General features: G+C 36.6%; 54 protein-coding genes and 2 other annotated features (2 of these 56 running past the window's edge). Of the genes, 10 read left to right on the forward strand and 44 right to left on the reverse strand.

Features of this window, described 5'->3' with window-relative positions:
• The 5 genes from pssA to MHI57_RS04715 all read right to left on the reverse strand — a co-directional run.
• Window positions 1–385, reverse strand: partial view of a CDP-diacylglycerol--serine O-phosphatidyltransferase gene (gene pssA / locus MHI57_RS04695; protein ID WP_095373020.1) — the 5' portion only. The gene continues 311 nt to the left of window position 1, outside the view; 385 of the gene's 696 nt are visible here — the first part of the coding sequence; the start codon lies at window positions 383–385; its stop codon lies beyond the left edge, outside the window.
• A 147-nt stretch (window positions 386–532) separates the two neighbouring features.
• Complete coding sequence (locus MHI57_RS04700) at window positions 533–1,567, reverse strand: CaiB/BaiF CoA transferase family protein (RefSeq protein ID WP_340975252.1); 1,035 nt, start codon at window positions 1,565–1,567, stop codon at window positions 533–535.
• Between the two features lie 26 nt (window positions 1,568–1,593).
• Window positions 1,594–3,147: a fatty acid--CoA ligase gene (locus MHI57_RS04705; protein ID WP_340975253.1), complete on the reverse strand. Its 1,554-nt coding sequence runs from the start codon at window positions 3,145–3,147 to the stop codon at window positions 1,594–1,596.
• 21 nt (window positions 3,148–3,168) lie between these two features.
• Window positions 3,169–4,320 carry a thiolase family protein gene (locus tag MHI57_RS04710; RefSeq protein ID WP_095373017.1) on the reverse strand — a complete coding sequence of 384 codons (1,152 nt, stop codon included), beginning with the start codon at window positions 4,318–4,320 and terminating at the stop codon, window positions 3,169–3,171.
• Window positions 4,321–4,333: 13 nt separating this feature from the next.
• The gene (locus MHI57_RS04715) at window positions 4,334–5,479 is read right to left on the reverse strand and encodes an acyl-CoA dehydrogenase family protein (RefSeq protein ID WP_307313453.1); all 1,146 of its coding nucleotides are present in this window, start codon (window positions 5,477–5,479) and stop codon (window positions 4,334–4,336) included.
• Window positions 5,480–5,714: 235 nt separating this feature from the next.
• On the opposite strand from MHI57_RS04715, the gene MHI57_RS04720 reads away from it, so the two are divergent.
• Window positions 5,715–6,143 carry a MarR family winged helix-turn-helix transcriptional regulator gene (locus MHI57_RS04720; protein WP_095373015.1) on the forward strand — a complete coding sequence of 143 codons (429 nt, stop codon included), beginning with the start codon at window positions 5,715–5,717 and terminating at the stop codon, window positions 6,141–6,143.
• A 1-nt stretch (window position 6,144) separates the two neighbouring features.
• Here MHI57_RS04720 and MHI57_RS04725 read toward each other — a convergent pair whose 3' ends face one another.
• Window positions 6,145–6,873: a class I SAM-dependent methyltransferase gene (locus MHI57_RS04725; RefSeq protein ID WP_095373014.1), complete on the reverse strand. Its 729-nt coding sequence runs from the start codon at window positions 6,871–6,873 to the stop codon at window positions 6,145–6,147.
• Window positions 6,874–7,034: 161 nt separating this feature from the next.
• On the opposite strand from MHI57_RS04725, the gene MHI57_RS04730 reads away from it, so the two are divergent.
• The gene (locus MHI57_RS04730) at window positions 7,035–7,322 is read left to right on the forward strand and encodes a hypothetical protein (RefSeq protein ID WP_095373013.1); all 288 of its coding nucleotides are present in this window, start codon (window positions 7,035–7,037) and stop codon (window positions 7,320–7,322) included.
• A gap of 50 nt (window positions 7,323–7,372) precedes the next feature.
• On the opposite strand, the gene MHI57_RS04735 is transcribed toward MHI57_RS04730, so the two are convergent.
• The 10 genes from MHI57_RS04735 to MHI57_RS04780 form a co-directional block, all read right to left on the reverse strand.
• Entirely contained in the window at window positions 7,373–9,148 is a 1,776-nt protein-coding gene (locus MHI57_RS04735; protein WP_095373012.1) for an L-lactate permease, read from the reverse strand.
• A gap of 265 nt (window positions 9,149–9,413) precedes the next feature.
• On the reverse strand, window positions 9,414–10,184 hold the full coding sequence (locus MHI57_RS04740) for an IclR family transcriptional regulator (protein ID WP_095373011.1): 771 nt from the start codon (window positions 10,182–10,184) through the stop codon (window positions 9,414–9,416).
• A 33-nt stretch (window positions 10,185–10,217) separates the two neighbouring features.
• Window positions 10,218–10,994 (reverse strand): fumarylacetoacetate hydrolase family protein, encoded by a 777-nt coding sequence (locus MHI57_RS04745; RefSeq protein ID WP_095373010.1) that lies wholly within the window; start codon window positions 10,992–10,994, stop codon window positions 10,218–10,220.
• A gap of 116 nt (window positions 10,995–11,110) precedes the next feature.
• The gene (locus tag MHI57_RS04750) at window positions 11,111–13,288 is read right to left on the reverse strand and encodes a malate synthase G (protein WP_095373009.1); all 2,178 of its coding nucleotides are present in this window, start codon (window positions 13,286–13,288) and stop codon (window positions 11,111–11,113) included.
• 109 nt (window positions 13,289–13,397) lie between these two features.
• The gene (locus tag MHI57_RS04755) at window positions 13,398–14,855 is read right to left on the reverse strand and encodes an FAD-linked oxidase C-terminal domain-containing protein (protein WP_340975258.1); all 1,458 of its coding nucleotides are present in this window, start codon (window positions 14,853–14,855) and stop codon (window positions 13,398–13,400) included.
• Window positions 14,852–16,192: a (Fe-S)-binding protein gene (locus MHI57_RS04760; protein ID WP_307313441.1), complete on the reverse strand. Its 1,341-nt coding sequence runs from the start codon at window positions 16,190–16,192 to the stop codon at window positions 14,852–14,854. Before MHI57_RS04760 ends, MHI57_RS04755 begins: the two co-directional genes overlap by 4 nt.
• The gene (locus MHI57_RS04765; protein WP_340978548.1) at window positions 16,193–17,512 is read right to left on the reverse strand and encodes an FAD-binding oxidoreductase; all 1,320 of its coding nucleotides are present in this window, start codon (window positions 17,510–17,512) and stop codon (window positions 16,193–16,195) included. It abuts the gene before it with no gap.
• 64 nt (window positions 17,513–17,576) lie between these two features.
• On the reverse strand, window positions 17,577–18,260 hold the full coding sequence (locus MHI57_RS04770) for a FadR/GntR family transcriptional regulator (protein WP_307313439.1): 684 nt from the start codon (window positions 18,258–18,260) through the stop codon (window positions 17,577–17,579).
• A gap of 395 nt (window positions 18,261–18,655) precedes the next feature.
• Window positions 18,656–19,918 (reverse strand): C40 family peptidase, encoded by a 1,263-nt coding sequence (locus tag MHI57_RS04775; protein ID WP_095373004.1) that lies wholly within the window; start codon window positions 19,916–19,918, stop codon window positions 18,656–18,658.
• 603 nt (window positions 19,919–20,521) lie between these two features.
• Entirely contained in the window at window positions 20,522–23,617 is a 3,096-nt protein-coding gene (locus MHI57_RS04780; protein WP_095373003.1) for a DEAD/DEAH box helicase, read from the reverse strand.
• A 159-nt stretch (window positions 23,618–23,776) separates the two neighbouring features.
• Between MHI57_RS04780 and MHI57_RS04785 the strand changes: the two genes are divergently transcribed.
• Window positions 23,777–24,253 carry a hypothetical protein gene (locus MHI57_RS04785; protein ID WP_095373002.1) on the forward strand — a complete coding sequence of 159 codons (477 nt, stop codon included), beginning with the start codon at window positions 23,777–23,779 and terminating at the stop codon, window positions 24,251–24,253.
• A 180-nt stretch (window positions 24,254–24,433) separates the two neighbouring features.
• Here the strand turns inward: MHI57_RS04785 and MHI57_RS04790 are convergent, their stop codons facing one another.
• From MHI57_RS04790 to MHI57_RS04820, 7 genes are all read right to left on the reverse strand, one after another.
• Window positions 24,434–24,634: a hypothetical protein gene (locus MHI57_RS04790; RefSeq protein ID WP_191817260.1), complete on the reverse strand. Its 201-nt coding sequence runs from the start codon at window positions 24,632–24,634 to the stop codon at window positions 24,434–24,436.
• Between the two features lie 150 nt (window positions 24,635–24,784).
• Complete coding sequence (locus MHI57_RS04795; RefSeq protein ID WP_322909482.1) at window positions 24,785–25,651, reverse strand: carbon-nitrogen hydrolase family protein; 867 nt, start codon at window positions 25,649–25,651, stop codon at window positions 24,785–24,787.
• 144 nt (window positions 25,652–25,795) lie between these two features.
• Window positions 25,796–27,508 (reverse strand): ABC transporter ATP-binding protein, encoded by a 1,713-nt coding sequence (locus MHI57_RS04800; RefSeq protein ID WP_322909483.1) that lies wholly within the window; start codon window positions 27,506–27,508, stop codon window positions 25,796–25,798.
• 73 nt (window positions 27,509–27,581) lie between these two features.
• Window positions 27,582–29,192, reverse strand: a complete 1,611-nt coding sequence (locus MHI57_RS04805; RefSeq protein WP_180316960.1) for a glycoside hydrolase family 3 protein — start codon at window positions 29,190–29,192, stop codon at window positions 27,582–27,584.
• A 61-nt stretch (window positions 29,193–29,253) separates the two neighbouring features.
• Window positions 29,254–29,703, reverse strand: a complete 450-nt coding sequence (locus MHI57_RS04810) for a threonine/serine exporter family protein (protein ID WP_095373663.1) — start codon at window positions 29,701–29,703, stop codon at window positions 29,254–29,256.
• A gap of 28 nt (window positions 29,704–29,731) precedes the next feature.
• A complete protein-coding gene (locus MHI57_RS04815) occupies window positions 29,732–30,490 on the reverse strand; it encodes a threonine/serine exporter family protein (RefSeq protein WP_322909485.1) in 759 nt (252 codons plus the stop codon).
• Window positions 30,491–30,802: 312 nt separating this feature from the next.
• Window positions 30,803–31,141 (reverse strand): MerR family transcriptional regulator, encoded by a 339-nt coding sequence (locus MHI57_RS04820; RefSeq protein ID WP_095372996.1) that lies wholly within the window; start codon window positions 31,139–31,141, stop codon window positions 30,803–30,805.
• A gap of 182 nt (window positions 31,142–31,323) precedes the next feature.
• Here MHI57_RS04820 and MHI57_RS04825 point away from each other — a divergent pair, with 182 nt between their 5' ends.
• The 4 genes from MHI57_RS04825 (at window position 31,324) to MHI57_RS04840 (ending at window position 32,395) form a co-directional block, all read left to right on the forward strand.
• Window positions 31,324–31,470 (forward strand): Fur-regulated basic protein FbpA, encoded by a 147-nt coding sequence (locus MHI57_RS04825; RefSeq protein ID WP_224938446.1) that lies wholly within the window; start codon window positions 31,324–31,326, stop codon window positions 31,468–31,470.
• 26 nt (window positions 31,471–31,496) lie between these two features.
• Window positions 31,497–31,634 (forward strand): hypothetical protein, encoded by a 138-nt coding sequence (locus MHI57_RS04830; protein ID WP_180316959.1) that lies wholly within the window; start codon window positions 31,497–31,499, stop codon window positions 31,632–31,634.
• 279 nt (window positions 31,635–31,913) lie between these two features.
• The gene (locus MHI57_RS04835; RefSeq protein WP_157733958.1) at window positions 31,914–32,108 is read left to right on the forward strand and encodes a hypothetical protein; all 195 of its coding nucleotides are present in this window, start codon (window positions 31,914–31,916) and stop codon (window positions 32,106–32,108) included.
• A 5-nt stretch (window positions 32,109–32,113) separates the two neighbouring features.
• Window positions 32,114–32,395, forward strand: a complete 282-nt coding sequence (locus MHI57_RS04840) for an iron-sulfur cluster biosynthesis family protein (protein WP_157733957.1) — start codon at window positions 32,114–32,116, stop codon at window positions 32,393–32,395.
• 38 nt (window positions 32,396–32,433) lie between these two features.
• Here MHI57_RS04840 and MHI57_RS04845 read toward each other — a convergent pair whose 3' ends face one another.
• From MHI57_RS04845 to MHI57_RS04895, 11 genes are all read right to left on the reverse strand, one after another.
• Window positions 32,434–33,093, reverse strand: a complete 660-nt coding sequence (locus MHI57_RS04845; RefSeq protein ID WP_307313419.1) for an SOS response-associated peptidase — start codon at window positions 33,091–33,093, stop codon at window positions 32,434–32,436.
• 199 nt (window positions 33,094–33,292) lie between these two features.
• Window positions 33,293–34,894 carry a catalase gene (locus MHI57_RS04850; protein WP_307313416.1) on the reverse strand — a complete coding sequence of 534 codons (1,602 nt, stop codon included), beginning with the start codon at window positions 34,892–34,894 and terminating at the stop codon, window positions 33,293–33,295.
• 71 nt (window positions 34,895–34,965) lie between these two features.
• Window positions 34,966–35,565, reverse strand: a complete 600-nt coding sequence (gene cdaS / locus MHI57_RS04855) for a sporulation-specific diadenylate cyclase CdaS (protein WP_340975265.1) — start codon at window positions 35,563–35,565, stop codon at window positions 34,966–34,968.
• 133 nt (window positions 35,566–35,698) lie between these two features.
• On the reverse strand, window positions 35,699–36,478 hold the full coding sequence (trpA, locus tag MHI57_RS04860) for a tryptophan synthase subunit alpha (RefSeq protein ID WP_340975266.1): 780 nt from the start codon (window positions 36,476–36,478) through the stop codon (window positions 35,699–35,701).
• Window positions 36,475–37,677 carry a tryptophan synthase subunit beta gene (trpB, locus tag MHI57_RS04865; RefSeq protein ID WP_340975267.1) on the reverse strand — a complete coding sequence of 401 codons (1,203 nt, stop codon included), beginning with the start codon at window positions 37,675–37,677 and terminating at the stop codon, window positions 36,475–36,477. Before trpB ends, trpA begins: the two co-directional genes overlap by 4 nt.
• A 14-nt stretch (window positions 37,678–37,691) precedes the next feature.
• Window positions 37,692–38,300: a phosphoribosylanthranilate isomerase gene (locus MHI57_RS04870; protein ID WP_224938454.1), complete on the reverse strand. Its 609-nt coding sequence runs from the start codon at window positions 38,298–38,300 to the stop codon at window positions 37,692–37,694.
• Window positions 38,297–39,079, reverse strand: coding sequence for an indole-3-glycerol phosphate synthase TrpC (trpC, locus tag MHI57_RS04875; protein ID WP_095372987.1), 783 nt, complete (start codon window positions 39,077–39,079; stop codon window positions 38,297–38,299). Before trpC ends, MHI57_RS04870 begins: the two co-directional genes overlap by 4 nt.
• Window positions 39,080–39,083: 4 nt before the next feature.
• Complete coding sequence (trpD, locus tag MHI57_RS04880; protein WP_095372986.1) at window positions 39,084–40,109, reverse strand: anthranilate phosphoribosyltransferase; 1,026 nt, start codon at window positions 40,107–40,109, stop codon at window positions 39,084–39,086.
• Window positions 40,078–40,692: an anthranilate synthase component II gene (locus tag MHI57_RS04885; protein WP_095372985.1), complete on the reverse strand. Its 615-nt coding sequence runs from the start codon at window positions 40,690–40,692 to the stop codon at window positions 40,078–40,080. Before MHI57_RS04885 ends, trpD begins: the two co-directional genes overlap by 32 nt.
• Window positions 40,689–42,074, reverse strand: coding sequence for an anthranilate synthase component I (trpE, locus tag MHI57_RS04890; RefSeq protein WP_307313405.1), 1,386 nt, complete (start codon window positions 42,072–42,074; stop codon window positions 40,689–40,691). The genes MHI57_RS04885 and trpE overlap by 4 nt, the downstream gene beginning before the upstream one ends.
• Before the next feature lie 82 nt (window positions 42,075–42,156).
• Window positions 42,157–42,411 (reverse strand) — a binding site (T-box leader).
• A 37-nt stretch (window positions 42,412–42,448) separates the two neighbouring features.
• Window positions 42,449–42,695, reverse strand: a binding site (T-box leader).
• 32 nt (window positions 42,696–42,727) lie between these two features.
• Window positions 42,728–43,381, reverse strand: coding sequence for an MOSC domain-containing protein (locus MHI57_RS04895; RefSeq protein ID WP_340975268.1), 654 nt, complete (start codon window positions 43,379–43,381; stop codon window positions 42,728–42,730).
• Between the two features lie 154 nt (window positions 43,382–43,535).
• Between MHI57_RS04895 and MHI57_RS04900 the strand changes: the two genes are divergently transcribed.
• A complete protein-coding gene (locus MHI57_RS04900) occupies window positions 43,536–44,783 on the forward strand; it encodes an MFS transporter (protein WP_095372983.1) in 1,248 nt (415 codons plus the stop codon).
• Window positions 44,784–44,971: 188 nt separating this feature from the next.
• Here MHI57_RS04900 and MHI57_RS25030 read toward each other — a convergent pair whose 3' ends face one another.
• Together MHI57_RS25030 and MHI57_RS04905 are read right to left on the reverse strand one after the other, a co-directional pair.
• The gene (locus MHI57_RS25030; protein ID WP_224938507.1) at window positions 44,972–45,055 is read right to left on the reverse strand and encodes a putative holin-like toxin; all 84 of its coding nucleotides are present in this window, start codon (window positions 45,053–45,055) and stop codon (window positions 44,972–44,974) included.
• Window positions 45,056–45,182: 127 nt separating this feature from the next.
• Window positions 45,183–47,018, reverse strand: a complete 1,836-nt coding sequence (locus tag MHI57_RS04905; RefSeq protein WP_307313400.1) for a PTS fructose transporter subunit IIABC — start codon at window positions 47,016–47,018, stop codon at window positions 45,183–45,185.
• 535 nt (window positions 47,019–47,553) lie between these two features.
• On the opposite strand from MHI57_RS04905, the gene MHI57_RS04910 reads away from it, so the two are divergent.
• Window positions 47,554–47,766 (forward strand): hypothetical protein, encoded by a 213-nt coding sequence (locus MHI57_RS04910; protein WP_095372981.1) that lies wholly within the window; start codon window positions 47,554–47,556, stop codon window positions 47,764–47,766.
• An 8-nt stretch (window positions 47,767–47,774) separates the two neighbouring features.
• Here MHI57_RS04910 and MHI57_RS04915 read toward each other — a convergent pair whose 3' ends face one another.
• Together MHI57_RS04915 and MHI57_RS04920 are read right to left on the reverse strand one after the other, a co-directional pair.
• The gene (locus tag MHI57_RS04915; protein ID WP_224938462.1) at window positions 47,775–48,167 is read right to left on the reverse strand and encodes an acyl-CoA thioesterase; all 393 of its coding nucleotides are present in this window, start codon (window positions 48,165–48,167) and stop codon (window positions 47,775–47,777) included.
• Between the two features lie 99 nt (window positions 48,168–48,266).
• Window positions 48,267–50,252: an acetoacetate--CoA ligase gene (locus tag MHI57_RS04920; RefSeq protein WP_340975270.1), complete on the reverse strand. Its 1,986-nt coding sequence runs from the start codon at window positions 50,250–50,252 to the stop codon at window positions 48,267–48,269.
• Window positions 50,253–50,590: 338 nt separating this feature from the next.
• On the opposite strand from MHI57_RS04920, the gene guaC reads away from it, so the two are divergent.
• Window positions 50,591–51,574: a GMP reductase gene (gene guaC / locus MHI57_RS04925; protein WP_307313397.1), complete on the forward strand. Its 984-nt coding sequence runs from the start codon at window positions 50,591–50,593 to the stop codon at window positions 51,572–51,574.
• A 73-nt stretch (window positions 51,575–51,647) separates the two neighbouring features.
• Here the strand turns inward: guaC and MHI57_RS04930 are convergent, their stop codons facing one another.
• The 6 genes in view from MHI57_RS04930 to MHI57_RS04955 are tightly spaced (at most 21 nt apart) and all read right to left on the reverse strand, a layout consistent with a single transcriptional unit that may run on beyond the window.
• Window positions 51,648–52,424: an enoyl-CoA hydratase/isomerase family protein gene (locus MHI57_RS04930; RefSeq protein ID WP_095372977.1), complete on the reverse strand. Its 777-nt coding sequence runs from the start codon at window positions 52,422–52,424 to the stop codon at window positions 51,648–51,650.
• Window positions 52,425–52,439: 15 nt separating this feature from the next.
• Window positions 52,440–53,633: a thiolase family protein gene (locus MHI57_RS04935; protein ID WP_095372976.1), complete on the reverse strand. Its 1,194-nt coding sequence runs from the start codon at window positions 53,631–53,633 to the stop codon at window positions 52,440–52,442.
• 12 nt (window positions 53,634–53,645) lie between these two features.
• On the reverse strand, window positions 53,646–54,794 hold the full coding sequence (locus tag MHI57_RS04940; protein ID WP_307313393.1) for an acyl-CoA dehydrogenase family protein: 1,149 nt from the start codon (window positions 54,792–54,794) through the stop codon (window positions 53,646–53,648).
• 15 nt (window positions 54,795–54,809) lie between these two features.
• Window positions 54,810–55,700, reverse strand: a complete 891-nt coding sequence (locus MHI57_RS04945; protein ID WP_340975272.1) for a 3-hydroxyacyl-CoA dehydrogenase family protein — start codon at window positions 55,698–55,700, stop codon at window positions 54,810–54,812.
• Window positions 55,697–57,328 (reverse strand): long-chain-fatty-acid--CoA ligase, encoded by a 1,632-nt coding sequence (locus MHI57_RS04950; protein WP_095372973.1) that lies wholly within the window; start codon window positions 57,326–57,328, stop codon window positions 55,697–55,699. The genes MHI57_RS04945 and MHI57_RS04950 overlap by 4 nt, the downstream gene beginning before the upstream one ends.
• 21 nt (window positions 57,329–57,349) lie before the next feature.
• Window positions 57,350–57,671, reverse strand: the end of a protein-coding gene (locus tag MHI57_RS04955) for an acyl-CoA dehydrogenase family protein (RefSeq protein WP_095372972.1). The gene runs 827 nt beyond the window's last position; 322 of the gene's 1,149 nt are visible here — the last part of the coding sequence; its start codon lies beyond the right edge, outside the window — the gene reads right to left on this strand; it ends in the stop codon at window positions 57,350–57,352.

The following is a 57,671-nucleotide window of genomic DNA, read 5'->3' on the forward strand; positions in this document are numbered from 1 at the left end:
TCGGAACACCGATAAAATAATGCATGGACTGCTTACTAGTACCAATATTGAATCGTGCTAAGCGATATGCACCGAATAGCGGGAATAACCCAGAAACTAATAATCCAATAGAACCAAATTGGTAAAAGTATGTATAATATACGAGAAATGACGGTGCAACCCCAAAAGTTACAACATCCGCTAATGAATCTAATTCTTTGCCTAGCGTACTATCTGCTTTTAACATTCTCGCTGCACGACCATCCATACTATCAAGCATCATACCGATAATAATCAATATCGCCGCATTATTATATTGGCCATGAGCAGCAAATCCAATAGACAAAAATCCACAATATAAATTGCCTAAAGTAAGCATATTTGGTATCATCTTAATAAATTTCACTTACAATCATCACTCACTTTTTTGTGATCTACGTTGCAAAAATAAACCTTCATTTAAACACAAATCACTTTTTAAGGTTTATCTATTATAACACTATATTCTAAGTTGTTACTATATATGTTTGACGATTATTAAGTTCTTTTGTCCCTATTTCTTTTTTTGAGGATTTCTCAAGTCAGAATATTGTTGAATACAAGACCAGTTATCATCATAAACGAAACTCCCTCTTTGTTGATGATAATTACTTTTGGGTACTTCATCGATTTCTAACACAGGTGTTAAGCAACAATCGACTTGCTCGCTAACACCTATCCAATCAGTAAATGATCGCTCCTTAAAAACTGCACAAACTTGTTTATAAACAGGATCACTTACCTTCATCATATGACATGCTATCCATTCGGGATGTTCAACAGCTAAACAAAAAGATTGCCAGAACTTCTTCTCTAATGCGCCTAATGCCATATAGCGACCATCACTTGTTTCGTATAAACAATAGTTAACAATGGTCCCTGCTAAAACCTCTACACCTTGTTTCATTTCTGTCACTTGATGAACGAGATGGTGGTTACCCATCAAAGCCGTCATTGTATCTGCCATACTTACTTGATGGTAGCTACCCTTTGCATTTATCCCTCTTTGAACAAGACCTGCTAAAACTCTTTCGCTTGCCACAATCCCTCCGACTAAATCAGCTATTTGTTGAGAAGGATGAATGGGACGTCCCTTATCATCCTTCCATTGTGCTAACATCCCGCTAATGGCCATATAATTCAGGTCATGACTTCCAAAGGTAGAATAAAAAGTATTTTCACCATACCCAACCAATGAACAATAGACAATTGTGGGATGGTATGTTTGGATCGTTTCATAGTCTAATGTTAAACGCTTCATCACACCCGGTCGAAAACTTTCAATGATTACGTCTGCTTCTAGTATTAGTTCCTTCACCTTATTTAAATCCGTTGTATCTTTTAAATCGAGGAAATGACTGTTTTTACCGCGATTATTACTCGTAAATATGACACCTTGGCCTTTGCCCATCGGCTCTAAATGTCGTGCAGGATCACCATTCGGTCCTTCTATTTTAATTACTTCTGCTCCAAGTTCTGCCAATCTAAGCGTGGCAAAAGGACCTGGTAAATAGTTTGTAAAATCAATTATTTTCACACCTGTTAACATATATTATCCCTTTCATTTACTGGCGGTTATTTTTGCAATAGTTCCTGATTTCTTAATACAAATTTTTGGATTTTCCCACTAGCATTCCTCGGTAGACTGTCCACAAATTCATATCTTCTTGGTCTTTTATAATTTGCAAGGCTTTCACTTTGCTTACAAAATGCATCTAAAATTTCAGCAGTAATATTCTCCTCTTTTTTGACAATGTAAGCAATAACAACTTCTCCCCAATGCTCATCTGGTACACCTAATACAGCTACATCTAACACGGAAGGATGTGCATGGATAACATCTTCTACTTCCCGTGGATAAATATTCTCTCCCCCTGAAATCACCATATCATCAACACGGTCTTTCACATAAAGAAAGCCTTCATCATCGAGATAGCCCATATCTCCTGAGTGATACCAGCCGTTATGGAGTGCCTTTTTAGTTGCTTCCTCTCTTTTATAATAACCTTGCATCATACTTGGTCCTCTCACAATGATCTCACCTACTGTACCAGTTGGAACGACTTGATCATCATATGAATGACCATCATCATTAGGTGTAACAATTCTTATCTCATGGTTCAAGCAAGCTTGCCCCGCCGAGCCTGCTTTACGAATCTGGTCTTCATCACTAAGGAACGTAATTGCTGGTCCCATTTCAGTCATCCCATATGCTTGAGTTAACTTAACACCCAATTTCTCCCGACAAGCAAATACGAGACTAGGGGCCATTGGAGCTGCACCATATAAACCTTTTTCTAATGTTGAAAGATTATACGCCTGTAAATCTTCTTGAAGCATCATATTCCACATTGTTGGTGCTGCAAAGAAAGCGGTAATTTTTTCTGAATCAATCAGTGATAATGCTTTTTTTGCATCAAACTGGTGGAGAATGGTACTCTTCGCTCCAATATGAACTCTTGGTAAAAAAGCACAATGTAACTCTGCACAATGAAACATAGGCGCAGCAACTAAACCATTATCATTCTGATGATAATTTAGTGCATGGATAACAATCAGACTTTGTTCTGTCATATCTTTATGGCGATGCAGCACGCCTTTTGGTCTCCCAGTTGTCCCACTCGTATACATAATCGCATATAGATCATCAGATGATAGTTTCACTTCTACGTTCTCTCTATTAACAGCTGTGATTTGCTCATGATAACTTTTGGCAAAAGGAGGATGGTTGCCATCAATTGACCAAAATTGAACTGTGGGGAAACTATTGGCCACTTTTTCAACAGCTGTCTGTAGAGTTTCTTCAAAAATAAACACCTTTGGTTCAGCATCAGAAATAATAAATGACAATTCTTCTGACATCAGCCGGAAATTAATAGGATTAAATACTGCACCTATTTTTGCACAGGCAAAAAACGTCGTTGCTAATTCTTCTGTATTATATAAATAGGTAGAAACTCGGTCTCCTTTTTTTACTCCTGCTACATGTAACGCCTGTGCTAATCTATTGACTTCGTCTGCCCACTCACGATAAGTAAACCTCAAATCTTTTCTGACATCATATAGCGCCTCCTTCTCTGGAAACTTACTTACCGTTAAATCAAAGATTTCTGCAATCGTCATTGTCATCTATTATTCCTCCCTTTTTTATTAAAAGATTTTTTCTATAATTGTTGCGTTTGCCATACCCATACCTTCACACATTGTTTGTAACCCATATCTACCTTCTGTACGGTCTAATTCACTCATCATCGTTAATAATAAGCGAGCTCCACTTGCACCCAGTGGATGGCCTAAGGCAATAGCACCTCCATTTGGATTCAGTTTATTCGCATTTGCTCCTGTTTCTTTCAACCACGCTAATGGCACAGAAGCAAAGGCCTCATTCACTTCAAATACATCCATATCTGCCAAGGTTAATCCAGACTTGTGCAATGCTTTTTCAGTTGCAGCTATCGGACCTGTAAGCATCAAGGTAGGGTCTGACCCAATAACGACGCGGGTAATTATCTTAAATCTTGGTTTCAATCCTAATTCACGTGCTTTCTCACCTGACATAATGAGCAAAGCACCTGCTCCATCACTTATTTGACTTGCATTTCCAGCATGTATGATGCCATTCTCTTTAAATGAAGGTTTCAATCCGCCTAACTTCTCTATACTCGTTCCTTTTCTTGGCCCCTCATCTTGATCAAAATTGAATGTTGCCCCACTATCGTCAACTAACTCCAGTGGCATAATTTCATTTTTAAAGCGATTTTCTGCTTGAGCAAGTAGTGCCTTTTCTTGACTGTGATATGCATACTCATCTAGTTGAGCACGAGTGAACTGATATTTTTCTGCTATTCTTTCCGCCGATAACCCTTGATGGATAATCTCATATTGCTTTGTCAATTGCTCACTCGGTTTTACACCCTGATAACTTGAACCAATTGGTATTCTCGACATACTTTCAACGCCACCGGCAATAACGATATCCATATCACCTGATGAAATCGCCTGGGCGGCAAAATGAACCGCCTGTTGACTCGACCCACATTGTCGGTCAATCGTTGTTCCTGGTACTGTAATTGGCAATCCAGAGATAAGAGCCGCCACACGAGCAATATCTCCTGTTTGTTCACCTATTTGTGATACACATCCTAAAATAACATCATCTACTAGTGTTGGATTTAACCCTGTTTTTTCTACTAAACTTTTAATGACTGCACCAGCTAAGTCATCAGGACGTGTATTTCTTAAAGAACCGTTCCTTTTTCCGACTGCACTTCTTATCCCATCAATAATAACTACTTCGCGCAAAAGAAATCCTCCCTTATAATCCTAAGTTTTTAGCAATAATTGATTTCATCATTTCATTGGTTCCTGCGTAAATACTGGCAACAGGTATGTCTCTATACCTTCTTGCTATTTCATATTCTTCCATATATCCGTATCCACCATGAAGTTGCATGCATTCTGTCGCAATTCTTCTCGCATTCTCTGTGCATTTCCATTTAGCCATTGAAACTTGAGTGACAATATCCTTTTGTTTCATATGGTCATAAATTAACTTTTGAAGAAAGGCACGGCTCATCTCTACATCTGTTACCATCTCTGCCATTTTAAACTGCGTATTTTGAAAAGAGCTAATAGCCTTTCCAAACGCTTTTCTTTCTTTGATGAAAGCCATTGTCATTCTAATCATTTCTTCGGCAGCAATTTGGGCAGCAATAGCAACAATTAACCGTTCTTGTTGAAGCTTTTCCATTAAATAGTAGAACCCTTTACCCTCCTCACCGAGTAGATTTTCACTAGATACGACACAATCATCAAATATAAGCTCTGCTGTATCCTGACAATGTAAGCCAACCTTGTTTAGTTGCCTTCCTCTTGTAAACCCTTTCATTCCTTTCTCTACTATAACTAAGCTGATTCCTCTATATGGAGGGGTCACCTTCGTATCTGTTTTTACTGCCACAATAACCAAATCTGCATTCATTCCATTTGTAATGAAGGTTTTTTCACCATTCAGTACATAATGGTCATCAACTTTTATAGCTGTCGTCCTAATCGATGCCAAATCAGAACCTGCGCCCGGCTCAGTCATGGCAATCGCCGAAATGAATTCGCCTGTCGCACACTTTGGTAACCATCGCTTCTTTTGTTCTTCTGTACCATATGTTGTGATATAAGGGATAACAATATCATTATGAAGGCCGATACCAATCGTTCCGGATCCGACCCTTTCTAATTCTTCATTTATAACGACAGAGTAGCCAAAATCAACACCACTTCCACCATATTCCTCGTCGATGTTTGGGCATAAGAAGCCTTGCTCACCCATTTTCCTCCAGAAAGCTCTAGGAATCATACCATCTTTTTCCCATTGTGAATAATAGGGATAAGCTTCTTTATCTAAAAATTTCCGTAAAGACTTTCTAAAGAGTTCGTGCTCTTCTGTTATATATGTATCATTCATATTTACCTTTCCTCCTTTTCTATATTTTATTATATTTTTCTTATTTTTTCGAATATTATTAATATAAATCCCACACATAAGCAATATGTAATTATGAAATGGATTTCGTGAAGTTGATTTCTACAGATAATATCCATTTATTAGAAATAACATCATAAAGCTACTAACGCTTGTTGCATGATTATTTTTTTTTGATATGATTACTGTATGAACGTAGGGAAGGACCTGGCATAAAATGAATGATCAAACTGTTTTTGAACTTATTCATGCGATGGAACAAGTAACCAACCGCATGATTATTAAATGGAATCAATCTTTTAATGAGGGATTAGGTATTTCTCATATTCTTCTGCTTAGTCATTTAAAGCGCGATGGAAAAATGAAACCTATCGATCTGGCAGAAAGCCTTGGTATCGCACCATCTTCTATTTCGCATCTTATTCAGAAGTTATCCAAACGGTATTATATTAAACGAATACCTGATTTAAATGATAAAAGGATTTCATATTTAGAAATCACTGATGAAGGCTTAGAAGTATTAAAAAAGGCAGCTGAAGACGGACATCAACTGCAAAAAAATACATTTGCACAGCTCACAAATGAAGAAATAAAACAACTATTAGCAATCTATCAAAAGTTAAATCTTACCCTCGATCAAATGTGAGCTACGTTTTCATCGCTCGTATCACTCGGTAGCCTAGATGGTTACTTAATTGTAAGTTAAGTTGGTAATGATCAATTAACACTTGTGATAAATCTTCTTTTAATAACTTAATATGTTGATGGGAACTATCGTCTCCCATCTTCACTCCTTCTGCAATCATCTCTGCAATCGTACTTGCCTTTAAAACCTCGACCTTTTTAAAGCCGGCAGTGTCTAAAGCCTTCGTCCAATCTTTTTCACTTAACAGTTTTTCTAATTGATAAAAAGCCTTCATTTCTTCTTCCATTTCACTAGTCATTGATGATTCTTTTGTCATCTCTATTAAATAGAGTCTCCCTTTGTCTTTTAATACACGTGCAAATTCCTTTAAGGTATTTGCCACGTTAGTAAAGACGATAACAGATTCAGATAGGATCAGATCAAATTGTTGATCAGAAAAAGATAACTTCTCCACATTACCTACCGATACGTGAAAGGGTTTTGCTAACAAGCTCGCCTTTCTTCTTGCGGCCTGTACCATTTCTGCATGTTTGTCTATTGCTTCTATTCTCGCACCATATATATCACTTAAAAGATAAGATGTACTTCCTGTTCCACAGCCTGCGTCGAGAATAGTCGTTTCTGTTGTAATAGGCTCATTAATTAGTAACTCGCTCGTAAGTTGCTTCCCTCCAGGGTGAGCAAATGGGACCTGAAAATAGGCTAAAGCATCTTCATAAGAATATTTCATTGTTCCCCTCCTTGTATACTATCTATATTATTCTAACTTTCTAGTTGTTGACACTGGATAAAAACTCCGCTCTTCATATAGGACATGTACCTATTCAAAAAAGAAAGGTGGACATACCATAAGGAGAGAAAGCATTTTTATTTCCCGGAGGTGTTATTTTAATGAGTGGTTATTATCATCGCTGTTATAACGGAATAGGAAAGCCTGTAGAAATCAAAATGAATGATGGTAGAATTCATCGTGGAATTATTGAAAGAGTATCTAACGACAGAGTGTATTTACGTCCAATGAACAAAAATTATGGTGGTTACGGTTATGCAGGCGGATACCGCAGAGGTGGTTGCGGTCGTGGTGGTTGCGGTCGCGGCGGTTGGGGCTGGGGATTCGGCGCAGGGATTGCTTTAGGTGCTATTGCTGCCTTAGTCTTTCTTCCTTTATTTTTCTGGTAATTCCAACAAAAAAGTAACCGCTAAATATAGTGCGGTTACTTTTTTTGTTATTACTTTGAAATTGTTTGATTATATTGATGCAACGTATTAAGCCTTTTATTGTTCGTGGCTATAATATAAAATGCAGCCAAAATGATAAGAACAGCAATCAGTGTGCCGAGGTTAAATAAGCCTTTACTTGAATACCATACAATAGAGTACCCTATAGCACCTGCAAATAAAGCGTAATAAACAAATGGCAAGAGTGTTTTACGAATAACTTCTCCCTCTTTACCGACGAGTCCTACTACTGCAGAAGCAGCAACAACATTATGGACACAAATCATGTTACCCGCTGCTCCACCAACTGCTTGTAAAGCTACAATCCAGCTCGGGTTCACCCCAATTTGGCTACCGACATCATACTGGAAAAGGGAAAACATCATATTACTAACCGTATTACTACCAGCGATAAATGCACCAATCCCACCAATAAAGGTAGCAAAGAATGGCCAGAATTCTCCAGCTAATGCCGCTGCCCCATTTGCTAATTCGATTGGCATTTGTTCATAACCGGCGGCTCCACCACCAGTATTGATGAATACTTGAACCATTGGAACAGTGAATACAAGTGCAACTGATGCTGCAGCTGTTGTTTTTGCCGAACTACTCCATGCTTTTTTATAGGAGCTAAAATTCATTCCATGGATGAAAAATGTAATAATTGATACTAAAATAAGAACTGTTCCAGGTGAATAAAGAATCTCAAAGCTTGCAGTAATACTTGAGCCGAATATATTTTCCAATTTAATAACAATAGATTGTAACCACTCTTTTAAAGGAAGCGTTTTCAATCTAGTTAAAACTAAAAAGACTCCCACTAGGATATACGGTGACCATGCTTTTAGTAACCCCATTTTTTTCCCATTGTTATTTAGTTGTACTTCGATTCTACCTGTCCACTCAGGATCCCATTTTGATTTCTCTTCAAAGTCCCACGTTTCATCTTTTGGAAGGAGAAAACCTTTTCTAGCTGCAAGTACAACTATCAGTAAACCAACTAGTCCCCCTGTCATAGATGGGAATTCTGGTCCAAGTGTATTTGCAACAATAACGTATGGAATCGTCATTGCAAAAGCTGCAAACAGCGCAAATTTCCATACTTTAATTCCTTCTGCAAAAGATTTATTTTTACCAAAAAAGCGAGTCATTAAAGCAACAACAAATAATGGAATAAAGGTACCGGCGATCATATGCAAGATTGCGGCATGACCACCAATCGTTGTTACAACATTTAAGAGATTGTCAGTTATACTTTGGTTAGCAGATAAACCTGTTTGTACACCTACTAATACAGGTGTACCCACAGCTCCAAAAGTAACTGGTGTACTTTGTATGACCATGCCAGCCACAACAGCTGCCATTGCAGGAAATCCTAAACCAACCATTAACGGAACTGCTACCGCAGCAGGTGTACCAAAACCTGATGCCCCTTCAATAAATGAGCCAAAGAGCCAAGCAATAATAATCACTTGAATTCTTCGATCTGGCGAAATATCTATGAAGCCTTGGCGAATGGTTCTCATGGCTCCACTTTCTTGTACAGTATTTAATAATAATATTGCACCAAAAATAATATATAACAGTGTAATGGCCACAACTAAACCATTTACACTTGCTGCAGCTACAGTATTGAATGGAACCTTCCATACAAATAATGCTAATGCGGCAGCAATTAGAAAGGAAATCGGCATTGCTTTACTTGCCGGCCATTTAAGTCCTACAAGAAAAATGGCAACAGCAATAATCGGTAATAATGAAATAACTGCTAAAACGCCTGTACTCACACACACTCCCCCTTATTATCTTTGTTGTTATATAACTAAAATATTTTGTTATACAACAAATATTATATATATTAATTATACTAATTTATTATGCAATTACAACAATATTTTGAAAATTATAAATTGATATTTTTTATTTATAATTAAAGTTTTTAAGAAGTAGAATGATTGATCAACAGATGAGGTAATAACAAGTGTTATTCGTCTAAAAAAGTAAAAACGCTCCCTTTTTTATAAGGGAGCGTTTTTACTAATTGAAAGATGACTATTCATCTAAATACCCTAACCGTATAGAAACACTCTTTCCAATATCAACCATAAAGGGAGCGAGTTCCTGCAAACGCTCTTGTGACATTCTTATTAATGGACCGGATACACTGATCGCAGCACATACATTGTTTTGATAGTCAAATATTGGAACAGCAATACACACAATTCCGTTTTCATTTTCCTCTAAGTCAAGAGCAAAACCTTTTGTCTTAATCATCTTTAAATTTTCTAACAATGCCATTTCATCTGTAATTGTATGCTCTGTATGAGGTTTCAACCCTTTTCTCTGTATAATATCTTTGACTACTTGTACTGGTTGATGTGCTAATATCGCTTTACCAACAGATGTACAATGCATAGGCGCACGTTTGCCAACAGATGAGTGCATTCTCAATGCTTCATTCCCATCGAGTTTTTCGATATAAACTACCTCGTCATTATCTGGTACCACTAGATGAATGACTTCATTCGTCTTTTGCTCCAAATCCTGTAAATAAAGCTTCGCTTCTGAGCGGATATCTATTGAATCAAGCAATCTAGTACTAATATTTAATATTTTGTAACCTACTTTATATTTGCCTGAATCTTTTACTTGCTCGATATAACCATACTTCACAAGAGTTGATAATATGCGGTGTACGGAGCTTTTATTGATATCCATTTCATTTGCAATTTCAGTCACACCCATACCGTACTTTCTTAAACTGATCATATCAATAATATCAAGCGCTCTACTTACCGATTTCACCATATTATCTCTTTCCATACCTTCACCTCAATCAAAACCTACAAAAATCATTTATGACTTTACTTCCGCTTTACTTCTTACGACTGTATTTGTTAACTGACCGATTGATTCAATCTCACATTCAATTATATCACCTTCACCAATCAATTCGGCGCCTACAGGGCTTCCAGTAAGGATAACATCTCCAGCCCTCAAAGTCATTACCTTCGATAGAAAAGCAATCATCTTTTGTATAGAAATAATCATTAACTCAGGTGGGCTATCTTGCTTTAATTGACCATTCAGATTGGCTCTAATGCGAGTTTCTTCTAGCTTAAGCTCTGTTTCTATAACTGGCCCAAGAGGAGTAAAAGTATCAAATGCTTTACCGACCGTCCAATGACCGTCTTGATGGAAAAATTGAGGAGCTGTTACATCATTACCAATCGTATAACCAAAAATATGATCAAACACATCTTCTTCAGCGACATCTTTTGTTTCTTTACCAATCACTACTGCCAATTCTGATTCAAATTTAACTTGATCAATCCCTTTAGGAATGATTATCTCTTCATTCGGACCGATTACGGATGATACCGGTTTAAAGAAAAACACTGGAACTGCTGGTAATTCCTCTGGTAGTTCTTGTTTATCACTAACAAAGTTTGCACCGATTCCGATAATTTGGGTGGGAACAATAGGAGAAACAAGTTTAACATCACTTTGATCATAATAGGTGCCTGTCTCTTCCCACTTATTGAATATATCACCTGAGATTTCTTTGATCTCCCCATTTTCAATGATACCTTGTAATAATTGATTATTAATCGTAAATCTTACAAATTTCATTTAAAATCCTCCTACTACAATCATTTAAGTTTTAAATTACAATTTCAACTCCCACTCTTCTTACTATATTTAGAAAGAGTGGCCACAAACGAACCACTCTTTTATTCATTATTTTTTTACTGTTTTACAGCAAACTTCGCTTTTGCCTCAATTCTACGACGGTGTAAAATTGGTTCGGTATATCCACTTGGCTGTTTAACTCCTTCAAAAACTAGTTCACATGCAGCTTGAAAAGCAACAGATTCCTCAAAGTTCGGTGCCATCGGATAATACAATGGATCATCCGCATTTTGTTCATCCACTACTTTCGCCATTCTTTTTAGAGTAGTCATCACTTGGTCCTTTGATACAATACCATGATGCAACCAATTCGCCATATGTTGGCTCGAAATTCTTAAAGTCGCTCGGTCCTCCATTAAATCAATATTATTGATATCTGGGACTTTTGAGCAACCGATGCCTTGATCAACCCATCTAACGACATATCCTAATATCCCTTGTGCATTATTATCCAACTCTGCTTGGATTTCTTCCCCAGTCCAATTAGTATCCTTTGCCACTGGTATGGCAAGTATCTCGTCTCTTAAGTCAGTCTTTTTCACTGATAATGATTGCTGTACTTTAGCCACATCTACTTGATGATAATGAAGGGCATGAAGTGTAGCTGCAGTCGGTGAAGGAACCCAAGCTGTATTTGCACCAGCTTTAGGGTGGGCCACCTTTTGTTCGAGCATGGCTGCCATTAAATCAGGCATCGCCCACATACCTTTTCCTATTTGCGCCTTCCCTTTAAAACCGGTAGAAAGCCCTGTTAACACATTAGATGTTTCATATGCTTGCAGCCATTTTGTTGACTTCATATCATTTTTACGAATCATTGCGCCCATTTCCATTGAGGTATGCATTTCATCTCCGGTACGATCTAAAAATCCTGTATTAATAAATACAACTCTCTCTTTTACTTCTTTAATACAAGATTTCAAGTTTAAAGAAGTTCTTCTTTCTTCATCCATTACACCTATCTTCAATGTATAACGATCGAGTCCCAATAAATCTTCTGTTCGGTTAAAAAGCTCATTGGCAAAAGCCACTTCTTCTGGACCATGCATTTTAGGTTTTACGATATAGATAGAATTATTTTTACTATTTTGATATTTTCCATTTCCAAGTAATGTATGTTTTGCTGCTAGTGAAGTAATCACACTATCCAAAATTCCTTCTTGAATTTCCTCACCATTTTCTGTTAATATCGCCTCATTTGTCATTAAGTGACCCACATTTCTGACAAACATGAGTGAGCGTCCATTAAGCGAAAAGGTATCTCCATTAGGTGCCAAATATTCACGATCATCATTCATAGCCCTTGTGATCGATCGGTCACCTTTTTTAAATGTAGAAGTTAAATCTCCTTTCATCAATCCTAACCAATTACGATATACAAGTACTTTATCTTCAGCATCAACTGCTGCAACTGAATCTTCACAATCCATAATCGTTGTAACTGCAGCTTCTAATAAAATATCTTTAATTCCGGCATCATCGGTTTTTCCAATTGGATGTTGACGATCAATTTGAATCTCAAAATGTAGTTGATTGTTTTTCAAAAGAATGGCCGTTGGTTCTGTTTCTGTCCCGCGATAACCGATAAATAATGCTTTATTACGAAGAGATTCTTTTGTCCCACTATTCAATGTAATAACTAGTTCACTGGCTTCAACAGTATAAGCAATCGCGTCTTTATGACTGCCTTCTTGTAATGGGATTACTTCATCTAAAAAGTTTCTACTAAAAGCAATTACTTTCTCTCCACGAATAGGGTTGTATGCACCTTCTTTCGTTGCCCCATCTTCAGTACTAACCGCATCTGTGCCGTACAAAGCATCATATAGACTGCCCCATCTCGCATTGGCAGCATTAATTGCATAGCGCCCATTATTAATTGGAACAACTAATTGTGGTCCTGCTTGAATGGCAATCTCATCGTCAATATTTTGAGTAGTAATTTCAAAATCATCAGCTTCTGGGAGCAAGTAGCCTATATCTTCTAAAAACTGCTTATACTGTTTCGCATCAAACGTTTTTTGTGTTGTATGCCATTCATTAATCTTTGTTTGTATGTCTTCTCTTTTTTGTAGTAACTGTTTATTCTTCGGAGTTAAATCGGCAATTAACTTTTCAAATCCTTGCCAAAATTGTTCTGAATCTACCTCTGCTCCTGGTAATGCCTCTTTTTCAATAAAATGAAATAATTCCTCCGCGATTTTAAGACTGCCTTTTTCTACATATTGCGTCATGATAATCCTCCTTGTTTGTTATTACAAAACACTGTTTCTATTATTCTAAAAAAAATATACCATGATTGACTGATCGCTTCAATGATTTTTAGATTATTCTTACGATTATTTATCCAATAATTTTCTCTTTTATTTCTTTTTTCACTTCTGCACATCTACTTGGAGACGGAAATAACTTGCCAGCATTCAAAAGATTATCCGTATTAAACACAGATCGAATATCCGTTTGTGCTGCAATTTCTTCATCAGTGAAAACGAACCGCATTTCTTCCCTCTTTTCAATACCTACTCCATGTTCACCTGTAATTGTTCCACCAACATCTGCACACACTTTTAGACATGCACTACCAGCTGCCAGCGCTTTCTCTGTTTCGCCAGGAACTCTCGCGTCAAATAAAACGAGCGGGTGTAAGTTCCCATCCCCAGCATGAAATATGTTGGCAATTCGCAAGTCATATTCTTCACTGATCTTATTAATTCTTCGAAGAACTTCAGGTAATTTACTACGTGGGATAACGCCATCTTGAACAAGATAATCAGGTGATATTGCCCCCATTGCACCAAATCCTGTTTTTCTATTAGCCCACCATGCTGCCCGTTCTTTTTCATCCTTTGCTGCTCTTACTTCTCTAACATTACGATGGCGACAAACCGATAAAATTTGCTCAATTTGTTCATCGATTCCTGCTGCAATACCATCTACTTCGATTAATAAAACAGCTGCTATATCTTTCGGATGACCAACCGGAAAGGCCGCTGCTTCTACTCCTTCAATAGCTGTCTTATCCATCATTTCAAGTGCTGCCGGAACAATACCTGCTGAAATGATATCCGATACTGCTTGACTACCGTCTTCAATATCATCAAAATAGGCTAACACGGTTTGTTTTCCTTCTGGATTTTTTAATATTCTGACGATGATTTTTGTTACAATACCTAATGTACCCTCTGAACCTGTAATAAGGCCTAATAGGTCATAACCAGGTTCATCTAAAATACCGTTTCTACCGATTTCAACTATTTCTCCATTTGGTAGAACTAATTCTAACCCTAAAATGTGGTTTGTTGTCACACCGTATTTTAAACAATGGGCACCTCCAGCATTCTCTGCCACATTCCCACCAATGGTACAGCAATATTGACTCGATGGATCTGGTGCATAGTAATATCCGCGTTCAATAATTTGATTTGTGAGTTTCAAATTCACATAACCAGGCTCGACAACTGCTCTCCTGTTATCAAGGTCAATGTTAATTAATCTTTTCATTTTAACCATGCTAATAATGACCTCATTATTAAGGGGAATCGCTCCACCACTCAACCCTGTACCCGCACCTCTCGCTAAAAAAGGTAAGGAATGATCATGACAATACTTGACAATACGTGCCACTTCGTCGGTTGAATGAGGAAAAACAACCGCTCTTGGTAATGATTTATGAATCGTAAACCCATCACAATCATAACTGATTAAATCTTCTTTATGATAAAGAATAGCCTGTTTATCATTTAACAATTGAGAGAGTCCATGAATATGTCGATCTTTTGTTTTTAATTTCCATTTCTTCATCCTCTACTCTCCTTTTGATAAGCCCAATCTAATAGTTGAACGGTATGAACAACCTTTTGACTGCGCCCATGATTTTTCACACCAATGGCCATTTGCAACATACAGCCGGGGTTCCCCATGGAAATCATCTCGACATCATCTGGCACGTTTTCCATTTTACTTGCTAATACAGCTCCCGCCATTTCAGGGTTGGTAATATTGTAAATACCTGCACTCCCACAACAACGATCTGCATTCGGCATATGGACCATCTCTACTCCAGGAATATTTAATAACAAATCTCGTGGTTCCTCTCTCACACCTTGACCATGAGCAAGATGGCAGGCATCGTGATAAGTAATTCTTTTATTCAAGGAAGCTTTTGGCTTTTCATAACCTGTATCATAAAGGAACTTCGAGATGTCCTCCACTTTATCTGCTAACGCTTCTGCTTTTTCTCGCCACTCTGGCTCCTCTTTAAATAATTCACCATATTCTTTCATCATACAGCCACATCCCGCTGCATTGACAATTACTGTATCGTCGTTCTCAAAGGCAAGAATATTTTGTTTTGCCAGTTTTCTACCCATATCTCGATCACCTGCATGAACATGTAAAGCCCCGCAACAGGTTTGATTTTGAGGAATATGGACATCATTACCATTACGTGTTAACACGTTTATAGTAGATTCATTGACATCACTAAACATAACATCCATTACACAACCAGTTAACATCGCCACTTCACGTTTAGTTTCTTGTTTCGCTTTAATTACTGATCCGTTACGATGTTTTTTCTTTACTGATGAATGAATCTTTGGCATGACCCCTTCCATATCAACTAAATGTTTAGGCATTATTTGAATGAGTTTCGTTTTTCTAACCAATGTTTGCATTCCACTTTTTTGATAGAACTTCAGCAGTCCACCTAAAGTTTGCAGACGATTTTCATGTGGAAATATCCCATGTAAAAATAACTTGTTTACAGACTTTTTCCATCCTTTTAGAGGAATAGCTTGCCTTACTTGCCCACGTGCTTCTTCAATTAATCCACCGACATCAACATCAGCCGGACATGCTGTTGTACAAGCTCGACAATCTAAACATGCAAATACAGGATCCATAAACTCTTCATTTACCATTAATTTCCCTTCTGCCACAGACTTAATTAAATAAACTCTTCCCCTTGGCGAATGCTGTTCCTGACCTGTTTGTTCATAGGTTGGACAAGATTCTAAACACATTCCGCAATGCACACAATCTGCCCATTTCGTTTCATCAGGCGCATCATTCCACAAATAATTGCTCACCCCGTCTTTGCAAGCTGGTTGCTTTGATTTTTGTTGTGAGACTGTCACCTATATCCCCCCTACATAACGTTTACGGTTTAAGATTTTTTTTGGATCGACCTTCGTTTTAATTCCTTCTAGTAAGTAATGAGCACCTTTCGTTTCTCCCCATGTATCAAACACTAACCTTTGAGCTAGCGGTAAATGTTTTATGATACAATAACCACCATTTTCATTTGTTACTTCTCTCATTTTTGTAAGCGCTTCAATCATTTCACTTTCTTTCCCCTTGATATATAGCTGCATCAAGCCATGACCGACTCCTCCATGCGTATAAATATCAATGTTGGTATTTCTTCTAATCTCCATTACTTTTAGGAGAATGTCTATAACGTTTAGATTGATTGTACCTATTTTAGCAACAGCAAAGATTTTTTCACCGTTGTTATACTCATCCTCTTTATCAATAGGCAGATGATAAAGTCGGTCCCATAACTGTTTTTCCTCACTATTTCTAAGAATAGTCAGTTTCATTTCTTCTTCTATCAAACTTTGAATATACTTTATTTGATATTCCACCGATTTTTCTACATCTTCGAAGCTTACGAGTAAGGAAAGTTTATTTATGCCGCTAATATTATATGAAACAATAGGATCAAGTAACTCACAACTAATTGGTTCAATACTATTATTTAATAAATTTCTAGTAAAAGAATAAATCGTATTTCTATCTTCACCTTGAAAAGATATGATGCAAGTGGCTGTACTCTTTGCCAGTGGACATAATTTAACCGTGACTTCTGTTATCACTCCAAGTGTCCCCATTGAAGAAATAAACAATTTATTCATGTCATAGCCGGCAACATTCTTTACTACTTTACCACCTGTACGAATCACCTTACCATCTGGGTATACTACTCTTAAACCGATGACTGCGTCTCTGGCAGATCCATAATTTAGTCTCTTCGGTCCACTATCATTACTTGCTATCACTCCACCAATTGTACTTACGTGAGGCATAAAGGGATCTAGTGCTAACTTTTGATTAAAATCCTCTAAATAACGTTGAACATCCTCAAGTTTCGTTCCTGCTTTAACGGTTAAAGTCATATCTCCACTATGATGTTCAACGATTCCCGTAAATTTTTCCATTGAAATAAGTAAATCAGCTTGATCAATTAATCCACCGTAACCCCTTTTAGATCCAGCACCTTGGATATTGACCGTGAATTGATGTTTATGAACAAAAGCGAATATTGCACTTAACTCTTCTTCTGAGGTTGGATATACGGTGTATTGTCCACTATTACCATACAAATCAGCTTGAGACATTTCATAGTCTAGTTTATAAGTTGTTAAATACTCCGCTATAGAAAGCACCTCATTCATCAATTTCCTTACCTCCTAATTGTTCGCTATTACAAAACACCGTTTTTCAAATAGCGAAAAATTTTTACTCCATAGTAGATGTCTCTTGTAACATATCTTCGACTGTGGTCAAATGCACCAGCATTTCTTCTGAAGCTTTTTTGCTATTTCGTTCCTTAATTGCTTGGAAAATGTTCCTATGTTGGGCTTCAATGATTGAACCTTTTTCTGTACTGTTCTGTATATATTGATGGAACTTTACTAGCGTTTGCTTCAATGGTGCTGATATGAAGTCTATAAATTGCATTAAAACTGTGTTACCTCCAATACAAGCAAGCTTTTGGTGAAATAAAAAATCCGATTCCCACCCCTTTTTTGCTGTAAGTATATAATGTAAATCCTCTACATCCTTTTCTGATCTGTGATTGGCAGCTAATTCCGCTAAACCTACCTCGACGATCTTACGTGCTTGAAAGAGTTCTTGTATATCCTTTTCATACAAATTCCAATACTTACTCCCCAGCAATGTATGAACATCAAACGCCTTCACATAAGTACCTTCTCCTTGTTTTACCTCAACTAATCCCTTCCCTTTCAATGCAGTGATTGCATCTCGAATCGCTGATCTCCCGACACCAAAAGACTCACAAAGCATGCGGACTGATGGAAGTTTTTCACCGATTTGATATTGACCATCGAGAATCATTTCCTCTAACTTCTCTTCAATAATATGTGAGACTTTCTTCGTCTCAATCTTTTCAATTGCCAAAATCATCACATCCTGTTATATATCACATATCAGATAAGTTAATTTTATTAAAACACCTAATAAGAATAATTGCAACTATTTTTAGAATTAACTGATAATTTTATAACTACTTATAGAAGATAAGTCAGATTTACAATTTTACTTGGAACCTATTTACATAGAGAATACGATAGCTGAGGAGAATAAAACAGGAAGTTTGAAAAACACCACAATCATTTAAGTGCTGATCTATTATTTGATGGGATAATACAACTTAGTACTAGCTTGTTCTCCTTTACCGATTATGATTAGGTTTCAAGATCCATGTTTAAGACGAGAACAGAATTGGGTATAAAATAAATAAGCGCCCTATTACATTCGTAACAAGACGCTCTTTCAAAAATTCAAATGATAGATTAGTTGATGCGGTTAACGCGGCCGTTAAATGCTTTTGCCCAATAACCACTTGACATATCAGCAATGGCTACACCTGTGCTGCTTTGTGAACCGATGAATTTACCGCCACCGATATAAATACCAACATGACCATCTGTTTTATACGTATTAAAGAATACCATATCCCCAGGTTGCATTTGGCTTGCTGGAACTGGTGTACCTTGATTTTTCAATGCATCCGTACTAGCACCTACACTATAGCCACCTTGAGCAAATGCCCAATGTACGAACCCAGAACAATCAAAACGACCTGCAGCGATATCAGATGCTGAGCGACCACCGCCAAATACATAAACTGAATTTCCGATGTATTTATTACCTGCTGAAATAACTGCTTGCATACCGCTACCAACAGTTGTAGATGCTGGTGCAGAAGATGCTTTTGCTGAAGACTTAGATTTAGAACTACTATTAGAGTTTGTAGTATTTGTTGAAGTTGAAGTTGATTCATTATTTGTAACACTTGCTTCTACAGGAGCTTGTCTCGCCATGCTACTCTCAATTTCAGCTTGCATTGCTGCTAGATCAACATCTTTAGCTTGTAACTTAGATTTTTTTTCAGCTGCAACTTCTTCTTTTTCTTTTAATTCAGCTTTTAGCTTATCATTTTGTGCTTCCTGTTCTTTTAGTTGCTCGCGCATACCTTCAAGATCAGTCATTTTTTCATTTAGTGTAGTTAACTCTTTATCTACTGTTGCTTTCTTTTCTTCTACTTCTTTTTTGTCTTTATCATGTTGAATTAATAATTCTTCGTCTGCATCGACAATTTTAGAAATCGCACCAACACGATCAACAAAATCACTGAAGCTAGTAGAACCTAGAAGGACTTCAATATAGTTAACGTTAGAACCACCACTATTTTGGATAGCCACTGCACGCTCTTTTAAGATTTCACTTCTTTTGTCAATTCTTTCTTGAATGACTTTAATTTCTTCTTCAAGTTTTTTTATTTTTGCTTTAGCTTCTTCAATTTCTTTTTCTGTTTCTTTAACAATTTTCTCGTTATCGGCTACTGCTTGGTCTACTTTTGCGATTTTCTCTTCTAAACCATTTAATTCTGTTAATACTGCTGCAAGTTCTTTTTCTGCTTTAGAAAGATCAGATTTGACATCAGAGCGTTCTTTTTTAATGTCATCCAGAGATTCTGCGTTCACTGCTGGAAGTGCGAAGGCTCCAAGGCCTAACATAATTGTTGTGTTTAATGCGATAATCTTTTTCTTCACTCATTTTCCCCTGCCTTTTTAACATTTTTCCTTTTTATGTATGTTTTATCTATATTGTCTATTTTTCTATGTTTTTTTTACTATAGTTCACTTTTATATGTCGGTATATTATCTAGTACAAAATGCATTATATCATCCCTTTTTGACATTCAGGTAATAGCAATGTTACAAATATATTACTAATCCGACATATTTCATCATTTTTTTATTACAAACTGAAACTTTTTCCTAAAAACTTGTATTTTTTTGCACCTTTCTCCTAATCTCTTTGGCCTAATAAAGACGGATGCTTCATCTGTAAAAATCTAGTTATTTCAATTATTTAATTCAGTCTCCATGAAAACATATTCACTTCAACATTTCAATGATTAACTCCTTTAGAATAGACACAGGTTAAATAAATACGTAAAGGTATTGAGTTATATTATTGAGTGAGCTAGCTAGCGAAAACTATAGAATTCCAATTTAAAATTGGTAGACTTTCTTCTTTATATACAAAAGTGAAATATTTGTATGATGAACAACATTAAGTGGATGAACTAGGAATATTACTTGCCTTTATAACACCTAAGCAAGAGACCAGAAACAAAAAAAAGAGACCCATTAGTCTCTTATATCTAAAAGATGTAATAGATCCTCTTCCGTAAGAAAGTCTTCTGTTTCCCGGTCAAGAATTGTATGAATTAAATCTTTTTTGCGATACTGCATTTCTTCCATTCTTTCCTCAATCGTACCTTTAGCAATTAATTTCACGACAACGACATCTTTTTTTTGACCGATGCGGTAGGCACGGTCCGCTGCCTGGCTTTCAACTGCTGGATTCCACCATGTGTCATATAAAATAACAGTGTCTGCACCTGTTAAATTCAAACCAGTACCACCAGCTTTTAATGATAACAGAAAAAGATTCTTTTCCCCGCTATTGAACCGTTCACACATTTCTACTCTTTCCTTTGCGGTTGTATGACCATCTAAATAAAAGAATTCTTTCCCTTGAAAGGAGAGTTCACTACTGATAATTTCAAGCATGCTCGTAAATTGAGAGAAAATGAGCACACGGCGATTCGCCTGTTTTGCTTCTTGTAATAAAGTCAATAAATGATCTAGTTTAGCTGAGCGTCCCTGATAGCCTTCTACAAATAATGCCGGGTGACAACATAACTGTCTTAACCTCGTTAGTCCTGCTAAAATTCTAATACGATTTTTCCTTAACGTCCGTTTATCTAAATGCTTTAATGTATCTTCTTTCAATTTGGCTAGATACGCTAAGTAAATTTTTTGTTGTTCTTTATATAAATCTATTCTTTCGATTTTTTCTTCCTTAACTGGAAGCTCTTCCAATACCTCTGTTTTCATTCTTCGTAAAACAAAAGGTTGAATTATTCGGGCAATCGCAGCGTTATTTAGTTCACTAAATTGTTGTAAGCCGAGAAATAAATCTGGGAAGATAATATGAAAGACAGACCATAAGTCCTCGATTGCATTTTCTATCGGTGTACCTGTTAGTGCAAACTTATATTGTGATGATAATTGTTTTACAGATTTATGTGTTTCTGTTAATGGGTTTTTAAAACTTTGTGCTTCATCAAAGATAATCGTGTGGAAACGTTCATTTTTCAACCAATGAATGTCTTTCCTTATTAACGTATATGATGTAATAACTACGTCTGCTACATGAATATCTTTACGTATTAATTGTCTTTCGCTCTGTTTGCCATCTAAAATCACAACTTTCATATCCGGTACAAACTTCATCCATTCTTGTAACCAATTGTAAAGTACGGATGAGGGGCATACAATAAGAGCAGGTGACTGTTTATGTCTTATTTCATCTATATAAGAATAGATGAAAGTAATCGCTTGTACCGTTTTCCCAAGCCCCATATCGTCTGCTAAAATTCCACCAAATTGGTTTTCTGCCAGCTTTCTCATCCACTGATAACCTTCTATTTGATAAGGCCTTAATATGGACGAAAAATTCCCTGGTAGAGGGTAGTCATCTTCGTTAAGATTTTTAAAATCTTGAAGAAAATTTCTTATAGATGCTTCAAAGGCAATCGTTTCTTCCTTCGTTTTTGCAATAAGCTGTAAGCCACGTACAAGTGTCGTTTCACTCCAATTTTCAGCTTGCAGAGGTACTTCGTTCAAAAAAGCCTTAATTTGTTGATAATCTTCTGTTTCTAATGATAATAATGCCCCGTTCTTGAGGCGATAGTATTTTCTTTTATGTTCAATTGCAGTTAGGATTTCTTTAATTTCTTGCTCAGGAATTCCTTCAATATCAAATTTAAATTGCAGCCAATTCATTCGATCTTTTTTCATTTTCACTCTAATAACTGGACGCGTTTTACCTTTATCAATCCTCATCTTTATGGCTGTAGTCGTGTATATACGTACATGCTCTTGTAAATCAGGTAAAATATGCATTAAAAAATGATATTCCAATTCTTCATTTTGAATATAATAACCTTCATCCGTTTTTGTAAAAGAGGCCTGTTCCATTAAAGAGAGGATTTGCTCCTCGTCTTCTTTATTTCTAAATAGAACCTTTTTAGCTTTTTCGTCATCTAATGGATTAAAACTTAATTTGCCGTAATGAAACTCCAGACTAGCTAATAATTTATGATTTAAGCGATCTAAATAAAGCTTTGCCACTAAGGGGGCTTGCATATATTGCTTTTTAATCGTATCAGCTATGGTTATGGTCGCAAGCCTCTTTAACCCAGGCACTACTTTATTTAAGAAAAATGAGATTTGTTCATCAGCAATCATCAATTTTTTATCTTCCTGCATCATCTTTAACAATTCAGTTAAACGTCTAAAGTCATGTTTAGGCCAATGATAAAAGCATCCCTCTTTATATACAGCTTGATAATATGGTAAAAGCTGAAAAGAATCATTATGATTGTAAGATAAAATAGCCATATTTTCTTCTTCGTTATAAGAGAGTTCAAAAATGATGGGTAAAGGTTGATCTGTTAATCTCATCGTTTGTAACTGTTTGTTCTCTTCTTTAAAGTGACTATTTTCTAACTGAATGATGTTCTCCATTACTTTTTCCCAAGTTAATGAAGGAATGAATAACCATTCGTGCTTTCTTTCTGCATTCTCTAATAGTTGCATAATATTGACGATTGGCTCGGCTAAATAATGTTTAGTAGCATCCAATAGAAATCCATTACTTTCTTTGTAAACCCTTCCTTCCATAAAAGAACGGAACCAATCGAGAGGGGACGAAATAGGTAGACCTTGATAGATAAATGATATCGCTAGCCTTGCTTCATTTTTCCATGTCACCGTACAGCATTGTATATGTATATCTAATTTTTTTCTATACTCAAAATGGGCTTGTTCATTTACTTCCGGAATCTCTTTTGCAAATAAGGAGAATAGTTGATTCGCATCTGAGTCCGCTCTCACTCTGTTCTTTTTTTGACAGGCAATATAAACAGCTGCTAGATGCTGACATTCTTTACGATAAGAAGAGAGTTGAGGGCAACTACACTTTGATTGTATCTCACCATCTATCCGTTCTACTTCTACATTGAAGTGTTCTCCGCTTTTAACAACTGCATAGATTTTGTTTTCTTCTTCTATTATAAAGTTGACTTTCCCTGCAGAGAAAAAAGCTTTACCGCGCTTATAAGAAACAGCTCCACATCTTTCAATAATCATCTTGTCAGTGAGGTTCAATTCCACAAATCATGCTCCTTTTTTCAAATGTTCTTCTATTATAACAAACCTATACATAAAGATTGTATAGCAAAAACTTTCTATTAATTGTTGAATTGATGTTTTGAAAGTGTATAAAAGGAAATATGAATAGTAGCAACAGAAAATATAAACGGAGGAGATTAAATGTTTAAGTTTATACTTTCCTTATCCGTCCTAACATTCGTCCTATTTCTGAACTTAACTGCGGTACCAAATGGGGAACCGGTGGCAGCAAAGGATACTACAGTTGAAAATGTGACTACTCAAGAACAAGCAAATATCGTTTCGACATTAAAAGATAAACTACATAGCGACCTGACAGAACAAGACGTAATCGATCAGTTTGGTCAGCCTGATCAAAAAATGAATGATGATATGTACGGCTTACCCTCTTTTCGCTATGATTTTAAACATGATGAACATTATTCATTAGATGCTGATTATCAGCTCGTCGATATGGATGCGTTAAAAAATAAACAATTAGAGGCCATTATATACTTTGATTTTGATGATAACAAAAATATTAGAAGTGCAGCACTCTATTATGTAAACGATGAGCAGAAAATTGAAGAATACCGTATATTTGCTGATGGTACAGAAAAAAAGATGGAGATTGAATAGTAGAGATAAACTTATAAAGACGATAGATAAAAAGAAAAAGTCAGTCCCGTTAACACTCATATACGGGACTGACTTTTTCTATCCTTTGGCACTCATATATATTCATTAAGTGTTTGCCCTTAATTGATTTCTCAGCACCACACTCGTAAGGTAGTTCGAACATAGAGCGAACCCTTCTAATCATTCTTCTTTATTCAATTCGGCTGCTTTCCTTTGAATTGTAATAATTAGCTTTACTAATACAACCGTACCTGCGATATTAGCGATTAAACTTGAAAGCAATAATAGAATCGCTACGATTGGCGAAACATCTAGTTTAAAGGAAAAATAGAGTAAAACAATACCTATAAATATAAGAAGAAAGCCAGGATATTTTTTCACAACAACACCGCCTATCGAAACCATAATTTAATCCAATCCTATTTTTATCTGTTACTGAGTTTTAACTCGTTTGTTTATCTCAAGGTTCTCCCTAAATATGGACACATACTCACAGTTCTTAGTGGAAAACCAATGACATGTTCAATAATCCTATCTTGCCTTTCCCCAATCATAATATAAATCCGTTCTCCGGTCACGCCAAGTTGTAACAGATCCTTTTTTTCTTACTTCATCCAATAAATGAAGATCGATGTCTGCTGTAATAATCATATCATTATTTAATTCCCCCTCTGCTAAAACACCTTGCGGAGGAAAGGGTATATCGTTTGGTGTCATGATAGCTGCTTGTCCAAAATTTGCACGCATAAAATCAACTGTGGGAAGTGATCCCACCGTCCCTGCACCTACTACATAGATTTGATTTTCGATTGCTCTTGCGTGAGAAGTATATCTGACGCGATGAAAACCATGGCGGTCATCTGTACACGATGGGCAAAAAATAACATCTGCCCCTTTCGCTACTGCCATACGGACAATCTCAGGAAATTCTATGTCATAACATGTAAGAATCGCAATCCTACCTTTTTCTGTATCGAAAACTCTTAAGTCCTCACCCTTTGTTATGCCCCATTCATATATTTCAGTGGGTGTCAAATGAAGCTTTGCTTGTTCTTCTATCCTTCCATCCGGGTAAAAAAGATGGGCCATATTATAAAGACGATTATTTCGCCTGATTACGTGAGTCCCTGCAATCATATGCATATTTGTTTCAGCAGCTAATTGAGTAAACAGCGATTGATATTGTTTCGTAAAACCTGGTAATTCTGCAATGGATAAACTTTCACCCGTTTCACTACCAATTGATAGTAATTGAGTAGTAAAAAATTCTGGAAACAATACAAACTCAGAATCAAACTCTTTTGCAGTAAGAATATAGTGTTTGCATTGTCGAGCAAAATCCTCAAACGAACGAATCGTATGCAAATGATACTGCACACTAGAAACTCTCATCTTCATTGTCATCCTCCTTATCTTTTGGGCATAATAAAACCCAGAGAAAGAAAAGCCGCATTCTTTCTACCGGGTAAACAAGTCAAGTCTTTCTTTAATTTTCTCATAACTTTTATTATGATAAATATTTTTCACTTTGACAACCTTTATTTATTGGTACTGCACATGATGTAGGTTCGCAAATATCCCTTCAAGAGCGAGTAACTCTTCTTCAGTTCCTTCTTCGGTTATACCATCTTCAGTTACAACCATGATTTTATCGGCATTTTTAATCGTGGCAAATCTATGGGCTATAACAAGTGTCGTTCTGTCTTTAGATAACTCAGTTAAGGCCGACTGGATGAGTTTTTCAGTTTCGGTATCAAGTGCTGAAGTGGCTTCATCTAAGATTAAAATCGGTGGATTTTTCAAAAACATTCTCGCAATGGCTAAACGTTGCTTTTGTCCCCCAGAAAGTTTCAACCCTCTCTCGCCAACTTGTGTCTCGAAACCATCAGGTAACGTATCAATCCATTGCGTTAGGTGGGCTTTACTTGCTGCTAATATGATTTCCTCTTCCGTTGCATCCAACTTGCCATAAGCAATATTCTCTTTAATAGTGCCTGTAAACAAAAAGACATCTTGTTGAACGATACCAATTTGATTTCTTAAAGAGTTTTTCGTCATATCTTGAATGTTGATACCATCAATCGTGATGGCTCCTTTATCAACATCATAAAATCTAGGTATTAATGAACAAATCGTAGACTTCCCAGCGCCTGAAGGACCAACAAAGGCAACCGTTTGTCCAGATTGAATATAAAAATTCAACTCTTGTAAAACTTTTTGAGTATCATTGTACCCGAATGTGACATCGTTAAAGGTAATATTCCCTTGTAATGAATCAACTTCTATTGCATCAGGCTTATCATTTATATCTGGTTCTTGATCAATCATTTCGGTGAAACGCTTGAACCCTGCCATTCCTTTTGGATAGAGCTCCATTAACGCACTAATTTTATCAATCGGCTTTAATAAAAGATTAGCATACAATACAAAAGCGACCAACTCTCCTGGTGCTAACTGATTATTGAAAGCTAACCAAGCACCAAAAACTAAAACAGACAGAATTAACACTCTCGTGAGGAAATAGACGCCAGATAATGTGATCCCCATGACTTTATAGCCACGAAGTTTAGCCGAACGAAACCTTCTATTATCCTTTGTAAATCTTTCAATTTCAAAAGCTTCATTCGTAAAAGACTGAACAACACGGGCACCAGAAACACTATCTTCAACCCTACCATTCACTTCGGCAATTTCTGTATACATTCTTCTCCAAGCTTTATTCATAGAAATATTACAATATGCAATGAGCCATACAAGGAACGGTACAATAAATATTGCTACTAGCGCAAGCTTCACATTAATTGTTAACATGATCCAAAAAGCGCCGACAAAAGTCATCGCTGCAATAAAAAGGTCTTCTGGTCCATGGTGGGCTAACTCACCAATATCCATTAAGTCGTTGGTTGTCCGGCTCATAATATGACCGGTTTTCGTATTATCAAAGAAACGAAAAGATTGCTTCTGCACATGTGTAAATAGTTGCTGTCTCATATCTGTTTCAATATTAATACCAAGTTTATGTCCCCAGTAGTTAACAACAAACTGTAGCCCAGTACTCGTAAAATAAAGAGCAAACAAACCCGCACTAACCGCAACAATCATCGACCAATTGTTGGTTGGTAGTAATTCATCTACAAACCAACTAACAGCTAATGGAAAAGCTAATTCTAGTAGAGCAACGATAATTGCACAACTAAAATCAATAATAAATAGTCTTTTATGAGGTAAATAATAAGTCAAAAATCTTCTAAACATGCTATTCTCCTAACTTTCAAAATATATCTTGGATTATATGCTTCGAAGATAAAAGTTACAATACCTTTTTCCTTTATTTACATTCCTGTTCGCTCATTACAATCACTTTTCCTGTTGAATCGTATATTGAAACTGGTAAACATCCTGTTGCTAACAATTCCCCTATAAGATAATCACTTACTGCCTGTATACTAGCTCTCGATTGACTAAATGTAGAAATAAATCCTTGTACAAATTCCCATTGTTCATAGTGATAAGGAGTTGTAGTCGAAATCACTATTATTGGCTTCTTTTCTTTTTGTAGGTTGTTATTCAATAACGCGTCTTTTTTATGATGTAAAATATAAATGAGTCGTTCTGCCTCTTCTTCTGTTGTAACGGTGATTCCCGCATTAACTAACATTTCTGTTAACAGTTTGTTCGATTGATGATTACTGCCATCATCTATGAATGCTACCCTCTCATTTTTTTGAATCGGGAGCGTTTCATCGCGTTTTATAATTGTAATCCCTTTTTCAGCCGCTTCTTTTTCTACCTTAAGATGTTCTTTAGATCGTATGACATCAATCGTGTTATGCTCTTTAAATAACTGTGCTTTCAATTTTAGAATCCTTAGCACAGATAAATCAATTCTTTCCTCACTAATAACCTCTGTTTTGACGGCATTTATTAGTGCCCGCTTAACAGTTAATGCTTCCGTTGGCATTAATAATATATCTGCACCAGCATTAACAGCTGAAATAGCGGCATCAGCTGCTGTAAAAGTGCTCGCTACCGCTTGCATATTTAGGGCATCTGTTATAACTACTCCATTAAACCCAAGACTTTGCCGCAGAAGATTCGTTGTTATAGCGTGAGATAGTGATGCTGGATATATTGACTTCTCAATAGCTGGAAAAGCAATATGAGCAGTCATAATGGATTGAATACCATTATCTATTAAAAATCGATAAGGTATGAGCTCATTTTTCTTTAATTGCTCGATAGATTTAGACACAGTGGGTAACCCTTTATGAGAATCAACCGTTACATCACCATGACCCGGGAAATGCTTTGCTACAGCAAATATTCCTGCTTCATGGAGCCCCTCCATAAAAGCTGCACTCATTTTTGCAACTAAGTATGGATTTTCCCCAAAAGAGCGGACACCTACGATCGGATTTAAAGGATTACTATTCATATCAACCACAGGTGCGAAGTTCATATTAAACCCTAGTGAATCCAACTCCTGTCCTAATACTGAGGCGACACGCTTGGTAAGTCCAAGATCACTACTAGCTCCTAATGCCATATTTCCTGGCATTTCTGTTAAGAAAGGGAGTCTATTCACAATTTCCCCACCTTCTTGATCTACACCTATTAAGAAAGGAATTCCACGATTGCGATGCTGTAATTCCATTGTAAATCGCTTTGTTTGTTCCATCGATTGAATATTTTCCTTAAAAAAAATGATCCCACCAGGTTGGATTTGGTCTATTACCCGAATAATTGAATCATTTACACCTATTTGTCCGCTCCCGACTGTTTGATTAAAATCTATCATCAACATTTGCCCTATTTTTTCCTCTAAACTCATTTCATGGAGTTGCTGTGGTACGTTCGCTTTTTCTATAGTTAAAGCTTGAACCCCCAATGCATTTTGCAATAGAAACATAAAACAAATACAAATTATGACACGTCTCATCCTGCATTCACATCTTTTCATTAATTAATAGAAAAGAGGTGCTATGCGCACCTCCTATCTATTATGTGTTTCTGGACGTTATTTTATGTTTTGCTTTCATAAACAATTGAAAAAACACTTCTGCAATGACAAGTCCCACCGCAATCGCACCTGATATCATAAATGCCTTTGCTGCCAATTGGATGGCCATATTATAATCATTTAACACAAAATGTCTCATTGCATCATAGGAAATACCACCTGGAACCAATGGAATTATACCAGCAACACTAAAGATAATTATTGGCGTGCGATAGATTTTTGCGAAAATATGACTAATTGCTGAAATGAACACTGCAGAAATTAACGAAGCGGGGATCGCATCATAATGATTGTTCACAAGAATTATATAGATGATCCAGCCAATCATACCAACAAACCCACAACGCAATAATGATTTTCTTGGCGCATTAAAAATGACACCGAACGATGCTGCCGCAATAAAACTTGTAAACAAATGTGTAATAACCATTGTCATGTATTTCGCACCTCACTTTCATTTAACTCATTGTTGCAAAGACAACGGCCACCCCAGCACCTATAGCAAATGCCGTTAAAAACGCTTCTGCGCCCTTGGATAACCCTGAAACAAGATGCCCCGCCATCAAATCTCTCACAGCATTAGTAATCAGTAATCCAGGTACGAGTGGCATGACCGAGCCAATAATGATTTTATCCAGTTGTTCGCCTATTCCGATTTTGACAAAAAGCATCGAGATCACACCAATAATTAGAGAAGCAAGAAATTCAGAAAAGAAGCGAATTTGCACTACTCTCTGCAAAAAAATAAAAGAAAGGAAACCAACACCACCAGTAATAAAGGCAGGAAAAAAATCATGCCACTGGCCTAAAAACATAATCATAAAACAAGCACTAGCAATAGCCGCTGCAAGTACCTGTTGATAAATTGGAAATGTATAATTTGCCTTTTCAATTTCCATTAACTTTTCAAATGCTTCTTGTCTTGTCAGTTCGCCATTACTTACTTTTCTCGATACACCATTTACTAATGTCACCTTATATAGATCTGTAGAACGTTCTGAGATTCTGATTAATTTCGCTGGGTTGGTGTCATCAGTCGAAAAAACAATTCCTGTAGGAGTAACATAACTATGTGAATTAGGAATACCTAATGCTTCCGCTATTCTCGTCATTGTGTCTTCCACTCGATATGTCTCTGCTCCGGATTGCAGCATAATTTTACCCGCTAATAAACAAAGCTCAATTACTTCAAACACATGTTCATTATTTTTACTCAAAGAAATATCCCTCCATGTCGTCAAAACCTTATTCTGAAGGTCCACAATTACGCTTATCCATCGTATACGAATTCGTTAAAATAAGGAAGTATTGAGCAGAAATACAGAATTATTTTAATAATCCCTTCTAAAAGCAATATAGAGGGACAGCCTTCATTTCTCATAGAATATGTATTTATGTCATCATATATAACAGAATACCATTAACATCCTATTCTGTAACTTACGATATAAAAAAAGGGCTTTAAAAACGGAGACTACTTTCGTCATCCTGTTTAAAAGAACCCTGTCACCATCTATTCTTTTCAAATATCAATTAAATCTCTTTCCATTATTTTGCCCCATAAATCTCGCATTGAGCTGTCCTTGTATCATTTTCTTTCTTGTTTCGCGATCTTCTTTCACCTTTTCTTTTTTATATTCCATGCGAATTTCATCTGTTCTCACACCTTCTTCTCGTTTATTTGCAATATCTATTAACCTTTCTACATCAGAAAAAGAATATTTGCGATTACCACGATCAGACCTTGAAGGAAATATCAATTTCCGTTCTTCATAGTATCTAATTTGTCTTTCGCTTAATCCAGTAAGTTCACTAACAGCGCCAATTGAAATGACTTTTCTTTCCTTATATGACCATTCATTTTCCATCTGCAGACCACCCTATTTTTAAGGTTTTATTTCTATTATACAGAATTGTTAAAAAATTTCACTAGTTATGTTAAAAAAAATAACATAAAATAAACCATGTTAGATTATCTAACAATTCAGATGATTTTTTGTAACAAACGTTTTAGAATGACATCATCATCAATTTAAAGGAGCAGATAAAAATGCAATATTTACGTAAAGCGGTAGAAAAGAAACGAAATTATTTGATTAAGTTATTACAAGAATACGGTTTGCACGATCAGAAACTTCAAAGCTTAACACTCTCTGAACTTGAGGGATTATCAAAAAAACATTTATCAATTAAATAATCAAAATTAATTGGGGGATTTAACAAATGGAAAATGAAGAAGCAGTTCAATTAGCGAAAAAAATTATTGAACTCGACTTATTAAGAGACGAGATATGGGAGTATTATGCGGCTCTTACAGGAGATGATGCTCATAAACTTCTTCGCCTTGTACAAAACAGTTAAAATCGGGCTATTTTGTTAAATTCTCTAACTAATTATGTAGAGATTATGGAACATACATATTAATTATTTTATTCCTATTTACGTAACCATTTATATATAAAGAAACGAACTCAATTTCTAGTAATAGTCTTCGATTGAGCTCGTTTCTTTTTTTATTTATCCAGCCATTCTGTTTATATACAACCATGTTGTACGAAAAATATGATAAAATGAATATTAAAGTCATCTCAGATTTTCCTCATACTGATTAATATATTCCCACTATTAGGAGGGTTATAATTGCCAATTTGGTTAACTATTGCCTTAAGTATTTTAGTAGGATTAATTATCATTGAAGAAGTTATACATTATGTAGTTCATCGTTCACTTTTTTATCAAACCCGTGAAAATGATGAAAACACAACTCGAATCAAGAGATGGTCTCATTTCAAAGAGAAATTAATAAAATTCAGGGCGCAAAAAAACAGGAGTTGAGTAACTTGTTTGCAATTACAAAAGAGGCCACACAGGCACTCTTAGAATGGAGCGGTCAAGACAACGTAATGATTCGCTTTCGAATTACGACCCCTTGTTGTAACCAACGAAAATATGATCTTACACTAACCGATACAATCACAACACAAGACGCTATCTATACACATGATTCAGTGCAAGTCATATACCACCCTACAGATTTACCTTATCTACGGGATACAATGATTGATTATAACGATGGTGGATTCTTTATACGCCATCCACATCCTCTCGTACAACCATTCTAAAATTGTTCAAGAAGGAGCTCTTGAACAATTTTTTTAGATTATAAACTATTCAGTAGCTCAGGATAATCATTATGCACAGAATTCACCAATTCTGAGACTTTAACCATTTGCATTTCTTCACTTTGAAAAGGTTTGCATAATGATTTCAGCTGTTGTTTATCTTTGCTATACATCCACTTATCACCTTCATTACCTGTTAACATGACCGGCATACGATGATGAACAGACGACATGATCTCATTTGCGGTTGTGGTTAAAATACAACATGATGTAAAAAGTTCGTCCCCTTGTCTATATTCGCTCCAGATTCCCGCCATCGCAAACGGCTTATTTTCAAGCAATGTAAAATGAAAAGGCTGGCTTTTACCACCTTCTATTTTCTTCCATTCATAAAAGCCATCAGCTAAGACTAAACAGCGCCTTGTATGGAAAGAGTGCTTAAAGCTAGGTTTCTCATCCACTGTTTCTGCACGTGCATTAATTAATGAAGTGCTATTACGTTTTGCTTTTGCCCACGGTGGTATGAAACCCCATGTCATTTTCCTCCCAATTTTCTCTCCTTGCTCCTCTACTATAGTTAAAATTTTTTGCCCCGGTGCAATATTATACCTGGGTAAATCCGCTTCATCATGATAATAAAACTCAAATGTTTTTTGTAGAATGAACACTTCTTCAGATAAGGTAAATCGACCACACATGATGACAACCCTTTTCTTATTAAAAGCATATACCACTCATATTCAAAACCGTAAAAATATAGCTGCCTGAGCAATCCAAAGAAATCTATTTTCTACCCTAATAACCTTTTTTCATGACCTTAATTACGTGAGTAGTAACGCTCATAGTTACTTTTTAATTCCAATAAAATAAAAAGAAGGGCAACAAGCCCTCCTTTCATTAATAACGATCTGCATCATGCCCCATCTGTTCAGCATGTCCGGGTGCGTCATCGCCATCTTTATCACCAAGTGGACGACCTTTATGCATCCCTTCCTCTTTCCGAGCATTCGCTAAACCTTCCCTTAGCCTCTTGCCATATTCATCATCCGCTGATTCAGCTAATGTAATCATTTTATCTTGTAACACCTTAGCACATGTGGAAAGATCATTCACTAAGTTTGATATCAATTCATCTTTTTCCCAGTCCTCAAATTCACGGAAGGTATGTCCAGCCTGTTTTGTATTATCATTACGATCAATCGATTCTCGAACGAGCTCACCACTGATTTTTGGTGTATGCTCTTTACCGGATTGCTCTGATTCTTTTAAACCACCTAAACTAGAAGGTTCATAGTTAACATGCGGATTTTGACCAGGTGCTTTATCGACATAATAAGACATCTGTCCTCCACGCTGATTTGTCGCTTGATTTGTTTTCGGCTTATTAATAGGTAATTGCAAGTAGTTAGGTCCAACACGATACCTTTGCGTATCTGAATAAGAAAATGTCCGACCTTGCAACATTTTATCATCAGAAAAATCAAGACCATCAACGAGTACCCCTGTTCCGAAGGCAACTTGTTCGACCTCATTAAAATAATCTTCAGGATTCTTATTTAACACCATCTTACCAATATGAAGCCATGGAAATTGATCCTCCGGCCATAATTTTGTATCATCCAAGGGGTCAAAATCTAATTCTGGATGCGCATCATCACTCATGATTTGAACGAAAAAATCCCATTCAGGATAATTCTCTTTTTCAATTTCGTCATATAAGTCTTGTGTAGCATGATTAAAATTCTTTGCTTGAATCTGTTCTGCTTCCTCTTGTGTTAAATTTTTAATCCCTTGCTTCGGTTCCCAATGATACTTTACAAGTACCGCTTCCCCTTCTTCGTTAACCCATTTATATGTATTCACACCCGAGCCTTGCATTTGGCGATAGTTTGCCGGTATTCCCCAAGGTGAATAAAGAAATGTGACCATATGGAAACTTTCAGGTGAATTAGCACAAAAATCAAAAAACCTCTCTGCATCCTGAATATTGGTTAATGGGTCTGGTTTAAATGCATGCACCATGTCAGGAAACTTCATCGCATCCCGAATAAAAAATACTTTTAAATTATTACCTACTAAGTCCCAATTCCCATCTTCTGTATAAAATTTTGTTGCAAACCCTCTCGGATCTCGAAGTGTTTCCGGTGAGTGACCACCATGGATAACAGATGAAAAACGAACAAACACGGGTGTCTTCTTTCCTTTTTCTTGGAAAAGTTTTGCCCTTGTATATTTAGATACTGGTTCGTCACCTGCCATGCCTGTCGCTTCAAAATAACCATGAGCGCCAGCACCTCTTGCATGCACGACCCTTTCTGGAATACGCTCACGGTCGAAGTGACTAATTTTTTCAATAAAATCATAATTTTCTAGTGTCGCTGGTCCTCTGTTACTTACTGTTCGTATGTTTTGATTATTAGTAACCGGATGTCCTTGGCGGTTAGTCAAGGTTTCTTCTTGTTCGAATTTTTCATTTTCACCATTATGATCATTATTCATAGAAAAAAGCCTCCTTTTACATATCTTTCCTTGAGTAATATGTGCAAGTTAGACATTTTCTATGTATAAATTTATGGACGAACAACAAACAACTCTCCTTTATAAGCAAAAGAAATACGGCCAGACTCTTCTGATACAACTAAGATAACCGCATCTGTAAGTTCCGATAAACCAAGGGCCGCCCGATGTCGTGTACCTAGAACGCGCCCATCTACTTCCATATTGGTTAAAGGAAGAATATTTCCAGCTGAAATGATTATATCACCACGAATTAATGTTCCTCCATCATGTACAGGACCACCTGGATAAAAAATCGTTTCTATTAAAGCTTGACTCACCCTTGCATCGATTTGAATGCCATTATGGATAAAAGGCGTAACATCCACTTCGCGCTCGATAATGATTAAGCCACCGTGAGCTTTGTTCGATAGTGTTTGCCCCGCTAATGATATGCTAGAAAAATGGTTTGTAAACGGTGATAAATAATGCTGCAAGTAATAAGTCGCAGTTAGATTATGGGCATCAGACACGATTTGTTGGAGCTGTTCAAACTCGGTTAAAATGCAACAATCAACGCCAATATTAATATTTGATAAGTGAGAAAGCTGAGCCTCGATATCCTTTATATATTGTTCAAGTGTGCTCTGGTAGTCTTCTAAACCATATTGCATTTTTTTCTCCTTTCGCGGGGATATTTTTTCTCTATATCATATTTTAATTTATCAGTCGTTAATTATGTTCTTTTTCTGTTGTTAGTTTTAGGTAAAAAAAAGAGCCAATCGGCTCTTTTTCGTACTCCATTTTTCAAGCAATAGGTAGCTTGGTTGCGTTAATCAAAGCTTGGATCTGTTCATAATTATCAGCTTCCATTAGCTCTATAATTTTTGATCCGACAATGACACCATCACAATACTGAAGAATTTCTTCTACATGTTCTGGTGTGGAGATTCCAAATCCAGCTAAGACGGGTAGTGGACTTATACTTTTTATTTTCTCTAAATGACTTGAGAGCAGAGAAGCAAATTGTGCTCTCGTACCAGTAATGCCATTTACGGTAACAGCGTAGACGAAACCTTTACCTCGCTTGGTTATTTCCTCAATTCTTTCGATTGGACTTTGTAATGTCACTAAACGAATCAATTCGATCTTAACTTCTTCTAAGTAAGAAGTGATAATCTCTTCTTCTTCAATAGGTAAATCAGGAATGATTAATCCATCGATACCGGATGTTTGAATATCTCTCGAGAACCGCTCCAGCCCATAAGATAATAATGGGTTCATATACGTCATAAAGATCAATGGAATATGGATAATTGGTCGTATTTCTCTAATACAATCAACAATTTCTTTTAATGTTACACCCGTATTTAAAGCTCTAATACCAGCCTCTTGAATAACGGGACCATCAGCTACTGGATCAGAAAATGGGATACCTATCTCAATGGCAGTTGCTCCTGCTTCTTGTAAAAACACTAACTTTTCTTTCAAAGATGGTAAGCCACCGTCCCCAGCCATTACATAAGGTACAAATGCTTTTTTTCCTTCTTTTTTCATTGTTTGGAACACTTTTTCGATGCGGTTCATGCTTTTACTCCCCCTATTTTCGATCTAACAGCCTCCATATCCTTATCTCCTCTACCCGAAAGACAAACAACGATATGTTCTGTTGGCTCCATTTCTTTTGCAAGTTTTATCGCATAACTAATTGCATGGGCACTTTCTAATGCCGGAATAATTCCTTCAGTTTTCGAGAGCACCTGTAACGCTTCCAGTGCTTCATCATCGGTAATGGCATCATATTTCACTCGTTCAATATCATGTAAATAGCAATGTTCAGGCCCGATCCCTGGATAATCTAGACCTGCTGATATTGAATGGGCTTCTTGAATTTGACCATCTTGATTTTGGAGGAGATACATATAGGCTCCGTGAAGAATACCAGGTTTGCCTTTCGCTAATGATGCTGCATGCTTTTCACTATGAAGTCCTAAGCCAGCAGCCTCTACGCCATAAAGTTTTACTTCACGATCTTCTAAAAACGGATAAAACATCCCAATTGCATTACTCCCTCCGCCGATACATGCCACTATCGCTTCTGGAAGTTTAGCTTCTTTTTCGATAAATTGTTTTTTCGTTTCCTGGCCAATCACACTTTGAAAATCTCTAACAATTTTAGGGAAGGGATGTGGTCCCATAGCAGAGCCCAGTATATAATGCGTATCTTCTACATTTGACACCCAATATCTTAATGCTTCATTAACTGCATCTTTTAAAGTTGCACTTCCAGACTTTACACTGATGACCTTTGCACCGAGTATTTCCATCCGAAATACATTCAATTGCTGACGCAATATATCTTCTTCTCCCATAAAAATCACACATTCTAAATTAAGAAGCGCACAAGCCGTCGCAGTTGCTACACCATGCTGACCAGCCCCTGTTTCTGCAACAACCTTTGATTTTCCCATTCTTTTAGTCAATAATGCTTGCCCAAGAGAGTTATTTATTTTATGGGCACCAGTATGATTTAAATCTTCGCGCTTGAGATAGATTTTTCCACCCCCAGCGTATTTTGTCAAATTTTTCGCGTAATAGAGTGGTGTTTCTCTTCCAACATAATCTCTTAATAAATTATTTAGCTCATTTTGAAATGCAGGATCGACTTTTGCTTTTTCATATTCTTTTTCTAATTCTAGGATGGCCTGCATAAGAGTTTCTGGTACATATCTTCCTCCATACGTGCCAAAATGTCCTTTTTCATCTGGTAGGGTAGTTGTTGTCATTTTTATTCCTCCTCTTAATTTGTTGCTTCTATAAATCTTCTAATTTTACTCGGACTTTTTTTTCCATCTATTTCAACACCTGAACTTACATCAACCATAAAGGGAGCACATTGTGAAATGGCGACTTTAACATTTTCTGCTGTTAAACCGCCAGCGAGGATCAATTTCGGGTGTTTTCTTTGCATTTCTTGCAGCAATGTCCAATCAAAGCTCGTTCCATTACCGCCATGGTATTTACCTCTTGGACTATCAACAAGAATGTAATCATCATCGTATTCATAGATAAGGTCGATATCTTTTTCGCTTTTCATTTGTATCGCTTTAATTACCTCAAAACCTTGGGATTTGATTTCTGTGCAATAGGTTTTCGATTCATCACCGTGTAATTGCACATGTGTTAAGCCTACTTCTTTTGCTATAAGAAGAAGCGATTCTATTGGCTCATCAACAAAGACTCCGACCTTCCATACATTTATAGGCAAACCTTTAATAATCTTTTTCGCCTTCTCGGTAGAAATTCTACGTTTACTTACAGCAAAAACAAATCCGAGGGCATCAGCCCCATAGACTATTGCTTGCTGTGCAATTTCCTCACTAACAATTCCACAAATTTTCACTTTCATTTCGATCCACCAGCCAAATTTTGCGTCTTTTTCATTTGTCTCATCAATAATTCTAAGTTTTCAGATTTCATCAATGCTTCCCCGACTAAAATACCGTCTGCTCCAGCATTAATTACTCTTGCTACATCTTCCCCTGTTTTTAAACCACTCTCACTAATTAAGAACGCTCCTGATTCTTTTATAAGTGGAGCGAGTGATTCCGTTACCTGCAAATCCACACCAAATGTATGAAGATCACGATTATTCACACCAATGATTTCAGCTCCTAATTCTATTGCCCTTTCTGCTTCAGCTTTATTGTGTACTTCGACCAAAACCTCAAGACCCTCATTGATTGCAAAATGAAAGAGTTGTTTTAACTGATCTTTCGTTAATGCTGCAACAATCAATAAAATAACTGTTGCCCCATGATTTTTGGCATAAACGATTTGCCTTTCATCGATAATAAAGTCTTTACATAATAAAGGTAGCGATACCGCATCAAAAACAGTTGTTAAATCTGTAAAATTTCCTTTAAAAAATGGGGTATCGGTCAGAACAGACATCGCATCAGCACCAAAGCGCTCATATAAACAGGCTTGCTCGTCAGGTTGTAATAGATTATTTATGATTCCTTTAGAAGGAGATGCTCGTTTAAATTCAGCGATAATCACAGGTTTATTTTTTTCTAATTGTTTTAATAAAGAGCGTGTAGTTCCGTTCCTTCGACTATTTCCGGAATAGGCTAAATTTGATAAAGTTCGTCTTTTTTCTGAAATGATACGATCTAAGATTGTCATGAGTCTATATCACCTTTTCTGTAGATTGAACACTTAATGTTTTTAGTTGCTCTAACTTTTCCATTGCTGCGCCTGAATCAATGATTTCTAAAGCAAGTTGCACGCCTTCCTTAATTGATTCAGTTCTTCCACCAACAAAAATACCTATCCCAGCATTAAGCGCAACGGTTTCTCGATACGCCCCTTTTTCTCCTTCTAAGACCCGAAGTAAAATTGCTGCATTTTCTTTTGCATAACCACCACGAATTTTTTCATTCGCATACACATGTAAACCCACTTCTTCAGGATGAAGCATAGTGGTTTGAATGTTTCCGTCTTTTAAAATAGCTAAATAGTTTTCACCTTGTAAAGAAGCTTCGTCCATATACCCTGCTCCATTGATAACGACCGCTCTTTTTCGCCCTAGCTTTTGAAGGACTTCAGCAAACATTTCAACAGCATCTCTTTTATAAATGCCTAATAATTGATTTTCTAAATTCATTGGATTAATTAGCGGACCTAATAGATTGAATGTTGTCGGAATTCTTAAATCTTGTCTTACTTTCATAATCCTCTTGATTTGCGGATGAACATTAGGTGCAAATAAAAATGCGATGCCAATCTTTTCTAATATTCCTTCAATTTGTCGTGGTGATAAATCAAGACGAATCCCTAAATGTTCCAAGACATCTGCACTGCCCGTTTTACTTGATACGCTCCTATTTCCATGCTTCGCTACAGGAATACCGCTTGCAGCTATAACAAAAGCAGAAGTAGTACTAATATTAAAGCTTTTTGAACCATCTCCTCCAGTACCACAATTATCCATTAAATGAGGAATAGATGTATCAAAGGTTAACGCATGAGCTCTTAATGCTTTTACAAATGTTGCGATTTCATTAACCGTCTCTCCTTTTGCTTTTAAGCTAACAAGAAAGGCAGCAATTTCACTATCCGTAATATCTGGCGAAAACAGATATTGTACAGCTTCTATCATTTCTTCTTCTGTTAATGAAATGCTATTGGTTAATTGCAGCAGAATTTCTTTCATCATTCTCTCTCCTTTTAGTGTTTTCAATAAAATGTCTCAACATCTTTTGGCCTTGTAATGTACCAATCGATTCAGGGTGAAATTGAAATCCATATAAATCAAATGCTTCATGCTTAATAGCCATTATTTCGCCGTCCTCTAGTGAACGTGCTGAAATGTTGAAGTACCCTGGAAGGCTACCTGATTTGATGACTAATGAGTGATACCTCATCACTACCAGCGGTTGACTCATATATTGAAATACCCCCCCACCTGTATGCATCATGTTTGAGGTTTTTCCATGCATAATTTTCTTCGCTTCAGTGATTTCACCTCCGAATGCATATCCAATTGCTTGATGACCTAAACAAACACCTAAAATGGGATATTCTTGATGTAATTGTTGAATTAATTCCACACATATACCTGCATTCTCTGGGCGCCCAGGGCCAGGTGACAAAATGATATGAGTCGGATCTAATAAACGAATTTCTTCGACAGTTATTTGGTTATTTCGTTTCACTACGACCGTTTGCCCTAGTTCTCCTAAATATTGATACAAGTTATAAGTAAATGAATCATAATTATCAATTAATAAAATCATTTGTTTGCCTCCAGAAATGCCTTTAATTTATGAATCGTTTCTTCATATTCTTTTTTAGGAATCGAATCATAAACAATTCCTGCACCAGCCTGAATATATGCGTTCCCATCCTTTGCTACCATCGTTCGAATAGCAAGAGCAAAATCCATATTACCGTTTGTGGATAAATAACCAATGGCTCCGGAATAGATACCTCTTTTTGTTTCCTCTAATTCATTGATAATTTCCATCGCTCTTATTTTTGGTGCACCTGATACTGTACCAGCTGGCAGGCAAGAAATAAGTGCATCAATATTTGTACATTCATTCTTTAACTGCCCCTCTACTTCAGAAACAAGATGCATCACATGTTTATATTTTTCAATATTCATATATTTCCGAATGCTAATCGTCCCAAATTCACATACTCTACCTAAATCATTTCTCCCAAGATCAAGAAGCATTCGATGCTCTGCCACCTCTTTTTCATCTTGCTTGAGCTCTTTTGCTAACAAATCATCTTCTAAATTGTTTCTCCCTCTAGGCCTTGTGCCGGCAATTGGATTGGTCATTACTTTGTGCTGATTCACCTTTACTAAACTCTCTGGCGAAGCCCCCGCTACTTTGTAATCACCAAAGTCCAAGTAATACATATATGGAGAAGGGTTATCAATTCTGAGTTTTCTATAAAAATCAAAAGGATCTCCACTTATTTCTGCTTGTAACCGCTGGGATAATACTACTTGAAAAATATCTCCCGCCTTTATATATTCTTTTGCTTTTTCTACTTTTGAGATAAATGCATCTTCGCTCATTAGTGGTCTATATTGACTGATTCGCGCTTTTTCACCCGTTTTTTGCTCCATAGAAAATAGCTCTGCCTTACGCTTACTTAATTTTTCTTCTAGTTGCCTTTTATTTGATACGATTGGTACTCCTACTAAAAATAATTTTTGCTTTAGATGGTCAAAAACAATCACTTCTTCAAAGAACATGAAATGTACTTCGGGAATTTGCAAATCATCCTGTATTTCAATTCCTATTTCTTCATATTGTCTAATAACATCATAACCAGCAAACCCCACGGCACCACCGATAAACGGGAATTGTTGAGAATTGTGAATGCCAATTTTTTTCATTTGCTCTTTGACTACTTCTAACGGTTTATTTTTTACTTCTTCTCTTTCATTTTCTGAGAGTATAATCGTAGATCTTGCACTTCCTTGCACTTCTAAAACGGGATTGCAGCCGATAAAAGAAAATCTACCAGCGTCTTCATGTTTTAAAGAGCTTTCAAACAAAAATTTCTTTTTACCTGAAAGCTTTTGATAAATGGCAATTGGTGTTAATAAATCACCATCATTGACTTCTAAAATAACCAGGGTTTCTAAAGTCTGATTCATGTTCTCACTTCTCCTTATCAATAATAAATCGAATTTAAACGCAAAAAATCCCCTATACCATAAACGCTCAATAGCTTTAGGTATAGAGGACGTATCTATATAGATGCGTGGTGCCACCTCAAGTTCAGAATGTCCATGGGGACATTCTCTTTTTCAAGTACAGATGTCAAAATCGATACTCTATCCTTTTAACGGCGGAATCCCGTGCCCCTTACTTACATTTTTCAGGGTACCTCTCACAAGTCCATTCCATTTATCGATCACACCGGATTCCCACCAACACCAGCTCTCTTATGTGATTAACGATAAATATACTACTCTTGATCAACGATTTGTTTTATGAAATTAAACGAAAAAGGGCCTCTCTCCTTATTAAAAAGGACGAGAGACCCGTGGTGCCACCTTTATTAGCTGTAAATTACAACTCACTTAACAAATACGAATAACAAATTCGTATTTATCTCTTTTAACGATGAGACATTCGCCAGAGCCTACTAGTTATAAAAGGTTCGGTCTGGAAGCTCGGAAGTCCATTCACTTATATCACCCACTGATTCCCACCAACCATCAGCTCTCTAAAATGAGCATATATAAGATACTACTCTTCGTCATTGCTTACGTCTTATTTGTTACATATGATATGCCTGATTCTTTTAATTGTCAATAGGTTTTCGTTTAATTTTTAATCTTTTTTCTAATATTTCTGTCCACTCTTGCGATAACCCAGATACATTCAACAATTTTTCCATTGCTACAATATCTTTTAGTTTATGTAGTATAATATCAGTCGCATCCCATACAGACAGTTCCGATTGCTTTCTTTCGACTAATTGAATTTCTGACTGAAGGTTAATCGTTCCCTCTTTTAACACACGGAAAAAATAACCTGTATGATTCGTCTGAAAAACCTTTTTTAATAATTGATCTTCACCATTAAATTTTGAGATGGTTGAACAAGGAACTCTCCCTTGTGTCACTTCAACAATCGTTTCACCAATTGCAAACACATCACCAATATATATTTCCTTCTCAGTCATATTTGTTGTACTAATATTTTCACCAAAAGAAGGAAGCATAAAAGTACGGCTAAATGCCTTTTGCCATTTTTCATAATGTTCGTACGGATAAAGACATAATGCTCTGTCAATCCCACCATGAAAATCTGTATTAGCTACTCCGTCGCCTTCAATCGCATCTTTTTTTAAAAAGAGTTCTTTTACAGGTGTTTTACCGATAGCAGATGTTTCATGCTTTTCTTTCCATTGATAATCTCTAGGTTTACCTTTACTTAAAGATACAATTCTCAATTTCCTGCCCCCTTTATCTACCTTTCATTTTAGCTTTTATTACTAATTTTTACTAGTTAGGAAAAAACAAAATTGTAGCCATACTTTCTGTTCATTTCGTTTATATTAATAAATAGTGTTTGTGAGGGTAAAAACAATTGAAAGTGAGTTAACCATGGACCATATTGAACAAGCCATACAAAAAAAGACGAGTAAAAATAAAAAACAAAATAAAAAGAATAACCAAAAATGGGCTATTTTATCTATTTCTTCCATTCCACTTGTCATGACCCTTGGAAATTCTATGCTCATACCTGTCTTACCAGTTATGGAAAAAAAACTATCAATTAATTCTTTCCAAGTAAGTATGATTATCACAATATATTCCATTGTCGCCATCTTTCTCATCCCGATTGCCGGTTATCTTTCTGACCATATTGGAAGAAAAAAAGTCATTATCCCTAGTCTGTTGATTGCAGGAATTGGTGGAATTGTTTCTGGTTGGGCTGCATGGAAGTTGGAAAATCCCTATACGGTCATCTTGATTGGAAGAGCCCTTCAAGGGGTAGGAGCTGCCGGAGCTCAACCAATAGTCATGCCATTAGTTGGTGATATGTTTAAAAATGATGATGATGTAAGTAGTTCGTTAGGTTTAATCGAGACCTCCAATACTTTCGGAAAAGTATTAAGTCCCATTTTAGGAGCTTTGCTTGCCGGAGTAATTTGGTTTTTACCTTTCTTTTCAATTCCTGTTTTTTGTTTATGTTCGATTATCTTAATGCTTTTTCTCGTAAAAACACCCAATAAGCGAGAAGAACCTATTCCTTTTAAGGAGTTTTTTCAGCATATAAAAGACATATTTACACAAAAAGGAAAATGGTTATATGCCATTTTTCTTATTGGTGCAATCCTCATGCTTGTTCTATTCGGGATATTATTTTATTTATCCGATTTATTAGAGAAAAGCTATCATATAAAAAATATAAAAAAAGGTCTGCTCCTGGCATTACCTTTATGTTCACTCTGTGCATCTTCCTATATTACAGGAAAGTTAATTAAGCAAAACAAAATATTGATGAAGTGGATGATATTTGTCAGTTGTTTAGGAGCAATGATCTCTGTAGCATTACTAAGCTTAAATGACCAGCTCTGGTTTATGATTATGCTGTTTCTGTTATGCGGAATTGGTATCGGAGCGGCGTTGCCCTGTTTGGATGCAATGATTACTGAAGGCATTGAAAAAGAGCAAAGAGGGACGATATCTTCTATTTATAGCTCTATGCGTTTTATTGGTGTCGCAGCAGGACCACCTATTACGGCATTATTGTTAAAGCATGCAGAAAATTGGATGTTCTATATCTTTAGTCTTATTTTACTGATAGCTGCATTAGCAACCTTCTTAGCAATTAAGCCGAAATCATAAGGAACACAGAAGATAAACCCGTGACAACTGAACACTCATATGATATGATTTTATTATATATTTCGTATAAAAATGACCACAAGTGTTGCAGCACCTGTGGCCATCTGCAATAGGTTCGTCCTAAAAGGGGACGGCCAAATAAGTTTGACGTAGACCTCACCCTAAAAGTTTAAAGGCTCAAGGGGGGTCTATTTTTTATGATTAAAAGCTAAGACCGCCATAATCAGTGTTGTAAATGAAATCATCAACATTAGAGATTCAAATACTGTCAAAAGGCCTCACCCCCTTTCTACGGGGTTAGCCGACCACCCTTGTGAACACTATCGCTCTTCCATTATAACATATTTTCACAAAAATATAAGAACGCATGTTCTGTTTTTGAAAATTGAGCCTATCCACCTATTCTACATTAGGTTTTCTTTTGATGGTTCCTAGCAACAGTGCAGCAAAAAGACTACCTACCGCAATGGCCAACAAAAAGGAAAGAGAAGAACCGAACACAAAAGGTGTAACTAATACTCCTCCATGAGGAATCGCAATCCCTGTATGTGTTGCCATCGACAACGCACCCGCAGTTGCAGAACCAAGGAGAATTGGTGGTATATACGCCTTCTTATTCCGCTCGACAAAAGGGATCGCTCCTTCAGTCATAAACAAAAACCCTTTTACATAATTTGTACGATAATATAAACGTTCATTTTTAGAGAACTTCCAATAAAAAATACTCGTCGCAAAAGCAATGGCAAGTGGGGGAACCATTCCACCAACCATAATAGCAGCTAATGGTTCGTATACACCATTTAACATAAATCCAATACCAACCAAATAAGTCATTTTATTAATAGGACCACCTAGGTCAATGGCCATTAATAGTCCGAACATCGCACCAATCAAGATAGACAAAGGTGTCGTCATCGTTTGGAATAATGTTGTAATGGATTGTGTTAACCAGGTTAATGGTTGTAATAATACAAACATCGCCAATAAAGTCATCAAAATGCCGATGACAGGATAAATGATAATGTTCGACATCGCTGTGATAGAGGATGGTAAATAATTCGTCCATTTCTTTAAACGATTAATAATGAACCCACCGATTAAACCTGCACATATCCCACCAATCAAGCCTGAACCATTCATTGCAGCGAATAAACCACCAATTGCTCCTGGCGCAAATCCTGGGCGATCACTAATGCTTTTACCAATATAGCCAGCAAATATAGGCATTAATAAAACAATAATTGTTTGATCACCGAAAAAAGAGAGAATCTCCCAAAATTGATGACGGAAATCTGAACTAAAAATCGTTAATGACAATAAAAATCCAGCTGCAATGGCAAGGGGGAGCATATTAGATAACCCATTCATCACATGTTGATAAAGCTCTCTTGACCAAGTTTTACTATTTTTATTTACATGATTATGGTCATATATGTCACAATCTTGTGAAACAGCTTTTTCTAATAACTGAAAAGGTTTACTCATACCATCTGCAACAGAGGCTTGCACCATATGTTTGCCACTAAATCGCTCCAACTCTACTTTTGTATCGGCTGCAATAATAATGGCAGTTGCTTTTTCTATTTCAGCTTTTGTAATATGTTGCTTAACCCCAGCAGCGCCATTTGTTTCGACTTTTAGAGGAATATGCAAAGTGGCGGCAGCTGACTCTAAGGAATGAGCCGCCATATAAGTATGAGCAATCCCTGTTGGACAACCTGTAACTGCTAAAATAAATGGAGTCTCTTCATTCGTTTCATAAGTTTCATTTCTAGTATCATCTTTATCCAATTCACTAATAATCGAGAGTAAATCACTCTTTGACTCTGCCGTCATTAGTTTGAAATGAGTTTCTTTGTTCATTAAAATGGTTGATAACTTAGCTAATATATCCAAATGAAGCTCATCGGCGTTTTCCGGAACAGCAATAAGGAAGATAAGATGGGCTTTTTCACCATCTAAAGAGTTAAACTCTATCCCTCCATGACTCCTTGCTAAAGCAATACCAACTTGTGTGACTGCCCTAGATTTCGCATGGGGAATCGCAACGCCGTTGCCTATACCTGTAGTACTTTGCGCTTCTCGTTTAAGCACATCAGCAAGGAAAAGCCCTTTTTCCTTTATACCACCATCATTGTATAGCGTATCGACTAACGCAGTAATCGCTTCTACTTTTGTCACTTCCTCAAGTGAGAGAAGAATTGATTCTTCACTTAATAAATCAGTAATATTCAATACCTCTCTCCTTTCCACTAACAAAAAGTCTTTTTATCTTTCAATCATACAAAAAATAATAAGAAAATCAATCATTTTTTCTAGCAAATGATAATTGCTGAAATTGTTCATGTATGCTAGAATCAAAATAACAATATATAGTTAAATTCAACTTCACTAATCACTATATATTGTATTTTGCAAGATTATCCTCATCCATAGTCTCATTTTCCGTTTCTTGATAAGAAACGGCTTTTTTCTATTTATCTTTTTCCTATTGACTATATCATCACCCAACGATTGGAAATAAAATGATACTTCCAGTATATCTAAAGTTCCTGTATAACTATAGATGTTTACGTATGCATTTCTTACTATTTTTATGACTATTCTGTGACCATTGTATCATTAATTAAAGAAATCATTATTTTTAAAATAGGTAAATAAAATAACTCCATATAGTCCGGTTACATGTTACAATATGAAAAATGCAATATATTACTATTGTTTTGATTCAATTATAACGAAGTGATTAAAATTTAGAGGAGTATGGATCATGGCAAAGCCATCTAGTGAAACAGTCATCTTTTATATTGCAGGAAGTATTTTCACTGTATTATCAATTGGTGGAATTACTTTTTTATTAACAGAATGTTATCAATCACAAACCCTCAATGGTGCAGAGCTATGGATTATTATGCTCGTTAGTTTTGCAGTAACCGCTTTATGTGATTTTGAGTTAGAACTTGAAAAACAAAGTGACACATAAATAATTCACTAACAGGCAGAGGTAATCGTTTTGATTACTGGAATTGCTTTTCTTGTTTGCAAATGGAACATAACAAAAACTTTTTCACTTGTTGCTATGATTTTTTGATCTCTAGTTGCCATTTGTTGAGAAATGACAAAACTCGTATGACCAACTCTCTTTAATGTTGTCGTAATCTCTAACAGTTCTCCCACTAATGCCTCTTTTATATACTCACTTTCCACTTTCTTTACAACGCAACCGATATGTCTTGATTGTAAATATTGATTCGTTAGACCAAGCGCTAAAAACCAGTCATCAATACCACATTCGAAGTAGTTGAAATATTTCAAATAGTTCATATGACCAAGTTCATCTATATCACTCTCACGAACAACAATACTTGTTTTAATTTTTTTCAATTTAAGCCAGTCCTCCTTTTTGTATGCTATTTCCTCTGAACAATATTGATAAAAATGGTGAAAGAAAAGTACTATCCATTCCTTTCACCAATTGAAAACCTAATGATTGATTGCCCTTCTTTTATGAGCAAACTCAATATACGTTTTAAGTATTTCTGGATTAGCCATTGAACCAACATTAATCACTTTTTCTGGCTGATGACCTAATAATATCCTTTTAATCGGTACTTCCATCTTCTTACCGGTCAACGTTCTCGGCACCTGCTCCACAGCAATAATTTCATTTGGAACAAACCGTGGTGAAACTTGTTGTCGTATGACATCTTTAATATGTGAAATGAGTCCATCTTCGAGTAGTTGATCTTGCTTTAACACTACAAATAAAGCCATATATGAATCTTCTTCTAGTGCTTCTAAATCAACTACTAAGCTATCGCTTACAATCTCTATACTTTCGACTGCTCGATAAATTTCACTAGTACATATGCGAACGCCTTGTTTATTAATGGTTGAGTCTGACCTGCCAAAGATAATGGATCTCCCTTTATCATCAAACTGAATCCAATCTCCATGACGCCAAATTCCCGGAAAAGTACTAAAATAACTTTCTTTGTAACGCTTGTCACCTTCATCATTCCAAAAATAAATTGGCATCGATGGCATTGGATTAAGAATCACTAATTCCCCTACCTCATTAAGTACGAGCTTTCCATCGTCATTAAAAGCTTGAGCGTTTACACCTAAAGCCTTTGTTTGAATTTCTCCAGCACGAACGGGCAAAACGGGGGACCCTCCAATAAAAGCTGTGCATACATCTGTACCTCCACTTACGGAGGCTAACCATACATCCTGTTTAACCTCGTTATATACCCATTTAAAACCGTCTATGCTTAGGGGAGATCCTGTGGAACAAATGGCTTTTAAATGGGGGAATGTATACTTTTCTTTCGGTTTAATTCCTAATTTTAAACTTGCCTGTATAAAAGCAGCACTCGTGCCAAAGAAACTTACTTTTGTTTTTTCGGCTAATTCCCATAAAACATCGGGTTTTGGGTACATTGGGCTACCATCATATAAAACAATCTTTCCACCTGTTAAAAGGGCACCAACAAGTAAATTCCACATCATCCAACCCGTTGTCGTAAACCAAAAAAATACATCTTCGTTTGTAACCCCTTCTTCAATGACTAATACTTTTAAATGTTCAAGTACAATGCCTCCTTGACTGTGTACAATTGGTTTAGGCAGTCCTGTCGTTCCAGATGAAAATAAAATCCATAAAGGATGATTAAAAGGCACTGGTTCGAAAACAAGTTCACTCTTTCTTTTCATTACTTCTTGCCAGTCGATCGTTTTCTGTGGATTTAACCGTTTATAATCACTATTTATGCTCTTAAACAACACGGTTCGCTTCAAAGTTGGTAGTGCATTCTGTAAGTGAGCCACTTGATCAACTCGGTCTGATGTTTTGCCATTATATACATAACCGTCCACTGCAATGAGTACATTCGGCTCAATCTGTTTGAACCGTTCCACCACACTTTCCATACCGAAATCAGGTGAACAACAAGACCATACTGCTCCAATACTCGCACATGCTAAAAAAGCAATAATCGTCTCAGGAATATTAGGCATATAACCAACGATACGATCTCCTTTTTTTACACCTATCTCTTTTAAATAACCTGCTAGTGAAGCCGTTTTTCCCCTTAATTCTTTCCAGGAAATTTCCTTTATATCTTCCATTTCTGATCGGAAAATAAGTGCTGTTTCATCACCTCTATCATTTCTGAACACATGCTCAGCATAATTCAATGAGGAGCCTTCAAACCAACTAGTTCCTGGCATTTTTCGAGATTGTAAAACATGTGAGTATGGCGTATATGAAATGATTTGACAATATTCCCATACATATCCCCAGAATAATTCTAATTCATCAACTGACCATTTCCACAAATGATGGACATCATTTAATTCGAGCTTCTTTTCGTTTCTGATCCAATGAAGAAATTTTGTTACCCCTGCTTTCTCTATCTCCCTTTCGCTCGGTTGCCATAAAAGTTGACCTTTTGAAACCGCTTCCATTTCCTTCGCCACCTTCATTCTCTTTTGTAAAATGGACGAGAATCTGAGATGAAATGATTTTCCATTTTATATATATTATCAAAAAATCGTTATTATCATACTATTTAATATATATTCTCCTAGTATAAGTGGCTACTACTATTATTATTATTAAAAATAATTCTATTTGTTTATCTTCCTGTCTCTTCCCTTGACTTCTAAAATTTTAATAAATTCTAACATTTAGCTTTTTTCTAGAGATAACCTTTGACAAGTTGGATAAAATGATGTAAATTACGTAATGGGCGAACAATTAATATGTTAACCCAATATAATATTCGTATTTTGAGGTGCTAGCTATGGAAAACGTATTTGATTATGAAGACATTCAATTAATTCCTGCTAAATGTATTGTGACTAGTCGTTCTGAGTGTGATACAGCTGTAACGCTCGGAAAACATAAATTCAAACTCCCAGTTGTCCCTGCAAATATGCAAACAATTATCGATGAAAAAATTGCTACTTATCTTGCTGAAAACGGTTATTTTTATGTCATGCACCGCTTCCAACCTGAGACGCGTAAAAACTTTATTAAGGATATGCATGCACGTGAACTCATTGCTTCTATTAGTGTTGGTGTAAAAGAAGAAGAATATGGTTTTATTGAAGAATTAGCTTATGAAAAAATTGTACCTGATTATATTACAATCGATATTGCTCACGGGCATTCCAATGCAGTCATTCAAATGATTCAACATATTAAATTACATTTGCCTGATGCTTTTGTTATTGCTGGTAATGTAGGTACACCTGAAGCTGTCCGCGAATTAGAGAATGCCGGTGCAGACGCAACAAAAGTAGGCATTGGGCCAGGAAAAGTTTGTATCACAAAGATAAAAACTGGTTTTGGTACAGGTGGCTGGCAATTAGCTGCACTTCGTTGGTGCGCAAAAGCAGCAAGCAAACCTATTATTGCTGATGGTGGGATTAGAACACATGGCGATATTGCAAAGTCTATCCGTTTTGGCGCATCAATGGTCATGATCGGTTCATTGTTTGCTGGTCATGAAGAATCACCTGGTGAAACAATTGAAAAAGATGGTAAGCTCTACAAAGAATATTTCGGTTCAGCCTCTGAATTCCAAAAAGGCGAACGTAAAAATGTTGAAGGCAAAAAAATGTACGTCGAGCATAAAGGTTCTCTTGTGGATACATTAAAAGAAATGGAACAAGATTTACAATCTTCTATTTCTTATGCTGGTGGAAATAGGCTTGAGAGTATCCGCAATGTAGATTATGTAGTAGTAAAAAACTCAATCTTTAATGGTGATAAAGTTTATTAAACAACCCGATTAAGCCAAGAAAATCATTTATTTCATCCTGCCAGGGATTTGACCCCCGGCAGGATGAGTGCGTTTATTTTGAAGTGAAAACAGGTTTTCTTTTCTCCATAAAGGCCTTTGTTCCTTCCTTTTTATCCGCTGTTGCAAATAAAACTGCTTGTGCTAATTTCTCAATTATTTGTCCTGTTTTTTGATCGGTTTCTGCACCATATTGTACAGCCATTTTAGCGAGCTTAACCGCTAATGGACCTTTAGCTAAAATTTGCTCTGCTATCTCATCTACTTTATCCTTCAAAAATTGCAATGGGACAACTTCTGTTACTAAGCCATGTGTCATTGCTTCCTCAGCAGAAAGAAATTTTCCTAATAGAATCATTTCTAACGCCTTTCCTTTTCCAACAATTCGCGATAGCCTTTGCGTACCACCTGCACCTGGGATAATTGACAAATTTAATTCTGGCAAACCAATCTTGGCATGATCCGCCATCACTCGTATATCACATGCTAATGCCAGTTCACATCCTCCACCAAGAGCAAGACCATTAATCATGGCAATTGTCGGCATGTCATAAGCTTCAATTTCATCATAAATTTCTTGCATACTACCTGTTGCAAAAACATCTAACATTTCCTTCTCATTTAGTTGGGTAATGTCTGCACCTGCTGCAAATGCCTTGTCTCCTTCTCCTGTAAATACAACAAGCTGGGACACTCCATCATGTTTAATTTCTACAAGAGCATCCCTTATCTCACTAAGCGTTTCTTTACTTAATCTATTTCTTACTTCTGGTAGATTAATATATATATAGGCAAGTTGACCTTCTTTTTTTACAATAATGTTTTCATACATCAGATTTCCTCCTTCTTATTTTTGAAGGTTTTCAATCAACATAGCCATTCCTTGGCCGCCACCGACACAGAGAGAGGCAATGCCAAATCTTCCCTTCTTTTTTGCTAGTGCATGCATTAAAGTAACGACAATTCTAGATCCGGTTGATCCAAGTGGATGTCCGAGAGCAATTGCTCCGCCATTAATATTTATTCGTTCAGGTGGTAGCATCAACTCTCTTTGTACTGCAATGGCTTGAGAAGCGAACGCTTCATTTATTTCAAATAAATCTATGTCTGCGATACTAAGCTTTGTTCTTGCCAATAACTTCCGTATTGCCGGTACAGGTCCAATCCCCATGACTTCAGGTGAAACACCGACAGATGTCCAATCATGAATCATTGCTCTTGCTGATAATCCCCTTTTATCAGCTTCTTGTGCTGTCATAAGCAAGAGTGCTGAGGCGCCATCATTTCTTCCACACGCATTTCCTGCAGTTACGCTACCACCTTCTTTAAATACCGGCTTTAAGCTGGCAAGCTTTTCTCGTTTTGTCTCCGGTCTTGGATGTTCGTCCTGAGCGAAAGTGATTTGTTCTCTTTTGTTTTGTATTGTTACTGGGATGATTTCTTGTTGAAATGCGTTCATTTCTTGCGCCCTTTTATACTTTTGCTGACTTTCATATGCAAACTGGTCTTGATCTTCCCTAGCAATATTGTATCGCTCGGCAACATTTTCTGCTGTCATCCCCATCCCTAAATGAGCGCCATAAATTTCTTGCGGTTGTTGACCATTCTCTTTATTGGCATCCACTAGTATTGTTTGGTCACCTCCAAAGCGTGAGCCTCTAATAAAAATGGGGGAATTACTCATACTTTCCGTACCACCTGCGATAACAACATTTGCCTGTTTGGAATAGATTTGTTGCATACCTGAAGCGATGGCTTGCATCCCTGATGCACATAATCGATTCACAGTAAAAGCGGGGGAAGTTTCAGGAATGCCCGCTCTTAAAGCAGCTACTCTTGCCACGTTGGATGATTGCGAAGATTGTCTCACTTCTCCTAATACGACTTCTTCAATAGTCGATGGGCTCACATTGACACGTTTAAGTAAGCCAGATATAACATCGGATGCTAAGTAGCTAGAAGATATATTACGTAATGTTCCTCCATACCTTCCAATCGCTGTTCTTACGCCATCTACAATGACGATTTTGTTTAGGTCCATTTTCTTCCCCCCTTAGTTATATTCTTTATTTAATTGAGCAGCGATGATATTTTTTTGGATTTCTGATGTTCCTTCATAAATCCTCGTAATTCTCGCATCACGATAAAACCGTTCAATAGGAAAATCTGAAATGTATCCAATCCCGCCATGGACTTGTACGGCTTTATCAGCCACACGGTTATATACCTCTGAGCCGAATAATTTAATCATCGCTGCTTCCTTAATTACTTTCTTCCCTTCATCAACCATCGTAGCTACTCGGTACGTAAAAGATCGTAATGCTTCTATATCGACAGCCATTTCCGCTAACATATGAGCAACGGCCTGATGCTCAATAATTGGCACATTGAACTGCACCCGTTCTTTTGCATACGTCATTGAAAGATCTAATAATTTTTGGGCGGAACCTAAGTTTCTGGCGGCCAAACCTGCACGTCCGTTGGCAAGAATCGTTAATGCATTCACATAGCCTCTCCCTTCTTCACCCAGGACATTTTCTACTGGGACTTCACAGTCTTCCATAATTATTTCTGCTGAATGTGAACCACGAAGGCCCATTTTATGTTCAATCGCTCCTACTTGAAAACCAGGAAAACTTTTTTCTACAATAAAAGAAGTAATCCCTTTTGCACCTTTAGATGGATCTGTGACAGCCATAACCGTAAAAACATCTGCTTGAGGTGCATTTGTAATATAGTGTTTTAACCCATTTAAAATATATTTATCGCCTTTACGTACTGCCGTCGTTTTTAAATTAGTGGCATTCGAACCAGCCTGAGGCTCTGTTAATGCGAAGGCGCCTATTTTCTTTCCTGTAGCCATATCAGGTAAGTACTTCTGTTTTTGATATTCATTTCCCATTTCCACAATGCCCACTGATCCGATACCCGTATGACCACCAATCAAAGTTGTGAATCCATTATGCGTGGCACCAATTTCTTCATACAATGCACATTTGCCTACCATCCCAATGCCTAACCCACCATATTCTTCTGGAATACTTAAACCAAATAAGCCGAGCTCTTTTGCCATTTCTACAATTTTATCTGGGATGTGATCCTCTTTTTCGATCTGCATCGCAACCGCTTCCACTTCATTTTGCACAAACTCTCTAACACCTTTTTTCAACACTTCGATATCTTCACTTACTGTATAACTCATATCATCGGCCTCCCTTTATTTTTGAATATTCACTATTTTCTTACCGTGTTGATCGTATGCGTACCATCCTTTACCTGTTTTTCTACCTAATTCACCTTTTTCCACTTTTTCTACTACCGACTGTTTCGGGCGATCCACCTCTAGCCCTGTTTCTGCATATCTTTGCTTCCTTACAGCATAATTCACATCAAGACCAGTTAAATCCATTAATGCAAATGGGCCAATAGGATGACCTAAAGCCTTTTCGACTACGAAATCGATTTCTTCATAACTGGCATATCCATGTTCATATAAATAAATCGCCTCATCCATAAGTCTCGCTAAGATACGATTGGCGATGAAACCTGAAATTTCTTTTTGTAGAAGTACTGGTTTTTTTCCGATACTTTGAATGAATGTCATCGCTTGCTGTGCAACTTCCTTTGAAGTATGCGGACCTTGAACAACTTCGACAAGCTCCATCACAAGTACGGGGTTAAAGAAATGGATATTACATACACGATTTTGATAGGTTAACTTATCTATCAATTTAGAACTCACTATAGTGGAGCTATTCGTCGCAATGATACAATTTTCCGAGACAATCTTTTCTAAGGATTGAAATAATGTTTGTTTTGCCTCTAAATCTTCAATAATAGCTTCTATGATAATATCTACATCATGTAACTGATTAATTTCAGTAGTAAATGTTAAATGTTCGAAAGCTTTATCCACCTCATCACGCGAAAATCTTCCTTTTCTCACCCTCTTTTCTAACTGTGTTTCTAACACTTCTTTCGCTTTTATTAAACGATCGTTAGATATATCTTGTAACACGACATCATATTGATGAAGCGCTGCTACAACAGCAATTTGTGCACCCATTGCTCCCGCTCCAATCACACCAACTTTTTTTATATTTGTCATTCTCGTTTATTTCTCCTTTCTAATTCTTCTTTCACAAGTAATCTTTTCAATAATTTACCAACACCGTTTCTTGGTAGATGACTTCTTTCTTCGAAAACTCTCGGTACTTTATAAGGTGTTAGTTTCGTATAACAAAATGCTTTAATTTCTTCAAGATGAAGCGTATAACCTTCTTTAGCGACAAGAAATGCTTTCGGAATCTCTCCATTTTCAGAATCAGGGATACCGACTACGGCAACTTCAGCAATACCTTGATGTTCATAAAGGACATTTTCCACTTCTTGAGGATAAATATTAAACCCCGAGAAAAGAATCATTTCTTTTTTACGACCGACAATATAGAAATACCCATCTTCGTCTACTGTGGCTAAATCACCTGTAAACAACCAGCCATCTTGTAACGTAGAGGCTGTATCTTTCTCATTGTTCCAATAACCCTTCATCACTTGTGGACCTTTAATGACCAATTCACCGACCTGATTGATCCCCAAATCCTCCTGTTTTTGATCAACGATACGACAATCTACATCAGGAACAGGAATACCGATGCTCCCATGTTTATGTGTGCCATTTATTGGCGTACGGTGAGTCGTTGGAGATGTTTCCGACATACCAAACCCTTCTAAGATGGTACAACCAGTTAATTGCTTGAATTGTTTAATAACCTCTACTGGCAATGGCGCTGAACCGGATGAACATATTTTAAGAGAGTTTAGTCCTGCGAATCGTACATTTGGATGATGGATAAAAGAGAGATACATTTTAGGGACACCTGGAAACATGGTTGGTGCATATTTCTTCACTTGATTTAAAACCTCATCAACGTCAAATCGTTCAAAGAGCAAGATTCGCGCTCCTAAAAAGATGCCTACATTCATAGCACTTGTCATCGCATACACATGATAAAGCGGGGTTGCCGCTAATATCGTTTCATTTCCAAAAGCCACTTTTTGTCGATACATCACATAACTTTGGTAAACATTCGCAATTAAATTATGATGTGTAAGCATGGCTCCTTTTATCGTTCCCGTTGTTCCGCCTGTGTATTGTATAATGGCTAAATCGTTTTTAGGATCTATAGACGCTTCAGTAAATTTGATACTTCCATTTTTAAAAATATCTATCATATGATGAACGATTGAAGATACTTCCCTATTAATACTGACATTTGTGGCATACATAATATGTTCTAAATCATACACTTCTCTAATTTTCTGCAGTGCAGTGACTGATTTTTCACCAACCACTAGTGCGCGTAATGCTGTATCATGAAACACTTGCAATACCTCTCTTGGTGTATAGGCTGGGTTAATTGGCACGATGATAAGACCCAGTGCAAGACTAGCATAATAGGCAGTGATATAATCTGGATGGTTTCCGAGCCATAACCCGATTCTATCCCCTTTTTTTAACCCACAACTCTGCCAATACGAAGCAAGTGCGTCCGTTCGTTTCTTCAGTTCCTCATAGGTAAGTGTTTCGTAATTAAAAATGATAGCCACATGATCTCGATAAGACTGCGCAGTTTCCTTTAGCATTTCATATAGGCCAATATGAGGTATGTGGAAATTTGGTAACCGATCTTCATAATATTTTTCCCATACTCTTTTTAATGAGAGATTACTCAAGACACATTCCTCCTTTATGTGTCACATATAGTCTTTTAATATATCTCTTGCGATAATTAGCCGTTGGATTTCATTTGTGCCTTCATAGATTTTCGTTATTCTTGCATCACGATAATACCTTTCAACAGGATAATCAGCGACGTAGCCCATGCCACCATGAATTTGCACTGCTTTGTCAGCCACTCGATTAAACACTTCAGACGCGTAAAGTTTAGCCATTGAGGATTCTTTCACAACTTTCTTGCCTTGATCGACTAAATGGGCGGCTTTTAATGTTAATGTTCTTGCTGCTTCTGTTTCTGTTGCCATATCAGCTAACATCCATTGTATTGCTTGATTCTTT

The sequence above is a fragment of the Cytobacillus sp. FSL K6-0129 genome (assembly GCF_038007625.1).
GTDB lineage: Bacteria > Bacillota > Bacilli > Bacillales > Cytobacillaceae > Cytobacillus > Cytobacillus kochii.

Coding starts and splice junctions, on each gene's coding strand:
- MHI57_RS04930 (WP_095372977.1), bottom strand. CDS start 52,424: ATGTATGAAAACATTATTGTAAAAAAAGAAGGTCAACTTGCCTATATA.
- MHI57_RS04785 (WP_095373002.1), top strand. CDS start 23,777: ATGTTTAAGTTTATACTTTCCTTATCCGTCCTAACATTCGTCCTATTT.
- MHI57_RS04750 (WP_095373009.1), bottom strand. CDS start 13,288: ATGACGCAATATGTAGAAAAAGGCAGTCTTAAAATCGCGGAGGAATTA.
- trpD (WP_095372986.1), bottom strand. CDS start 40,109: ATGAAAGAAATTCTGCTGCAATTAACCAATAGCATTTCATTAACAGAA.
- cdaS (WP_340975265.1), bottom strand. CDS start 35,565: ATGCAATATGGTTTAGAAGACTACCAGAGCACACTTGAACAATATATA.
- MHI57_RS04705 (WP_340975253.1), bottom strand. CDS start 3,147: ATGACAATGACGATTGCAGAAATCTTTGATTTAACGGTAAGTAAGTTT.
- MHI57_RS04935 (WP_095372976.1), bottom strand. CDS start 53,633: ATGGACCTAAACAAAATCGTCATTGTAGATGGCGTAAGAACAGCGATT.
- MHI57_RS04870 (WP_224938454.1), bottom strand. CDS start 38,300: ATGAAAGTGAAAATTTGTGGAATTGTTAGTGAGGAAATTGCACAGCAA.
- MHI57_RS04945 (WP_340975272.1), bottom strand. CDS start 55,700: ATGACAAATATAAAAAAAGTTGGTGTGATTGGAGCGGGAGCAATGGGT.
- MHI57_RS04850 (WP_307313416.1), bottom strand. CDS start 34,894: ATGAATAATGATCATAATGGTGAAAATGAAAAATTCGAACAAGAAGAA.
- MHI57_RS04720 (WP_095373015.1), top strand. CDS start 5,715: ATGAATGATCAAACTGTTTTTGAACTTATTCATGCGATGGAACAAGTA.
- MHI57_RS04830 (WP_180316959.1), top strand. CDS start 31,497: ATGGAAAATGAAGAAGCAGTTCAATTAGCGAAAAAAATTATTGAACTC.
- trpA (WP_340975266.1), bottom strand. CDS start 36,478: ATGAACCGCATCGAAAAAGTGTTCCAAACAATGAAAAAAGAAGGAAAA.
- MHI57_RS04900 (WP_095372983.1), top strand. CDS start 43,536: ATGGACCATATTGAACAAGCCATACAAAAAAAGACGAGTAAAAATAAA.
- MHI57_RS04920 (WP_340975270.1), bottom strand. CDS start 50,252: ATGGAAGCGGTTTCAAAAGGTCAACTTTTATGGCAACCGAGCGAAAGG.
- MHI57_RS04910 (WP_095372981.1), top strand. CDS start 47,554: ATGGCAAAGCCATCTAGTGAAACAGTCATCTTTTATATTGCAGGAAGT.
- MHI57_RS04715 (WP_307313453.1), bottom strand. CDS start 5,479: ATGAATGATACATATATAACAGAAGAGCACGAACTCTTTAGAAAGTCT.
- MHI57_RS04765 (WP_340978548.1), bottom strand. CDS start 17,512: ATGAATGAGGTGCTTTCTATAGCGGAGTATTTAACAACTTATAAACTA.
- MHI57_RS04740 (WP_095373011.1), bottom strand. CDS start 10,184: ATGGAAAGAGATAATATGGTGAAATCGGTAAGTAGAGCGCTTGATATT.
- MHI57_RS04725 (WP_095373014.1), bottom strand. CDS start 6,873: ATGAAATATTCTTATGAAGATGCTTTAGCCTATTTTCAGGTCCCATTT.
- MHI57_RS04845 (WP_307313419.1), bottom strand. CDS start 33,093: ATGTGTGGTCGATTTACCTTATCTGAAGAAGTGTTCATTCTACAAAAA.
- MHI57_RS04825 (WP_224938446.1), top strand. CDS start 31,324: ATGCAATATTTACGTAAAGCGGTAGAAAAGAAACGAAATTATTTGATT.
- MHI57_RS04940 (WP_307313393.1), bottom strand. CDS start 54,794: ATGAGTTATACAGTAAGTGAAGATATCGAAGTGTTGAAAAAAGGTGTT.
- MHI57_RS04745 (WP_095373010.1), bottom strand. CDS start 10,994: ATGAAATTTGTAAGATTTACGATTAATAATCAATTATTACAAGGTATC.
- MHI57_RS04730 (WP_095373013.1), top strand. CDS start 7,035: ATGAGTGGTTATTATCATCGCTGTTATAACGGAATAGGAAAGCCTGTA.
- trpC (WP_095372987.1), bottom strand. CDS start 39,079: ATGACAATCTTAGATCGTATCATTTCAGAAAAAAGACGAACTTTATCA.
- MHI57_RS04820 (WP_095372996.1), bottom strand. CDS start 31,141: ATGGAAAATGAATGGTCATATAAGGAAAGAAAAGTCATTTCAATTGGC.
- MHI57_RS04795 (WP_322909482.1), bottom strand. CDS start 25,651: ATGAAGATGAGAGTTTCTAGTGTGCAGTATCATTTGCATACGATTCGT.
- trpB (WP_340975267.1), bottom strand. CDS start 37,677: ATGACAACAACTACCCTACCAGATGAAAAAGGACATTTTGGCACGTAT.
- MHI57_RS04800 (WP_322909483.1), bottom strand. CDS start 27,508: ATGTTTAGAAGATTTTTGACTTATTATTTACCTCATAAAAGACTATTT.
- guaC (WP_307313397.1), top strand. CDS start 50,591: ATGGAAAACGTATTTGATTATGAAGACATTCAATTAATTCCTGCTAAA.
- trpE (WP_307313405.1), bottom strand. CDS start 42,074: ATGAATCAGACTTTAGAAACCCTGGTTATTTTAGAAGTCAATGATGGT.
- MHI57_RS04700 (WP_340975252.1), bottom strand. CDS start 1,567: ATGTTAACAGGTGTGAAAATAATTGATTTTACAAACTATTTACCAGGT.
- MHI57_RS04755 (WP_340975258.1), bottom strand. CDS start 14,855: ATGAAGAAATGGAAATTAAAAACAAAAGATCGACATATTCATGGACTC.
- MHI57_RS04805 (WP_180316960.1), bottom strand. CDS start 29,192: ATGAGACGTGTCATAATTTGTATTTGTTTTATGTTTCTATTGCAAAAT.
- MHI57_RS04885 (WP_095372985.1), bottom strand. CDS start 40,692: ATGATTTTATTAATTGATAATTATGATTCATTTACTTATAACTTGTAT.
- MHI57_RS04810 (WP_095373663.1), bottom strand. CDS start 29,703: ATGGTTATTACACATTTGTTTACAAGTTTTATTGCGGCAGCATCGTTC.